Below are 45089 nucleotides of genomic sequence, written 5' to 3'. Positions count from 1 at the left end.
GACCGTGCCCACGCAGGGATCAAGCCTGACCGCCCGGAGTGGGCACGGTCGGCCGCAGCCCCAGACCGCAACCAGTCACAACCCACCGCACCCCCAAACCAGAAACTCAGGAAAATGACCCCGAGCACGATCCTCACCATCGCCGGCTCGGACTCCGGTGGCGGTGCCGGCATCCAGGCCGACCTGAAGGTCTTCGCCGCGCTGGGCGCGTACGGCACCAGCGTCCTCACGGCGGTCACCGCCCAGAACACCCGGGGTGTCGACGCGGTACTGCCGCTGCCCCCGCGCACTGTCACCGAACAGTTGGACAGCGTCCTCACCGATTTCACGGTCGCCGCGGTGAAGACGGGGATGCTCGGCACCCCGGCGATCGCCGACGTGGTGGCCGAGGCGGCCCGGGACGGCCGGTTGCCGCAACTCGTCGTCGATCCGGTGCTGGTGGCCACGAGTGGCCACCGGCTCGGCGTGGTGGGCGCGGTGGAGCGGCTGTTGCCGTACGCCACTGTGGCGACCCCGAACTGCGCGGAGGCGGCGGCGATCACCGGACGCCCGGTGGACGACGTGGCCGCGATGGTCGTGGCCGCCGAGGCCCTGGCGGCCGGCGGCCCGGAGTACGTGGTGGTCACGGGCGGTGACCTCGACGGGGGCGAGGCGGTCGACGTGCTGCACGGCGCGGGGGTCACCACTGTGTTGCGCGGACCCCGGGTGAACACCCGGCACACCCACGGCACGGGGTGTTCGTTCTCCGCGGCCATCGCGGTGCGGCTCGGTCGGGGCGACGCGGTGCCGGTCGCCGTGGGGGCCGCCAAGGAGTACGTGCTCCGTGCGCTGACCGGCGCGCGGGGCTGGGAGCTGGGCGCGGGGCGCGGGCCGCTGAACCACTTCGGCTGGTCCGCCTGATCACCAGGAGGCTGTCATGCACGCACGAGGCAAGGTGTACGTCGAGGGTTCGCGGCCGGATGTCCGGGTGCCGTTCGCGGAGGTGGGGTTGACCGGTGATCTGCCACCGGTGCGGCTCTACGACACGTCGGGTCCTGGTTCGGACCCGGAGGTGGGGCTGCCGCCGTTGCGGGGGCCGTGGATCGCCGAGCGGGGTGATGTGGCGCCGGTGCGAGGTCCGGGCACACCACTGGCCGGTGTGGACGGTCGCCGGCCGACGCAGCTCGCGTACGCGCGGGCCGGTGTGGTGACGCCGGAGATGGAGTTCGTGGCGATCCGGGAGAACGTCGACCCGGAACTCGTTCGGTCCGAGATCGCCGCCGGCCGGGCGGTGCTCCCGCTCAACGTCAACCACCCGGAGTGCGAGCCGGCGATCATCGGAAAGGCGTTCCTGGTCAAGGTGAACGCCAACATCGGCACCTCGGCGGTCAGCTCGTCGGTCGCCGAGGAGGTGGAGAAGCTGACCTGGGCCACCCGCTGGGGCGCGGACACCGTGATGGACCTGTCCACCGGTAAGCGCATCCACGAGACCCGGGAGGCGATCGTGCGGAACTCCCCGGTGCCGATCGGAACCGTGCCGATCTACCAGGCGTTGGAGAAGGTCGGCGGCGACCCGGTGAAGTTGAACTGGGAGGTGTTCCGGGAGACCGTGATCGAGCAGGCCGAGCAGGGCGTGGACTACATGACCGTGCACGCCGGTGTGCTCCTGCCGTACGTGCCGCTGGCCGTGAACCGGGTGACCGGGATCGTTTCCCGTGGCGGTTCGATCATGGCGGCGTGGTGCCTGGCGCATCACGAGGAGAACTTCCTCTACACCTACTTCGAGGAGTTGTGCGCGCTGCTCGCGAAGTACGACGTGACGTTCTCCCTCGGCGACGGGTTGCGCCCCGGCTCCATCGCCGACGCCAACGACGAGGCGCAGTTCGCCGAGCTGCGTACCCTCGGCGAGCTGACGAAGATCGCCTGGGAGCACGACGTCCAGGTGATGATCGAGGGCCCCGGTCACGTACCCATGCACAAGATCAAGGAGAACGTGGACCTTCAGCAGGAGTGGTGCCACGAGGCGCCCTTCTACACGCTCGGTCCGTTGACCACCGACATCGCGCCGGCGTACGACCACATCACCTCGGCGATCGGCGCCGCGATGATCGGCATGTTCGGCACCGCGATGCTGTGCTACGTCACGCCGAAGGAGCACCTCGGCCTGCCGGACCGGGACGACGTGAAGGCGGGCGTGATCGCGTACAAGATCGCGGCCCACGCGGCGGACCTGGCCAAGGGGCATCCCGGCGCGCAGGCCTGGGACGACGCCCTGTCGAAGGCGCGGTTCGAGTTTCGCTGGGAGGACCAGTTCAACCTCTCGCTGGACCCGGAGACGGCCCGCTCGTACCACGACGCGACCCTGCCCGCCGAGCCGGCGAAGACTGCGCACTTCTGCTCCATGTGTGGCCCGAAGTTCTGCTCCATGAAGATCACCCAAGAGCTCAAGGAGTACGCGGCGCGCGGCATGAAGGACAAGTCGGACGAGTTCATCTCCGGCGGTAGTCGGGTCTACCTCCCGCTCGCCTGACCTGGCCGGGCCGTCAGTGCTCCGGCCCGCGGGGTGCCGTGGGTTGATCGACTCGGGTTCATGAATGTCGGGCTGTCCGGGCGACTGTGTCAGCCCGGAATCAATGAACCCGAGTCGATCAGTCAGTCGCGGTGGTGTCGGCCGCTGGAGCGCAACGACCGGCGGCCGTTCTCCTGCTCGGGCTCGTTGTCCGACACCGGCTTGCTCAGCCCGGCGACCCAGTCGACGAATTCCTCGTCCTGGGTGGCCAGCGGCTCGGCCGCGTCCGACGTCTTCGGGCCCTCCTCGTCGGCACGCGACCGGTTGCGGCGGAACAGCCCACCGAGTCGTCCCCGTCGGGAGGGTTGCTCCGCCACCTGGGTTGGCGTCGGGGCTGCCGACGTGGCGTCGGCACCCGCCGGATCGCCGGTGCCGCTGTCGGTGGCACCGGTGGGCGACTCCGTCGACTTCGGGTGGTCGGTCGTGACTGCCGGCTCGCTGGTTCCGGTCGGGGTTGTCCGCGTTGACGAGCTGTCCTGCGGTCCCGTCGACCTGGCGCGCCGGGAGGTGTCGAACGCGTTCCAGGTGCCGGCCCGGCTCAGATCCGGCAACGGTGCCCGATGCCGGGGCCTGGGCGTCGGCTCGGTCGGCTCGTCGGACCCCCTGGACCCGTCCGACGCCGTCGTCGCGGGCTCGGCGGCCTGCGGTGGCACCGTCCACGTCGAGGTGACCGGCCAGGCCGACGGCGCGGGCGTCCAGCGGTCCGCGTCCGGGTCATCGGCGGCGGTGGCCCCGAACAACCCGGCAGCGGGAACCTCGGCGGCGGTCCCGGCGCTGTCGGTGCCCCCGGCGATCACCGAGTCGCTGGTCGGGTCGGCCGGTGCTGTCGAGCTGCCCGTGCCGGTCGTCGGAACGCGTGGGGCGGCGGTGGCCTCCGCGGCAGAGTCGCCGGTCGCTGTCGGTGCCGCCGGTGCTCGCCTCGCATCAGCTGTGGTCGGTGTGTGCGTGGCCCCGGCGGTGGTGGCCGGTGCCTGTGACGCCCCGGCGGTGGTGGCCGGTGCCTCGTCGGTTGCCGTGGCCGGTGACTCGGGGTCGGCCGGGACCGGCGTCGTGTCAGCTCCGGCGGTCGTCGAGGTGGCCGGCGTTCGCTTCGAGCCGGTGGCCGGTGCTCGCTGCCCGCCGGTAGCGGTGCTGCGGGCTGCTGCCGTGCCGGTGTCAGCAGCCGACGTGGGCTCGGACGTCGCGCCCGACCGCTCACCCGGGCTCCCCAGGCCGGGCACCGCAGCGGCGGTGGCCGCGTCGGAGCCAACGCTGTCGGCGGACCTGTCCGGCCCGGTCCCCCTCGTGGCGCGGCCGGTGGCCGTCCCGCCGGTGCTCGTCTCGGGGTTGGCCGTCTCGGGGGCGGCCGTCGTGCCGGTAGGGGACGTGCCGTCAGCCACGGCGTCCGGGTCGGTCTTCGGCTTGCGGGTTCGTCGCGGCTTGATCGTCTGCGGCGGCTCGGGCGTGCCGTGGTCGCTCGTGTCCGTGCCGGTCGTTTCCGTGCCGGATGCGCCCGTGCCGGTCGTGCCCGTGCCGGCGGTGTCCGTGCCAGTCGTTTCCGTGGCGGTCGTGCCCGTTCCGGTCGTGTGCGTTCCGGTCGTGTGCGTTCCGGTCGTGTGCGTGCCAGGTGCGTCGGTGCTGGTCGGGGCGGCGGCCTTGCGGGTGGCGCGCCCACCGGTCAGCTTGCGGCTCGTGCCCGTCGCCGCGCTGCCGGTCGGCCCGTCGGCCGCTCGGCCGTCTGCCGGGTTGGTGGCGTCGGCGCGTCCGGCGGCGCTGCTGGTCGCGGTGGCGGCACTGGCGTCGGCGCTGGCTGAGGGCCCGGTCGTGGCCGGGACGTCATCGTGGCGCGCCGAGGGCGTCTGGGCTGCGGCGGCGAGCTCACCGGTCGGCGCGGTCAGCCAGGCAGCGGGCTGACTCGGACCGGCGGGGGACAGCGGACCAGCGGGCGACAGCGGATCAGCGGGGGACAACGGGCCGGCGGAAGACAGCGGATCAGCGGGGGACAGCGGGCCAGCGGGGGACAGCGGATCCGCCGGAGACGGCGGAGTGGAGGCGGACGGAGCAGCGGCGGGAGTCGGGCCGTGCTGGCCGCTCGCTGTGGTCCCCGGCCAGTCCCAGTGGGCCGGGACGGTGCGTACGCCCTCGGGGTCGCCCGTCGGCCACGGGCCGGCGACGACGCCCGGCTGCGCGCGGGTGGACAGCTCGGCGTTGGCCGACTCCGGGTCGGTGCGCTCGGCGGTGTCCCGATCGTTCGCCGACGCGGCGTCGGGTAGCGCCGGGCCGGCGGGCAGTGGGCGCAGGATGGCGGTGGGCTTGATCGCCTGCGGATCGGCGGTACGGGTGCCCGTCGGCCAGCGCAGCAGCGCGGCGGCGGCCGCGCCGAGTGCTCCGGCGAGGATCGCGATCAATGAGCCGTAGTAGGGGGTGGCCTGGTAGCGGTCCACCGCGTCACCCGGACCGGCGGTCAGGTAGGCGAACGCCACCAGCACCGGACCGGCCACTCCGGTGGCCCCGCTGACCAGTGGGGCCTGGCCGCGCCAGCGAGCCAGCCCGGCGGTCGCCGCGCCGGCCAACAGCGCCACGGTGGGCAGCAGGAGCAGCGCCAGTCGCTGGGCGGCGGCGTCGCCGAGCCAGCTCGGCTCCAGCACGCCGAGCCGGACGGTCGGCAGCGGGCCGACAGCGCCGAGCGACGGTAGGACGGAGATGAGCGCCAGCAGCCAGACCGCGCCGGCCACAGCTGTCATGTTCCAGCCCAGCTCGGGCCGGAACAGGACGGCGATCGCCGCGCCCGCCCCGATCACCGCACCGACCATGGCGCAGATGCCCACCGCCCAGACCGGGTCGACGGAGATCAGCTCCGCGGCGCGGGCGGGCTGCATGCAGAGCGGGGCGATGACTGTGGCGCCGAGCGCCGCCGCGCCACCGACCGCCAACTGCCGGCCGGTGCTGGCGGCCGGCACGTCGCGGCGGGCGAGGCGTCCGGTCAGGACGGCACCGGCCACGGCGGCGTTCGCGGCGAACCAGCCCACCCAGACGAGCTGGGCCGGCCACTGGTTGACTGTCGTACCGGTGAATGCGCCGGTCAGGCGGACGATGCCGAAACCGTACGCGACGCCGAGCTGGCCGGCTCCGGCCAGCACGCTCACCCCGAGCGCCGTGAGCAGCAGTTTGCCCCAGGTCCGAAAGGCCATGTCCGGCACGTTACGCACCTGGTACACCCGATAGCCAACGGCGCGCCGCGCGGCACGCCGGTGGCCATCGGCGGGTCTACTTGAGTTCGACCAGCCGGGCCAGGTAAGTCGTATCCCCGACATTGGTCAGCATGTGCACCGCGCCCGGGTCCCGGTAGACCACCCCGCCGGTGGGCTCGTCGGCGTCGATCCGGGTGCCGTCGACGGTCTGTACGACGTTCTTGGCACCCTCGATCGCCACCACCAGGTAGGGGTGGTCGTGCCGGTGCAGCGGTTGCCGCCCGCCCGGTTCGAGGCGGATGTGCCAGACCCGGACCCGGTCGTTCTCGTACACGATCTCCTGACCCACCGGTCCGAGTTCGGTTCCGTCGATCACGTCGGTCATCGTGCTCCGTCCAGTTGGGGCAGCACCTCGGCGGCGATCAGCTCAAGGTGGTCGAGATCATCGAAGTCGATCAGGCGCAGGTGGACCCGCGTGGTGCCGATGGCGGCGAACTCGTTGATCCGTTGCGCGAGTTGCGCGGGGGAGCCGACCACCGGGTCCTCCGGAGGCAGCGCGCTCTTCTCGTGCAGGGGCGCGGCCCGACGCTGGGCCTCCGCGTCGGTGCGGCCGATGGCGACGACGATGCCGGCGGAGAGCACCAACGGGTCGCGCCCGGACTCCGCCCGTCCGGTGCGCTCACACGCCTCGCGCACCCGGTCGTACGCCTCGGCGGTGACGGCCACGGACTTGAACGGCATGTTGAACTCGTCGGCGTACCGGGCGGCCAGTTCGGGTGTGCGCTTGGGGCCGCGCCCGCCCACGATGATCGGCGGGCCGGGCACCTGCACCGGCTTGGGCAGCGCGGGAGCGTCCACCAGCCGGTAGTGGTCGCCGGTGAAGGTGTACGTCTGGCCGGGCGGGGTGGCCCACAACCCGGTGATCACCTCCAGCTGCTCGGCGAGCCGGTCGAAGCGCTCGCCGACCGCCGGGAACGGGATGCCGTACGAGGTGTGCTCGCGCTCGTACCAGCCGGCGCCGATGCCCAGGTCGACCCGGCCACCGCTCATCTGGTCGACCTGCGCGACCATCACCGCGAGCGGGCCGGGCAGGCGGAACGTGGCCGACGTCACCAGGGTGCCGAGCCGGATCCGTTCGGTTTCCCGGGCCAGGGCGGCGAGGGTCAGCCAGGCGTCGGTCGGCCCGGGCAGGCCCGGGTCCGCGCCCATCGACTGGTAGTGATCGGCGCGGAGGAAGCCCTCGTAGCCGCAGGCCTCAACCAGCCGGGCGAACCGGAGCTGGGTGTCGTAGCTGGCGCCACGGTTCGGCTCGGTGAAGACCGACACCCGCATGGTCAGTGTCCTTCCACGCCGACGGAGGCCGGCTGCTCGCGTTCCATCAGCAGTTCGTGCAGGTCGGCGCTGACCTGGGCGACGTCGGCCAGGTGGGCGTTGCGGCCCAGGGTGCGGGGCCGGGGGATGGCCACCTCGACGACCTTGCGGATCCGGCCGGGACGAGGGCTCAGCACGACCACCCGGTCGGCGAGCAGCACCGCCTCGTCGATCGAGTGGGTGACGAAGACGATCGTCGGCTTGTTCTCCATGTGCACCCGCTGGAGTTCGCCGGAGAGTTCCTCGCGGGTGAGCGCGTCCAGCGCGGAGAACGGCTCGTCCATCAGCATCACCCGGGGCTCGCCGATCAGCGACCGGCACAGTGACACCCGCTGCTGCATACCGCCGGAGAGTTCGTGCGGCAGCCGCTTCTCGAAGCCGGCCAACCCGGCCACGTCGAGCAGTTGCCGGGCCCGTTCCCGGTGCTTGGCGCGGCTCCAGCCGAAGATCTCCACGGGCAGCAGGACGTTGTCCAGCACGGTGCGCCAGGGCAGTAGCGCCGGCTTCTGGAACAGCATGGCGATGTCCTGGCGCGGGCGGGTGATCGGCGTACCGGCGACGGTGATCTCACCGGCGCTCAGCGGGAGCAGGCCGGCGATCAGCCGCAGCAGAGTGGACTTGCCGCAGCCGGAGCGGCCGAGCACGGCGACGAACTCGCCCTCGGCGACGTCGAGGTCGATGCCGCGCAGCGCCTCCACCCGGCCGGACCGGCCCTCGAAGGTGCGGGACACCCCGGACAGTCGGATCATCTCCGGCGTACCTCCGCTGAGTCGAGGGTCAGGAATCCGACAAAGGCTAACCGCCGTGTCGAGGTATGGCACCGGCTGGGGTGGTCGTCATGTTGTTTCCGTTCCGCAACCCGATACGCCTGGCGTCACAACTGTGGGTTTCTCGTACGCTGTGCCCGCGAAGAGTCCCCTCACGACGGCGGAGCCCGGCTTCCACCCCTCTCGCCGGCCCGTCATAACAACCCCCTCCGGTGGCCTGCCGGCCCCGGTCGGAAAGGACATGGTGCACTGATGAGAAGGCTGACCCGTACGGTCGCTACGGCCGCGCTGGCCACCGCCCTCGCCCTTGTCTCCGCCTGCAGCAGCGGGTCGGATTCGGCCGACGACGCCAAGGGCGGCGACGGCAAGGCGCTGGAGAAGGTGACCTACCTCACCTCGTTCGGCAACTTCGGCCGTGACTCCTACGCCTGGGTGGCGAAGGACAAGGGCTTCTTCAAGGAAGCCGGCTTCGACGTCGAGATCAAGGCCGGCCAGGGCACCGGCGGCGTGATCCAGACCGTCGTCGGCGGCCAGGCCGACTTCGGCCCGATCGACCTCACCGGCGGTCTGCTCCAGCTCGGCAACGGCCAGGCGAAGGACTTCACCGCGGTGGCCGCGATCCAGCAGCGCACCATGGCGGGCATCGCCACCGTCGAGGGCAAGAACATCAGCTCCCCGAAGGACCTGGAGGGCAAGAAGCTCGCCGACACCCCCGGGTCCGTGGTCCGCAACCTCTTCCCGACGTACGCCCGGCTCGCCGGTGTGGACGCGACCAAGGTGACCTGGGTCAACGGTGAGGCGCAGAACCTGATCGGCACGCTGGCCTCCGGCTCGGTGGACGGCATCGGTCAGTTCGTCGTCGGTCAGCCGACCATCGAGGCGGCGGCCCAGAAGAAGGCCGTCATGCTGCCGTACAGCAACGTGATGCAGGACCTCTACGGCAACGTGCTGATCACCTCCTCGAAGATCGCCAAGGAGAAGCCCGAGATGGTGAAGCGGTTCACCGCGGCGCTGCTCAAGGGCCTCGAGTACAGCCTGGCGAACTCCAAGGAGGCCGCCGACATCCTGAAGAAGAACGTCGACGCCACCAACCCGGTCTCCGCCGCCGCCGAGCTGGACCTGATGGCCGCGTACGTCCGCTCCGGCAACACCGGCACCGCGATCGGCACCCTGGACAGCGGCCGGGTCGCCAAGAGCATCGCCATCCTGCAGGGCGCCGGCGCGCTGAAGCAGAACATCACCCCCGAGCAGATCATCGACTTCAGCCTCGCGCCGAAGGCCTGATCGTCCGTCGTCATCAGGGGGTACGTTCCGCCGATCCCGGTGGGCGTACCCCCGACGCTCGTCGGCCCCCGGCGGGCCGTGGGACTTCGAGGAGGACAGAGATGACCGACGTCCGGTCAGCGGACCCGGCGGTGGCGGAAACCCCGCCTCCCAACGCCGGCCCCGAGGCGGGGCGCGCGGGTCGAGGCGCCGGCCTGCGCGCCGGTGCCGATGCGGTGCTGCCCGCGGTCGGCATCCTGACCGCGCTGGCGGCGTGGTGGCTGGTCGCCCGGCTGGAACTGGTTCACCCGGTCGCCCTGCCGCCGCCCGGTGACGTGCTCAACGCGTTCGTCGAGAAGCCCGTCCAGTTGTTGGAGCACACCTGGGACACCACGCTGGAGATCCTGACCGGCTTCGCCCTCTCGGTGGCCGCCGGTGTGCTGATCGGGCTCGCCCTGGCCAGCTCCCGCACTGTGGAGCGGATGTTCACCCCGCTGCTGGTCGCGGTGAACGCGGTGCCCAAGATCACGTTGGGTCCGCTGCTGGTGGTGGCGCTGGGCTGGGGTCAGAAACCGATCCTGACCATGGTGTTCCTGCTCTGCTTCTTCCCGATCGTGCTCTCCACCGCGACCGGCCTGACCACCACGCCGGCCGACCTGGCCGAACTGGTGCGCTCCTGGAACGCGTCCCGCTGGCAGGCGTTCCGCAAGGTGCGCTTCCCGGCCGCGCTGCCGCAGATCTTCGTCGGGCTCAAGGTGGGCATGCCGCTGGCCGCTATCGGCGCGGTGATCGGTGAGTTCCAGGCCGGTGAGAGTGGTCTGGGCTACGTCATCACGCAGTACGCGGGCATCGGCGACGCCGCCACCGCCTGGGCGGCGATCATGCTGGTGGCGCTGGTGAGCATCCTGCTCTACTCGGCGCTCCTGCTGATCGAGCGAATCGCCCTGCCCTGGGTCCGAGAAACCACCAGCAGCCGCTGAGAGCAGACCAACAACAGAAGAGATCAATCCCAGCAAACGCGAACGGGCCGGCCCCCATCGAGGAGGCCGGCCCGTTCCGTCGAAGCCGCAGGCGAGCGTGGTGTGGCCGACCGTGCCCGGCGGAGGGATCAAGCCTGACCGCCCGGAGCCGGGCACGGTCGGCCACACCCCCACCCGGCACCCCGACGATCCCGCCGGACCACGCAAGCCACACGAGGCCCGGAAGCGTTTACCCCGCCAACCGCCAGCGACCATTGCGGGCGACAAGCGTGGTGAGCGCCTGCGGCATCAGGCCGCTGTGGTTGTCCGGAGTCATCCGGATCGGGCCGGACAGACCGTCCATCTGGGACGTTTCCAGCACGTCCCGGATGCCGTTGCGGTCGACCTTCCCGATCTCACCGCCGGCGCGCAGTTCGGCGTCGGCGATGAGCTGGACGGCGTCCGCGGCGAACGACGAGGACCCGTTGTAGCCGCCGAAGCGTGCCGTGTAGTCCTGGAACCACTGCCGCCGCGCGGCCTTGGCAGGAGTGGTCGCGATCACGTCGTCGATCACCATCGTCTGCGTGAAGATCAGCGTGGCCTTCTCGGTCGCCTTGGCGGACGCGCCGAGGAAGAGGTCCCCGGCCGCTCCCGCGTCGAAATAGATCGACCCACGGAAGGTGGTCTGCTGGGCGCTGGCGGCGGCCAGGGTCGCCTGCTCCGGCGGGGTCCAGAAGACCATCGCGTCGGGCTTGCCCGAGGCGAGCTGCTGCACCTGTCGGCTGACGTCGGTGTCGGTGGTCTTGATCCGCTGCTGCCGGAGCGAGATGTTCGCCTTGTCCAGCTCGCTCTTGAGGGCGGTCGCGCCCTCCTGGCCGTAGTCGTCGTCGCTGACCAGCATCCCCACCTTGCGGATGTTGTTGCGGCGCAGTTCGGTGGTCAGAGCGGCGGCGCTGTCCGGGGCGTTAGGGCCCAGCTTGAACACGTAACGCCGTTCGGCGACCGGTGCGGCGATCGCGCCGGAAGCCGCCAGCGCAATGGTGGGAATCCGCTTCTCGTTGATGGTGCCGACCGCACCGACTGCACATTCGTTGCAGCCGCCCATGATGATGGCGCTGACCCGCGAATCGTTGCTGAAGTCGACGATGTTGCGAAGTGACTCGGCGGAGTCGGAACGGTTGTCCTTGACCGTCAGCTTGATCTCCCGGCCGTTCAGTGCTCCGGAGGAGTTCAACTGCTCGACCTTGAGTTCGAGGGCTCGCTGGTATGTCCGGCCAACAGTGGCTGCGGCGCCGGACAGTTCGAGATCAGCGGCGATCACGATCGGACTCGTGTCCTGCTCTGCCTCGCCGAACTGGCAGCCGGTGAGCGTGGTGGCCACTACGGCCGATGCGAGCGCCGCGATGGTCGCGGAGCGGATGGGGCTCAACTCAGTCCTCCAGGTGCGGGCGCGGGCGCTGCCCGGTCACCGCCGCTAATCCGTCCTCAGTGGAGGGCGGGATCTTCTCTGCCGTACGGTGTGCGCGAAGCCTGCAAAACCTTGCCAATGGCCGGCGCTGTGGTCAAGCGCGGACCCCGGTGGCATTTTCGGGACGGCCATCCCACATGCTGGGGTAACGCAATGTTTGCAAAAGCTCACTTTGCATACACGCGTGACCACTCTGGAGTTACATGCCCTGTTCAGGGGCTTGCGGAAATGAAGGTATCAGTTGACCGGATCACGGGATGCGCTCCGTCCGACCGTTTCCTACCTCACTGCGGCTTCCCAAACACGATCATCTCTGATGAAATCGCGGCCGTGCCGCGCGTGGTCCCCTCCGCTTACGGCATGGCTCGGCGGCTCAGGCGGGGAAGAAACGACGGAGGCGATGTCGTGAGCACCGGACCGACGACCCTGCCCGCGCTCGGCGACAGCAGCCGGCGTGAACGCCGACGGATGCCGAGACTGCGCGACGCCCGGATCCGGTCCAAGCTGGCGCTGATTCTTGTCGTCCCGGTGGCGGCGGTGATCGCGCTGGCCACGGTCCGTCTGATCTCCGTCGGCGAGGGCGCCTTCGACGCCACCCGGGCCCGGTCACTGACCGCGCTCTCCATCGACGTCAGCGCCCTCACCCAGGATCTCCACGCCGAACGGATGGCCGCAGCCGCCTACCTGGCCACCCCGCAGCAGCCGGCCGATGCGTACAACCTGCGGGTCCGACAGACGCAGCAGAAGGTGGACGAGTACCGCGCCGAGCGAGGCCGGATCGGCGACGTGCCGGCCGCCCTGCGGGACCGGCTGGCCGCCATCGACGACCACCTGGCCACTCTGGACGGCACCCGCCAGGAGGTGCTGGACCGCCGGCAGATGGCGGTCGCCGAGGCGGTGCTGCGCTACGGGGTCATCCTCACCGACCTGGTCTCGTACGGTGACGGCCTGGCCCAGCTGCCCGGCGACGAGAGCCTGGCGGACAGCCGTCGCGCCGTCGCCGCGTTCGCTCGCGCCAAGGCTTCCGTCGCCGAGGAGGAGGCGGTCGCCTTCACCGCGCTGACGGCCGGCCAGCTCGACTCGGAGCAGTTCTCGTCCTTCGTGGCAACGTTGACGGGTCAACAGGAGGCCCTGGTCGCCTTCTCGCTGGCCGCCGACCCGGTGCAGCGCGGCCTGGTCAACAGCACCGTCTCCGGCGACGCGGTCGGTCTGTCCGACCGGGTGGCCACCGACATCACCCGCTCGGTCGGGCAGCGCCCGCTGGTCAGCGCGCAGGACGCCACCGCGGCCATCGGCGCCGTGAACGACCTGATGCGCTGGGCCGAGATCCAACTGCAGGACCGACTGCTCCAGCAGGCCGACCAGGCGCGCTCGGACGTCATCCGGCAGGCAGTGGTCGAGTCGGTCCTGGTGCTGCTGACCCTGATCATCGCCGTGTCGCTGGCCGTGGTGCTGGCCCGCTCGCTCAACCACTCGCTGCGCCGACTGCGTGAGGGCGCCCTCTCGGTGGCCAACCACGACCTGCCCGACGCCGTGCAGCGGCTGCAGAACATGGGCAGCGTGGGCGACGGCGGGGTGGACGAGATCGTCCGGCAGGTCCGCGACCCCATCCAGCTCAACAGTCGCGACGAGGTCGGTCAGGTGGCGCTGGCCTTCAACGTCGTACACCGGGAGGCGGTGCGGGTCGCCGCCGAGCAGGCGGCACTGCGGACCAGCGTCTCGGCGATGTTCCTCAACCTGGCCCGCCGCAGTCAGACCCTGGTCGACCGGATGATCGGCGAGCTGGACGCGATCGAGCGCGGCGAGGAGGACCCGAAGCGGCTCGCGCAGCTCTTCGAACTGGACCACCTGGCCACTCGAATGCGCCGCAACGACGAGAACCTGCTGGTCCTGGCCGGCGCCGACTCCGCCGTACCGCGTCGTGACGACGCGTTGGTGGTGGACGTGCTGCGCGCCGCCCAGTCCGAGGTGGAGCTGTACAACCGCATCGAGTTCGGGACCGTGGACACCGACATCTCGGTGGCCGCGCACGCGGTCAACGACGTGGTGCGTCTCGTCGCCGAACTCCTCGACAACGCCACCCGGTTCTCACCGCCGAACACCACTGTGGTCGCCGACGGTCGCCGGATCCGCGACTACGTCCTGATCCAGATCGAGGACCGTGGGCTCGGCCTCACCGACGAGCAGCTCGACTCGCTCAACCGGCGGCTGGCCGCCCCGCCGAGCGTCGACGTCGCCGCGTTCCGGCTGATGGGTCTGGCCGTGGTGAGTCGGCTCGCCTCCCGCTACGGCATCCGGGTGGAGCTGCGTCGCAACGTCGAGGGCGGCACCGTCGCCCAGGTGACGCTGCCCGCCACCACAGTGGTGCTGCCCAGCAACCGAGGCCGTGAGCAGGTGCTCACCCGGCCGCGTCAGCCGATGGCAGTGGAGCAGACGCCGCTCACCCCGGTCGGTCACGCCGAGCAGTTCGCCGGTGCCGCCACGTCGGCGGCGCCGCTGCCCGACCAGTGGCGGACCAGCACGCCGGCACCCGCCCAGTGGCAGTCACCGCTCGACTCGCGGGACACCACCCCGGCCGTGCAGGCGGGTGGCTACACCGGCCCGCGCTCGACCATGCCACCGGCACCCGCCGACCCGGCACCAGCCGCTCCGGCACCCGCCGCCCCGCTCCCGCCGGCCCGTCCGGCGTACAGCAACGGCGCGGGCGCGTCGATGGGCAGCCCGACGGTGGCCTACCCGACGGTCGACCCGCTGCCCCGTCGGGGTGCCGCCGCGGACGGCGCGGACGGGCGCGGCGGCCATGGCCTCCCGGTCGGGCCGGTCGCCGGGCCGGGCGCGGTGGCACCGCCGGTGCCCGCCGCACCACCGGTGCCTGCCGTGCCGTCGGTGCCCGCCGCACCGGTCAGCACCCGGCCCGACTTCCCCGCCGAAGCGCCGATCTTCCGGGAGATGGAAGCGGTCTGGTTCCGGTCGCACGGCGACGACGCCACCGCGATCTTCACCCGGCCCAACTTCGACGAGCCGCCCGCACCCGCCGCCGACTCCGGCCTGCGCAGCGGCAACAGCGCGGCGTCCGTGCCGGCCGCGCCGCCGGCCCGGCCGAAGCTGCCGACCCGCACCCCGGGCAGCTCCGACGGCACGACCACGCCGGGCACCGGGGGCAACGGCGGCGCGACGATGGACGGGTTCGCCGCCCGGTCGTCGGCGCCACCGTCGTACACCCCGAGCCCGGCACCGAGCCCGGCACCGGCTGGCCGGACGGCTCCGGCCGCGCCCGCTCCCGACCCGGAGGCCTGGCGTACGGCGGCCGACGAGGGCTGGTCGCGGGCCAGCCGGGCTGCCGAGCCGGCCCCCGCCGGGACCACCCGTTCCGGGTTGCCCAAGCGGGTGCCGCAGGCACAGCTCGTGCCGGGTGGCATCGAACCCAAGAGCGGCCGGGACCGCAGCCGGCGGACCCCGGATGAAGTACGTGGTCTGCTGTCGGCCTACCACCGCGGTGTGCAGCGCGGTCGCACGGCCGGAACGGACCTGAACAGCACCTCGACCAAGGAGAGCCGATGAACAGGCCAGCTGCCATGCAGGACATGGGTTGGCTGCTCACCAACTTCGCCGACAGCGTGGCGGGTATCGCCCACGTGGTGGCGGTGTCCGCAGACGGGCTGTTGCTCGCGTCCTCCCGGGACCTGCCGGCGGACCGGGCGGACCAGCTCGCTGCGATCACCTCCGGCGTGGTGAGCCTGACCGAGGGCGCGGCCCGGATGTTCAGCGCGGGCGGGGTGTTGCAGACAGTCATCGAGATGGACAGCGGGTACCTCTTCCTGATGTCGATCAGCGACGGTTCGTCGATGGCCGTACTGGCCGCGCGCAGCTGCGACGTGGGTCAGGTGGGCTACGAGATGGCGTTGCTGGTCGAACGGGTGGGCGCCGCGCTGGTGCCGCTGCCGCGCGACGCGGTGCGCTCTTAACACCGGAGGACGGCGCTCACTCCGAGCGCCGGACCAGGGACGAGAGGCGGCGCAGGCCGGCTCCGCGGAGGACGAGGAGGTGACCGGGAATGGACCAACGACGCGCTGACCCGCGCGGCGCGCTGGTGCGTCCGTACGCGGTCACCCGTGGTCGTACCGAGCCCCGGCAGGACATCGCCCTTGAGGCCGTCCTCACCGCCTCGCCCACCCAGGTCGCGGAATCCCGCTTCGCCGGGCACGACAAGCACCGCATCGCCACGGTCTGTGAGGGCCGGGCACAGTCGCTGGCGGAGATCGCCGCGTACACCCGGATGCCGCTGGGCGTCGCCCGGGTGTTGGTCGCCGACATGGTGGCCGAGAGCCTGCTGACGTTACACACTGCTGCTCCCGCCGAGGGGTTCGAGGAGCGGATGGAACTGCTTGGAAGGGTGCTAAGTGGACTTCGCAGGCTATGACCCCGCAGGGGGGCGGCCGGGCCGGGGAATCGTATCCGCGAAGATCGTCGTCGCGGGCGGCTTCGGCGTCGGTAAGACGACACTGGTCGGGGCGATCTCCGAGATCACACCGCTGACCACCGAGGCGTTGATGACCGCGGCGGGTGTCGGCATCGACGACCCGTCCAAGGTGCCGGGCAAGGAGACCACCACGGTCGCCATGGACTTCGGCCGGATCACCATGGCCCAGGACCTGATCCTGTACCTCTTCGGTACACCGGGTCAGACGCGGTTCTGGTTCATGTGGGACGAGATCATCCGTGGGGCGGTGGGTGCCGCCGTGCTGGTGGACACCCGCCGGATCACCGATGCCTTCGCCCCGCTGGACTACTTCGAGAACCGCAACCTGCCGTACGTGGTGGCGCTGAACAAGTTCGACGGCGCTCCGCAGTACGAGGCGGAGGAGGTCCGCGAGGCGCTGGCCATCTCGCCGCAGGTGCCGCTGGTGATGACCGACGCCCGGCAGCGGGACTCGGTCAAGCAGGTGCTGGTGACGGTGGTCGAGCACGCCATGCTCCGGCTCCAGTCGGAGCACGGGCGGGGCTTTCCGACGCCGGTCGGCTGAACCATCGCGTCACGGCCGGCGCGCGACGGCCGGCCGTGACGCGTTCAGTCCACCCGCAGCCGGTAGCCGCGCTTGACCACGGTCTGCACCACGCGGGGCGCGTGCAGGCCGGCCCGCAGGCGGGCGACGGCCATCTCCACGGCGTGCTCGTCAGCGCCCCGGGGCAGGGTCCGCAGCAACGCCGTGCGGGACAGCACCCGCCCCGGTGACTGGGCCAGTGCCCGCAACACCGCCATCGGCGCGGGCGCGAGTGGCCGCAGCTCGCCGTCGATCACCGCGGCGTGCCCGCGCAACGTGAGCAGGTGCCCGGCGGCCTTGAATGTCACGGTCCGGCGGGGCAGCTCGTCGACGATGGTCCGCACCAGCGCACCCAACCGGGCCCGACCCGGCGCGCTCACCGGCACCCCGCGTCGCAGCAGCGGCTCGGCGGTCACCGCGCCGACGCAACTGGCCAGCACATCACTGCGCAACGCGGACAGCACCGCGTCGGTGCGGTCCCCGGCGGCCCGCAGCAACGCCTCGGCCGCCGGCGCCGACGTGAACGTCACCGCGTCCACCAGCCGGCCGGCGATCAGGTCGATCAACCGGTGCAGCGGCGCCGGGTCGGTCGGCGGTGCCCAGCGGTAGACCGGCACCTCGATGACGGTGGCACCCGCCGCCTCCAGCGCGAGCGTGCACTCGGGTTGCCGCTCGCCGTGCAGCTGCATGGCGATCACCTGCCCGGCGACGCCGCGCCGACGCAGGTGGTCGACCACCTCGTCGCAGCTCTCCGAGGCCGGCGACCACTGGTCGTGCAGGCCGGCCGCCCGGATCGCGCCGCGTGCCTTCGGGCCGCGCGCCACCACGTACGAGCTGGCCAGCACGGAACGCAGCGGCTCGGCCAGCCCCCAACCCTCGGCCGCCTCCAGCCAACCGCGCATACCGATGCCGGTGTTGGCCATCAGGATGTCCGGCGGCTGGTCGAGGCAGGCGCGGGTCGCCTCGCGCAGCTCGGTGTCGTCGGAGAGCGGCACGATCCGCAACGCCGGGGCGAGCACCACCCGGGCGCCCCGTCGTTCGAGCAGCGCGGCCAGCTCGTCGCGCCGCCGGTCGGCGGTCACCCCGATGGTGAAGCCCGCCAGTTCTTCCCGCATCAAGCCTCCTGTCGCAGCCGCACCTCGACCAGCCCGTCTCGGCAGCGCGCGTCGTGTCGGGCCACCGCCACCCCGGGCAGGTCGAGGCAGTGCCCGCTGCGCAGGTCGTACACCTGCTTGTGCAGCGGTGAGGCGACGGTCGGCATCCCGCCGCGGCTGCCCACGATGCCCCGGGACAGCACGTACGCCCCGGAGACCGGATCGCGGTTGTCGATCGCGAACAGCCCGTCGGCGGTCCGGAAGAGGGCGATCTGCACCCCGTCGACCAGGGCGGCGACACCCCGGTCCGGTTCCAACCGGTCGAGGAGGCAGACGGTGGTCCAGGTGAGCGCGAGGGTCTGGGTCATCGCCGTACCTCCGGTAGGCCAAGGGTGACGGGTTGCGGACGGTGACCGCCGGGCGGACCGTCAGCGCGTACGGGAACCGGCTGGCCGCGTTCCCGGGTGAAGGTGATCGACGGGTCCGGCACGTCGGGGGCGTTGACGAAGGACGTGTAGCGGCGCAGCCGGTCCGGGTCGTCCAGGACGTCACGCCACTCGTCGGAGTACGACGACACGTGCCGGGCCATCGCCGCGTCCAGGTCGGCGCAGAGCCCGAGCGAGTCGTCCACGATCACCGCGCGCAGGTGGTCGAGGCCGCCGTCCATCGCCTCGATCCAGCCGGCGGTGCGTTGCAGCCGGTCGGCGGTGCGGATGTAGTAGATCAGGAATCTGTCGATCAGCGTGATCAGCTCGTCAGTGGACAGGTCGGTGGCGAACAGGTCGGCGTGCCGGGGGCGGAAACCGCCGTTGCCGCCCACGTAGAGATTCCAGCCGGTCTCGGTGGCGATGATGCCGAAGTCCTTGCTGCGCGCCTCGGCGCACTCCCGGGCGCAACCGGAGACCGCCGACTTGAGCTTGTGCGGGGCGCGTAGCCCGCGGTAGCGCAGCTCCAGCGCGACGGCCAACCCCACCGAGTCCTGCACCCCGTATCGGCACCACGTCTCACCCACGCACGACTTCACAGTGCGCAGCGCCTTGCCGTACGCGTGACCGGACTCGAAGCCGGCGTCCACCAGCCGCCGCCAGATCTGCGGCAACTGCTCCACCCGCGCCCCGAACAGGTCGATCCGCTGCCCACCGGTGATCTTCGTGTAGAGCTGGAAGTCCCGGGCGACCTCGCCGATCACGATCAGCTTCTCCGGGGTGATCTCGCCGCCCGGTATCCGGGGCACCACCGAGTAGCTGCCGTCGCGTTGCAGGTTGGCCAGGAAGTGGTCGTTGGTGTCCTGCAACGACGCCTGCTCGCCGTCGAGCACGTGCCCGTTGCCCAGCGAGGCGAGGATCGAGGCCACCACCGGCTTGCAGATGTCGCAGCCACGGCCCCGACCGTGCTCGGCGACCAGCCGGGAGAAGGTGCGGATGCCGCGCACCCGGACGATCTCGAACAGCTCCCGCCGGCTGACGTCGAAGTGCTCGCAGAGCGCGCTGGACTGCGCCACCCCCGCCGCGTCCAGGAGTTGCTTCAGCATCGGCACGCAGGAACCGCAGCTGGTGCCAGCCCGGGTGCAGGCCTTCAGCGCCGCCACGTCCGCGCAACCGCCGGCGATGGCGGCGTCCACGTCGCCCCGGGTCACCGCGTTGCAGGAGCAGACCTGCGCGGTGGCCGGCAGCGCCCCGGCGTCCGCGCCGCCGCCGTCGGGGGCGAGCAGCGCCAGCGGCGCGGCCGGCAGCGGGCCGCCCACACTCGCGCGCAGCGTCGGGTACGCGCTGGCGTCGCCGACCAGCACCCCGCCGAGCAGGGTGTGCGCGTCGTCGGAGAGGACCAGCTTCGCGTACACCCGGGTGGCCGGGTCGGTGAACGTGACGTCCAGGCAGCCCTCGGTGGCACCGTGGGCGTCACCGAACGAGGCCACGTCCACGCCGAGCAGCTTGAGTTTGGTGGCGGTGTCCGCGCCCGGGAAGGTCGCCGCGCCGCCGACCAGCCGGTCGGCCACCACCTCGGCCGTCGCGTAGCCCGGCGCGACCAGACCGTGGCAGGTGCCGTCGACCGCCGCGCACTCGCCGACCGCCCAGATCCGTTCGTCGACGGTGCGGCAGGTCGCGTCGACGAGCACCCCGCCGCGCGGGCCCAGCGGCAGACCGGCGTCGCGGGCCAACTGGTCCCGGGGCCGGATGCCGGCGGCCACCACCACCAGGTCGGCGTCGATGGTGCTGCCGTCGGAGAGTTCCAGGGCCGCGACACCGCCGTCCGGGCCGGGACGGATCGCCGTGGTCGCCACCCCGAGATGGGTCCGTACGCCCAGGTCGTCGACGTAGCGCCGCAGCATCGCGCCGCCGGCCTGGTCCACCTGCACCGGCATCAACCGGGGAGCGAACTCGACCACGTCGGTGCTCAGGCCGAGCAGTCGCAGGGCGTTAGCGGCCTCCAGACCGAGCAGGCCGCCCCCGATCACCGCGCCGACCCGCCGGCCCCGCGCGTACGCCCGGATCGCCGCCAGGTCGTCCAGGGTCCGGTAGACGAAGACCCCGGGCAGTTCGGTGCCGGCCACCGGCGGCACGAACGGGTACGACCCGGTGGCCAGCACCAGCGCGTCGTAGCGGTACTCGCCGACGGCGGTGGTCACCACCTGTCGGTCCCGGTCGACGGCGGTGGCCGGTTCGCCGAGGCGCAGCCGCACCCCGTCGTCGGGTGTGTGCAGGTTGAGTTCGCTCTCGGTCACCCCGTCGAAGTACGCCGAGAGCCGCACCCGGTCGTACGCCGGGCGCCCCTCCTCGGCCAGCACCGTCACCCGCCAGTTGCCCTGGGGGTCGCGGGCGCGCAGCGCGTCCACGAACCGCTGCCCGACCATTCCGTTGCCGATGACGATCAGATCGCCGCCGCTCATCGCGTCACCTCCACCGATTCCGACTGGCTCAGCCAGTCGACGATGCCGCTCACCGCGTCCCGGCATCCGCCGCATCCGGTGCCGGCCCGGGTCGCGGCCACCACCGCATCGACAGTCCGGGCGCCGGAGCGCCAGCTTCTGACCAGTGCGCCCTTGCTCACCGTGTTGCACTGGCACACTGTGGCCGCGTCCGGCATCAGCGCCGGTGAGGCGGCCGGGGTCGCGCCGACCGCACCGAGTGCCCGGCCCAGCAGCAGCGCCCGCCGGTCGGTCGGCACCGGGTGGCCACGGTCGAACAGTTGGATCACCGTGCCGACCGCCGGGTTGTCGCCGAGCAGGATCGCGCCGATCAACCGCTCGTCCCGGATCCGCAACCGGGCGTACGTGCCCCGGGCCGGGTCGGCGAAGGTCAGCTCCTCGCCCGGCTCGCCGCCGGCCGCGTCACCCATCGAGGCCAGGTCGATCCCGGCGGCCTTCAGCCGGGTCACCACCGGCCGGGGCCGGTAGCGGGCCAGTGGGTCGGTGCCGGTCAGCACGTCCGCGAGCACCTGGGCCTGGGCCCAGGCGGGCGCCACCAGCCCGGTGAGTACGCCGTCGTGCTCGGCGCAGTCGCCGATCGCGGAGATGGACCGGTCGCTGGTGCGGAGCCGGTCGTCCACCACCACGCCGCGCCGCACGCTCAGGCCGGCGGCCTGCGCGAGGGCGGTGTCCGGTCGTACGCCGCAGGAGAGCACCAGCAGGTCGGCGCGGAGCGACCGGCCGTCGGCCAGGTCGAGGCGGACACCGTTGGCGTCCGTTTCCACGCCGGTGGCCGACACTCCCAGTTGGACGGTGACGCCGAAACCGGCGAGTGTGCCGGCGAGCACCGCACCGGCCGCCGGGTCCAGTTGCCGTTCCATCAGGTGTTCTCTCGGGTGCACCACGGTGGTGGCCAGGCCCCGGATGGCCAGCCCCCGGGCGGCCTCCAGGCCGAGGAGCCCGCCGCCGAGCACCAGCGCGCTGCGGGCGCCGTCCGCCGCGGCGAGAATCCGCCGGCAGTCGTCAAGGGTCCGGAAGGGGACCACCCGCTCCGGCAGGTTCGCCGGGTCGAGGCCGGGCAGCGACGGCACCACCGCGCGGGCACCGGTGGCCAGCACCAGATGGTCGTACCCGATTCGTTCGCCGTCGTCGGTGCGGACCTGCCGGGCGGACCGGTCGATGGCGGTCACCGGTACGCCGCTGCGCAGGTCGACGCCGTGCCCGGCGGCTTCGGTGAGCTCCACGTCCGGCTCGCCGATCCGGCCGGCCAGCAGGGTGGAGAGCAGGATCCGGTTGTACGCGCGGTGCGGCTCGGCCCCGAGGACCGTGACCTTCCGGTCTCCCTCCCGGGCGTGCAGCTCACCGGCGAGGCGCGCGCCCGCCATGCCGTTGCCGACGATGACCACCCGGGCGGTCATGCCTTCTCCACCCGGACGGCGCAGATCTTGAACTCGGGCATCCCGGAGATCGGGTCGACCGCGTCGTTGGTCACCGAGTTGGCGCGTTCCGCCCCCGCGTAGTGGAACGGGGCGAACACGGTGTCGGGTCGGATCCCGGCGCTGAGACGGGCCGGGGCGCGGAACTCACCTCGGCGCGAGGTGACCCGCACCGGGTCGCCGTCGTCGATGCCCAACCGGGCGGCCAGGTCGGGGTGCAGTTCGACGAACGCCTCCGGGGCGGCGCGGCGCAGCGCGGCCACCCGTCGGGTCTGGGTTCCCGACTGGTACTGCGCGAGCACCCGACCGGTGGTGAAGTGCAGCGGATACGTGGCGCAGACCTGTTCGGCGGCCGGCCGATGGTCGACGGCGTGGAATCGGGCCCGGCCGTCCGGGGTGGCGAACCGGTCGGCGAAGAGTCGTGGCGTGTCCGGCCCGTCCTCGGTCGGGCAGGGCCAGTAGACGCCGTCGTCGGCGTCGATCCGGTCCCAGCTGATGCCGGCGTAGTCGGCGGCCCCACCGGCGGAGGCGCGGCGCAGCTCGGCGAAGACGGCAGCCGGGTCGGTGGGAAAACGCCCCGCCGAGACGGCGGCTTCCGGTTGCCCGGCCGTCTCGGCGGGTGCCGGTGCCGTGCCGGCCGGTGCGGTGCCGGGCGTCCTGGTGGTTGTCGGTGCCGTGCCGGCCGGTTCGGTGACTGTCGCTTCGGCGGCTGCCAGTCGCGCCGCCAGGTCGGCGATGATGGCCAGGTCGGTCCGGACGTCCGGCGGGGGTGGCCGTAGTGCGCGGCGACGCAGCACCCGACCCTCCAGGTTGGTCATGGTGCCGTCCTCCTCGGCCCACTGCGCGGTGGGCAGCACCACGTCCGCCAACGCGGCCGTCTCGGAGAGCAGCAGGTCGGCGACGACCAGCAGGTCCAGGTCGCGCAGCCGGCCCTCGATCCGGGCCGCCCGGGGTGCCGAGACCACCGGGTTGGACCCGAACACCAGCAACGCGCGCGGCCCGCCCGGGGTGCCCAGCGCGTCGAGCAGTTGGTAGGCCGGCACCCCCGGGCCGGGCAGCTCGTCGGCCGGCACGCCCCAGACCCGGGCCACGTGTTCCCGGGCCGCCGGGTCGTCGATCTTGCGGTAGCCGGGGAGCTGGTCGGCCTTCTGCCCGTGCTCCCGGCCGCCCTGGCCGTTGCCCTGGCCGGTGAGGCAGCCGTACCCCGAACCGTCGCGGCCGGGCAGACCGAGGGCGAGGGCGAGATTGACGTACGCGGTGACGGTGTCCACCCCCTTGGCGTGCTGCTCGGCGCCGCGCGCGGTCAGGATGATCACCCGACCGCCGGTGCCCAGCGCGCGGGCGGTCGCCTCCAGGTCGGCCACCGGCACCCCGGACAGCTGTTCCGCGCGGGCCGGCCACCAGGCGGCGACGCCGCGGCGGACCGCGTCGAATCCGGTGGTGCGCTCGGCCACGTATGCCCGGTCGACCCACCCCTCGGTGAGCGCGATGTGCAGCAGCGCGTTGGCCACCGCGAGGTCGGTGCCGGGCAGTGGTTGCAGGTGCAGGTCGGCCTGGCGGGCGGTGGCGGTGACCCGGGGGTCGACGACGATCAGTTTCCCGCCGTTGCCGCGCTGCTCGGTGAGCCACCGCACCAGCGGCGGCATGGTCTCCGCCGGGTTCGCCCCGACCAGCAGCAGCGTGTCGGCCCGGCCCAGGTCCGCGAGCGGGAACGGCAGCCCGCGGTCGATGCCGAAGGCGCGCATCCCGGCGGCTGCCGCCGAGGACATGCAGAACCGTCCGTTGTAGTCGATGTGCCGGGTACGCAGCCCGATCCGGGCGAACTTCCCCAACGCGTACGCCTTCTCGTTGGTCAGGCCGCCACCGCCGAAGACGGCGACCGCGTCCCGGCCGGCGTCGGCCTGGACGGCGCGGATGCCGGCGACCACCCGGTCGAGCGCGGTGTCCCAGCTTGCCGGTTGCAGTGTGTCGGTGGCCGGGTCGCGCACCAGCGGGGTGGTCAGTCGGTCCGGGTGGTCGAGCAGTTCGGCGGCTGTCCAACCCTTCTGGCAGAGCCCGCCCCGATTGGTGGGGAACTGGCGCGGGTGGACCGTCACCCCGGTGTCGCCCGCGCGCAGCGTCATTCCGCACTGCAGTGCGCAGTACGGGCAGTGCGTCGCCACTTCCCGGGGCGTCAGCCCCGGTGGAGTTGCCGACCGTGCACCGTCTGTCATGTCGGGAAAGCGTGCCGTCGGGCGGTTTCCGGTCCGGGTCCCTTCTGTTTCGGTCCTGTCAAGTGGGGCTCACACCGCACACGGGCAGCGGGCGCGTTGGCGGGTGTGAGTCGGAGTCGGTGGAGCTGAACCGCTGACGGCAGCGGCGGCTGACTCGTTTGCGACATCAGCTCCAAAGCGGCAGCGCACCCCATCTCGCGGGGACCGTTCGCGCAAGTGGGCCTCGGTTCGGCTCTTGGTTCGGGCGTCGGTTCGGTTTTCGGCGTGGGCTTCGGCGTGGGCTTCCGATCGGGCGGCTTGTCCGGCACGGGCTCACCCGGGTCGTCCTGAAAAGCGGCCGATCTCGGCGGGCGTGGGCAATGGCTGCGCGAGTGGGTCGACTGGGAACGCGAGGCTCTCGCGATTCGCTGGTTCCAGCACGCCTGAGTGCCCGGTCTCTTGGAGACCGAGGCGTGTGCCCTCGGTCTCCTGGAGATCGCCAGGACGCCGAGGGCTATCGAGGTCCTGATCAGCGTCGTGCATCGCGCTCCGCTTATAATATGGGAAATCTGTCTCAAAACATGGGAGTTGCGATGAGCGTGACGGACGTCTTCGACGCGGTGGCCGGCACCTACGACGAGGCGCGCAGGCGGCTGGTGCCCTGCTTCGACGCCTTCTACGGCACCGCCGTCCAGGTGGCCGCGCCGCCGCTGCGCGCCGCGCTCGCCGCCGGGCGTACCCCGGAGGTGTTGGATCTGGGCGCGGGCACCGGCCTGCTCTCGCTGCTGCTGGCCACGGCGGTGCCCGGAGTCCGGCTGACGGTGGTGGACGGAGCCCCGGCGATGCTCGCCCGCGCCACCGACCAGTTGGCCGCGCGGTCCGTGCCGCACCGCGCGGTCCAGGCGGACCTGGCCGACGAGCTGCCGCCCGGCCGGTACGACGCGGTGGTCAGCGCCCTGGCGATCCATCACCTGGACGACGGCGGCAAGCGCGCGCTCTACCGGCGGGCCGCCGCCGCGCTGGCACCGGGCGGGGTGTTCGTCAACGCCGAGCAGGTCGCCGGCCCGACCGCGGAGCTGGACCGGCGCTACGACGAGGTGTGGCTGGAGCGGATCACCGAGCTGGGTGCGTCCCCCGAGGAGATCGCGGGGTCCCGGGAGCGGATGCGCCACGACCGTCCGGCGAGCGTGGCCGACCAGTGCCGGTGGCTCGCCGAGGCGGGCCTGGTCGACGTCGACTGCTACTTCAAGGAGTGGCGCTTCGCGGTGTTCGGCGGCCGGGCCGGGTGAGCCTCGGCGGAATGTGCCTTTCGTCGCCCGGGGGCGAGCCGGCGAGCGCCGGGATGACTGTCGGTCACACCGCTGGGTAATCTGCTCGGCATGACTGCCAAGGTGACTCTCTCGTTCACGGACGAGACGATCGAGGAGGCGCGGCGGTTCGCCAAGCGCGAAGGGCTGTCGCTCTCCGCGTGGATGGACCAGGCCGCCCGGGAGAAGGCGTTGCGCGAGGTCTTCACCGCGCACGCCGCCGCCGTGGGCCGCGCCAGCCTGGATCTGGAGTCCGCCGCCCTCGCCGACGCCCGCGAGGTGGGCATGGTCAACGACCTGTTCTCCGACGGACGGCCGCGTGCTGCGTAGGGGTGAGATCTGGCGCATCGAGGGCGCCCGGGAACGCCTCGGCCTGGTGATCAGCTCGGACGTCTACAACTCCACAGACGTACCCATCGTGATCGTCGTCGAGGTGGTCGAGGAGTCGCTGCTGCGGGACTCGCCGCTCGCCGTGCCGATGGGCCGGTACGTCGTGATGCCCGACCGGATCTCCTCACCCATGAAGAAGTGGTTCACCGGGTGCGTGGACGTCGCCGACGCCGACACCATGCTCCGGGTCGGCCGCGCGCTGCGCATTCTCCAACAGCTCTGAGCACGCGGCCCGGATGGCGTGCTCACCACCGCCGCCGGCCCGTGGTGCGATCCCCGTTTCCGGCCCGACCCGCGACGGGCACTGCCAGGTAACCCGGTGTTCCTAGCGTTTCCCCTCGTCACATCGACGAGGAGGAGCCGCCGTGAGCACGCTCACCAGCACCGCAGTCACCACCGAGCCGCCTGCCGTCACCGGTCGCCGGCAACCGCTGCACGACTGGCGCCCCGAGGACCCCGACTTCTGGCAGGCCACCGGCGCGCCGATCGCCCGACGCAACCTCTGGGTCTCGATCTTCGCGGAGCACGTCGGTTTCTCGGTGTGGAGCCTCTGGTCGGTCACCGTGCTCTTCCTCGGCCCCGCGTACGGCATCGATCCGGCCGGGAAGTTCCTGCTCACCGCCGTGCCGGCCGCACTGGGCGCGGTGCTGCGGCTGCCGTACACGCTGGCGGTGGCCCGCTTCGGCGGACGACGCTGGACGATCATCAGCGCACTGCTGTTGCTGGTGCCCGCGGTGCCGATGACGGTGCTGCTGGAACCCGGGGTGTCCTACTCCACGCTGATGGTGCTCGCCTGCCTCACCGGGGTCGGTGGCGGCAACTTCGCCTCCTCGATGGCGAACATCAACCTGTTCTACCCGCAGCGACTCAAGGGGCGGGCGCTCGGGCTCAACGCCGGCGGGGGCAACCTGGGCGTACCCGCCGTGCAACTGGTCGGCCTGGCGGTCCTCGCCACCGCGGGCGCCGCGTACCCCCGGTTGGTGCCGGCGGTCTACCTGCCGCTGATCGTGCTGGCCGCGCTGGCGGCGGCCCGCTGGTTGGACACCGTGCCCGGAGCGCGCAACGAGCCGGGGGCGTTGCGCGAGGCGGCCCGCGACCCGCACACCTGGGTGATGTCGCTGCTCTACATCGGCACCTTCGGCTCGTTCATCGGCTTCGGTTTCGCCTTCGGTCAGGTGCTCCAGCTCCAGTTCGCCGAGCGGTTCCCCACCCCCGTCGACGCCGCGTGGCTGACCTTCCTGGGCCCGCTGATCGGATCGCTGATCCGGCCGCTGGGCGGGCACCTCGCCGACCGGTTGGGCGGTGCCCGGGTGACTTTCTGGAACTTCGTGGCGATGGCGGTCGGCGCGAGCACCGTGCTGTACGCCGCCCGGGAGCGCTCGTTCGGGCTCTACCTGGCGGGCTTCCTCGCCCTCTTCGTCTTCTCCGGCATCGGCAACGGCTCCACCTACAAGATGATCCCGGCGATCTTCCGGGCCCGGGCGGCGGACGCGGTGGCCAGCGGTCAGCGTGATCCGGAGGCGGCCGCGCGGTGGGCCCGAAGGATGACCGGCGCGTTGATCGGCATCGCGGGCGCGATCGGGGCCTCCGGTGGCGTGCTGGTCAACATCGCGTTTCGTCAGTCGTTCCTCAGCTCGGGCAACGCCGACGCCGCCTACCTGGCCTTCATCGGCTGGTACGCGCTGTGCTTCGCGGCCACCTGGGTCGTCTACCGTCGGCCGAGGGCCGGCCGTCTCGCCAACGTGTGAGCTGAGCCACCCTCGGCGCGTCACCGTGCGGGACCGTACCCCCGTTTTGACCTGCGGACGGGGCGCCGGGTATCGTTGCCTGCTGTTGTACGACATCCAGAGGCGTGCCCCATCAGGTACGCTTGGTCGTTCGTGCGCGCTGGTCCGGCCTGCTAACTCTGGTCACCTCGGCGCGCGACCCCAGACCGACGACGAGACAAGGTAGACCTGTGCGTACGTACAGCCCGAAGCCGGGTGAGATCGAGCGTCAGTGGCACGTCATCGACGCCTCTGATGTCGTGCTGGGCCGCCTGGCCACCCACGCCGCCACGTTGCTGCGTGGTAAGCACAAGCCGACTTTCGCGCCGCACGTCGACACGGGCGACTTTGTCGTCATCGTGAACGCGGGCAAGGTTGCGTTGACCGGCAACAAGCGCCAGACCAAGGTCGCTTACCGCCACTCCGGTTACCCGGGTGGTCTGAAGCAGGTCGGCTACGACGAGCTGCTGACCAAGCGTCCCGAGCGGGCCATCGAGCTGGCTGTGAAGGGGATGCTCCCGCACAACAAGCTCGGCCGTCAGCTGATCAAGAAGCTGAAGGTCTACGCCGGTGCCGAGCACCCGCACCTCGCGCAGCAGCCGGTGCCGTTCGAGATCAAGCAGATCGCGCAGTGAGCGCGGGCGAAGGAAGCAGCATGACCGACATCATCGAGACCGAGGTCGCCCCGGAAGCCCCCGAGGCCACCGAGGCGCCGGCGCCCGTCGCCCGCGCGCCTCGTGGTGACCGGCCGATCCAGACCGTGGGCCGCCGCAAGGAGGCCATCGTCCGGGTCCGCATCGTCCCGGGCACCGGCAAGATCACCTGCAACGGTCGCGACCTTGAGGCGTACTTCCCGAGCAAGGTGCACCAGCAGCTCATCAAGGACCCGCTGGTCACCGCCGAGAAGCCCGAGCAGTTCGACGTCATCGCCAACCTGCGTGGCGGTGGCACCACCGGCCAGGCCGGTGCGCTGCGGCTGGCCATCGCCCGCGCGCTGATCGTCAACGAGCCGGACGACCGCCCGGCCCTGAAGAAGGCCGGCTTCCTCACCCGTGACGCCCGGGTCAAGGAGAGCAAGAAGTACGGCCTCAAGAAGGCCCGTAAGGCTCCCCAGTACTCGAAGCGCTGATCTTTCCCAGCGCGTTGTACTTCTGACGGACGGCCGGTCCGCCTCCCCCTCGTCGAGGGAGGCGGGTCGGCCGTTCCGCTTTCTCCTCACAGGCAGTGCTCATTCGGAGGTTGGCGGGTATGGGTCGGTTGTTCGGCACGGACGGCGTACGCGGGCGGGCGAACGCGGATCTCACCCCGGAGTTGGCGTTGGCGGTGGCGGTGGCCGCCGCGCACACACTCGCCGAGACGGACCGCAGCCACCCGCCGCTCGCCGTCGTCGGCCGGGACACCCGCGCCAGCGGCGAGATGCTGGAGGCCGCCGTGGTGGCCGGGCTGACCAGCGCCGGTGCCAACGTCGTCCGGGTCGGTGTGCTGCCCACCCCCGCGGTGGCGTTCCTCACCGCCGAGGCCAAGGCCGACCTGGGTGTGATGCTCTCCGCGTCACACAACCCGATGCCGGACAACGGCATCAAGCTCTTCGCCGCCGGCGGGCACAAGTTGCCCGACGAGATCGAGATGCGGATCGAGGCGGCCGTCGAGACGAACGCCACCACCGCCTGGGACCGGCCGATCGGCGCCGGCGTCGGCCGCGTGCACGACCTGCTCGACGGTGCCGACCACTACGTCCAGCACCTGGTGGGCACCGTTGGGCACCGGCTCGACGGGATCAAGGTCGTGGTCGACTGCGCCAACGGCGCCGCCGCCGAGGTCGCCCCGGTCGCCTACCGGGAGGCCGGCGCGGAGGTCATCGCCATCTACGCGGAGCCCGACGGCCTGAACATCAACGACGACTGTGGCTCCAACCACATCGACGCGCTGCGCGCCGCAGTGGTCGAGCACGGCGCCCACCTGGGCATCGCTCACGACGGCGACGCCGATCGCTGCCTGGCGGTCACCGCCGACGGTGACGAGGTGGACGGCGACCAGGTCATGGCGATCCTCGCGCTGGCCATGCGGGACGCCGGCACGCTCACCCAGGACACCCTGGTGGCCACCGTGATGAGCAACCTCGGGCTGCGCCTGGCGATGTCCGCGCAGGGCATCCGCCTGATCGAGACCAAGGTCGGCGACCGGTACGTGCTGGAGGAGCTGCGCGCCTCCGGGCTGGCGCTCGGCGGTGAGCAGAGCGGCCACATCGTCATGCCCGCGCATGCCACCACCGGCGACGGGGTGCTCACCGGCCTGCACCTGATGGCCCGGATGGCGGCCACCGGCCAGTCCCTCGCCGAGCTGGCCTCGGTGGTCACCAAGCTGCCCCAGGTGCTGATCAACGTCCCGGTCGGCGACCGGACCATCGGCGCGGCCGCGCCAGCCGTCCGCGCCGAGGTCGAGCGGGCCGAGGCCGAGCTGGGGGAGACCGGTCGGGTGCTGCTGCGCCCGTCGGGCACCGAGCCACTGGTCCGGGTGATGGTCGAGGCGGCCACCGAGGCGACCGCCCGGTCGGTCGCCGAGCGGATCGCCGAACTGGTCCGCACCGCCAGCCCTGCCACGTAGTAGGCCGGTTGGACGCTGTGGAGCTGAATCGTTGACGACATCAGCTCCACAGCCCCTCGGCCGGGCCGCAGCCTCCCCGGCCGCCGGATCACCGCCGCAGCGCGTGCAATCGGGTGACCGCGTCGGCCAGCACTTCGAGGCGCTTGCAGAAGGCGAACCGGACCAGCCGCCGGCCCGCGTCGATGTCGTCGTAGAAGACCTGGGTGGGCACCGCCACCACACCGCAGCGCTCCGGCAACGAACGGCAGAACTCCATGCCGTCCCGGCCGCCGAGGGCGGTGATGTCGGCGGTGACGAAATACGTCCCCTCCGAGTCGAGCACCTCGAACCCGGCGTCGGTGAGACCGCCGACGAGCTGGTCACGCCGTTGCTGGAGGCTGTCCCGGAAGCCGGTGTAGTAGTCGTCCGGCAGGGCCAACGCCACGGCCACCGCCGGTTGCAGCGGTGCGGCGTTGACGTAGGTGAGGAACTGCTTCACCCGCAGCACCGCCGAGACCAGCGCCGCCGGGCCGCTCGCCCAGCCGATCTTCCACCCGGTGCAGGAGAACGTCTTGCCGGCCGACGAGATGCGCAGCGTCCGCTCCCGCATTCCGGGGAGGCTGGCCAGCGGCACGTGCGCGCTCACCGCGTCGGTGAAGACCAGGTGCTCGTACACCTCGTCGGTGACCGCGTACGCGTCGAACTCCTGGCACAACTCGGCGACCTGCGCCAACTCGGCCGGGGTGAAGACCTTGCCGGTCGGGTTGTGCGGTGAGTTCAGCAGCACCAGTCGGGTGCGCGGGCCGAACGCCGCGCGCAGCGCCGCCGGGTCGAAGGCGTACCGGCCGTCTGCCGCGGGACGCAGCGTCACCGGCCGGCGGACCGCGCCGGCAAGCGCGATCGAGGCGGCGTACGAGTCGTAGTACGGCTCGAAGCACACCACTTCGTCGCCCGGCTCGCAGAGGGCGAGGATGCTCGCCGCGACCGCCTCGGTAGCGCCCGCCGTGATCACGATCTCGCCGTCCGGGTCGTACGCCAGGTCGTAGAACCGCCGCTGGTGGGCCGCGACGGCCGCGCGCAGGGCGGGGATCCCCGGGCCGGGCGGGTACTGGTTCTGCCCGCCGCGCAGCGCCTCGGCGGCGGCGGCCAGCATCTCCGGCGGGCCGTCGGTGTCCGGAAACCCCTGCCCGAGGTTGACCGCGCCGGTGCGTACGGCGAGGGCGGACATCTCGGCGAAGATCGTCGTGCCGAACGGCCGCATCCGGGCCACCAGCGGGTCGACATCGGTGCTCGTCGTCACGCCGCCAGCCTACGGGCCTGCCCGGTCAACTCGACCTCCGAGATTCGGCCGAAGCAGGTTCCCGGCTCGCTGCTTGCGGCCTCGCTGTGCGGGTAGATGAGGGCGGCGGGCGCATCGCGGCACCTCAGGCCCGGTTTCCGCGTCGGTCGTCGTTGCCGTCTCGGCGGTTTGCTCAAACTTGATGTTCGTTTACCCGACTTTCGAGCACCCATCATGAGTGAAACTGGGTTAGGCTGCGGGCCATGTGTGGAATCGTGGGATACGCGGGCGCGCGCCCCGCACTCGGCATCGTCCTCGACGGGCTGCGGCGACTCGAATACCGCGGCTACGACTCGGCGGGCGTCGCGATCGTCTGCGACGACCAGCTGCTGACCGAGAAGAAGGCCGGCAAGCTGGCCAACCTGGAGAAGGTGCTCTCCGAGCGGGCCGCCGACGACCCGACCTCCTGCGCGGCCAGCCCGATCGGCATCGGTGACGGCACCACCGGTATCGGGCACACCCGGTGGGCCACCCACGGCGGCCCGACCGACCGCAACGCCCACCCACACGTCGCCCCCGACGGGCGGGTCGCGGTGATCCACAACGGCATCATCGAGAACTTCGCCAAGCTCCGCGCCGAGCTGGAGGCCGACGGCGTCCAGTTCACCAGTGACACCGACACCGAGTGCGCAGCGCACCTGCTCGCCGCCGCGCTGGCCGACCTGCGCGCCGCTGGCCAGCCGGACAGCCCGCAGCTGCTCGCCGCCGGCATGCGCGTGGTCTGCCAGCGACTGGAGGGCGCGTTCACCCTGCTCGCCGTCGACGCCGCCGTGCCCGGTGCGGTGGTCGGCGCGCGGCGCAACTCGCCGCTGGTGGTCGGTCGCGGCGACGGGGAGAACTACCTGGCCAGCGACGTGGCCGCGTTCATCGAGCACACCCGGGAAGCGGTCGAGCTGGGCCAGGACCAGATCGTGCTGATCACCGGTGACAGCATCGAGATCACCGACTTCGAGGGCCAGCCCGCCGCCGGCAAGGACTTCCACATCGACTGGGACTCCTCGGCCGCGGAGAAGGGCGGCTACGACTGGTTCATGCTCAAGGAGATCGAGGAGCAGCCGCAGGCCATCGCCGACACGCTGCTGGGCCGGCTCACCGAGACCGGTGAGATCGGCCTCGACGAGGTCCGCCTCAGCGACCAGGATCTGCGCGACGTCGACAAGATCTTCATCGTGGCCTGCGGCACGGCGTACCACGCCGGCATGGTCGCCAAGTACGCCATCGAGCACTGGACCCGGATCCCCTGCGAGGTGGAGCTGGCCAGCGAGTTCCGCTACCGCGACCCGGTCCTCGACCGGTCCACGCTGATCGTGGTGATCTCGCAGTCCGGCGAGACGATGGACACCCTGATGGCGCTGCGCCACGCCAAGGAGCAGAAGGCCCGGGTGCTGGCGATCTGCAACACCAACGGCTCGACCATCCCCCGCGAGTCCGACGCCGTGCTCTACACCCACGGTGGGCCGGAGATCGCCGTCGCCTCCACCAAGGCGTTCCTCACCCAGGTCGTCGCCTGCTACCTGATCGGGCTGCACCTGGCCCAGGTGCGCGGGATCAAGTTCGCCGACGAGGTGGGCGCGGTGGTCGCGCAGCTGCAGGAGATTCCCGGCAAGCTGCGGGAGCTGCTCGGCCGGATCGAACCCGTCCGCGAGCTGGCCCGGGACCTGAAGTCCGAGCCGACAGTGCTGTTCATCGGCCGGCACGTCGGCTACCCGGTGGCCCTGGAGGGGGCGCTGAAGCTCAAGGAGCTGGCGTACATGCACGCCGAGGGCTTCGCCGCCGGTGAGCTGAAGCACGGCCCGATCGCCCTGATCGACAAGGGTACCCCGGTGATCTGCGTGGTGCCCTCGCCGGTCGGCCGGGGCATGCTGCACGACAAGGTCGTCTCCAACATCCAGGAGGTCCGGGCTCGTGGCGCACGGACCATCGTCATCGCGGAGGAGGGTGACGAGGCCGTCGTCCGGTACGCCGACCACCTGATCTACGTGCCGCGTACGCCCACCCTGCTGGCCCCGCTCGTCACCACCGTGCCGTTGCAGGTGCTCGCCGCCGAGATCGCCGCCGCCCGGGGGCACGACGTGGACCAGCCCCGCAACCTGGCCAAGTCGGTCACCGTCGAGTAAGCCTCAGCGGCCCAGCACGACCCGGGCCATCCCGTCCAGTGCGGGATTGCCCGGGTCCCAGTAACCGGTGTGACCGCCTCGCCCACTGCCGAACACCCGGCCGCCAAACCCGGGATCCGACGGGTCGTGCCCGAACCACAGCTCGTGCCCGCTCTGCCCCGGCCAGCCCACCACGGCGGCCAGCGGCACCGTACGCAGCAGGGCCCGGCGGCCCAGCTCCTCCGGTGGTCGGGCCGCCCGGATCACGTCGTCGGGGGCGGTGCTCGCCCAGACCTCCCCCGGTGGCACGCCCAACTCGCCGGCGTGCGACGCGCCGACACCGGGCGAGCCGACGAAGACCAGCGCGTCGGCGTCGAGCCCGTGCTCCCGGGCGGCCACACCCACCACCACCGACCCGTAGCTGTGCCCGAGCACCGTCTGCCGGGCCGGTGGCCCGTCGTGGCTGGCGCGCAGCCCCTCCTGGAAACGGTGCAACGCCCCGCCGGCGTCGCGGGCCTGACCCGTCGAGGCGGCCTCGGTCAGCAGGTCCGGGGCGTCGTAGTCCAACCAGAGCACCGCCGCGCTGCGCTCACCCGGGGCGAGCGCGGCGCACCGCTCCAGCACCCGGGCCACTCGGCCCAGCTCGCCGGGAGCGTCGTCCAGCCCGGCGGTCATCCCCGGCACATGGGTCAACACCCGGTCGGCGTGGTCCGGGTCGCCGAGCGCCACCACCACCCGGCCCTCACCGGCCGGATCCAACCCGAGCAGGTACGCCCGTGGTGCCCCGCCGGAGGTCAACCGGTCGACCAGCGCGTCCAGGCCGGCCAGCCGCCCCGCCACCGCGTGCAGCCGCAACGGCGCGAGCGGTCCCGGCGGCACCCGGGACAGCAGCCGTCGACGCTCGGCCAGCAACTCCGCTCGCCACCCGTCGAGCTGCAACCGGTTGGCCTGGTCGCGGGCGGCCACCGGCACCCCGTCCAACCGGCCGACCAGCGCCGGTTCGCGCCCGATCAGCCACCGTCGCTGGGCCGGGGTCAACCCGGACCACCAGGCGCTGACCAGCGCGGGCGCGGCACCGGGTGCCGGCCGGCCGGGAGGTGGCGGGGACGCCCAGCCGGTGCCGGCGGCCCGGGCCAGCTCGGCCAACCGGTCGGCGGCGACCCGGTCGGCAGTGGCTGCCCCGTCGAGCGCGCGGCGCAGGGCCGCGGCGACTCCGGCCGCTGCCACCCCGGCCCGCTCGGTGGGCTGGGCGCGGGTCGGATCGACCCGTACCCCACCCGAGCGGTCCACCAGCAGGCCGGCCGCGTCGGCCCGGGCGACCGCCTCGGTGAGCCGTGCCTTCGCCGCCGTCAGCCGACCGGCCAGCTCGGCCAGCACCTGGTCGACCTCGATCAGCGCGGGTGCGATCGAGGCCAGCTCGGCACCCAGCACGGTGAGCCGATGGTCCGCCGCCGTGGCCGCCGCACCCGACCAACCGTCCCGCAACCGCCCGCCGGACGCGCGCAGCCCACCGACGCGCCGATCGAGCGGCCCGGTCAACCCCGCCCACGCTGCCCCGGCGGCCCGCCACTCCCGCGGGTTGACAGCCCACAGCTGCCGGTAGCCGACGCCGCTCACCTTGGCACCGCGGCGAAGCGGTCGGCGGCCCGCTCGTCCACCGACTCGTACGCCTCGGCCGCCGCGCGGACCCCGCCCGAGGCCGCCGCGACCTGTGCGCCCAGTCGGCCGAACCAGGCGTGCCCGGCCGCCTCCAACCCGGCCAGCGCCGCGCCAGCTCGCCATTCGGGGGCCGCCACCACCAGCCCGGGCAGCCCGGCGAGGCCCAACGTCAACCGGTGCGCCTCGTCGTCGAGCAGGACGGCGACCGCCCGCAACTCCTCCGGCCGGACCGTGAACGGCTCGTCGGTCATGAGCACACCCCCGTGGACGATCGGCATCGACGCGCTGACGTTAGGCGCGCACCACAGGTCGAGCGGTGCCCTGTGGACAGCCGGCGTCGAGGCGTACCCCGGGGTGTCCACAGGCGTTGCCCAGCGCGAGCCCGACGGCTAATCTGCGGCCTCGACCGCCGGTAGGGTGGTGTGGTGATCGTCGCTGTCGGCATCGATGTCGTGCTGGTCGAGCGGTTCGCCCGAGCCCTGGCCCGGACGCCGCAGCTGGCCGACCGGCTCTTCACCGAGGCCGAGCGGCACACCCGCTCCGGCAGCCCGCGCTCGCCCGAGTCGCTCGCCGCCCGGTTCGCCGCCAAGGAGGCCGTGGCCAAGGCGCTCGGTGCTCCGGCCGGGCTGAGCTGGCACGACTGCGAAGTCGTTGCCGACCCGGACGGCCGCCCCTGGTTGGCCGTCTCCGGCACGGTCGCCGCGGCGGCCGAGGCGCGGGGGATCAACCACTGGCATCTCTCGTTGTCGCACGACGGCGGGATCGCGTCGGCGATGGTGGTCGCGGAACGATGACGTCGGCCGGGAGGGCCGACCGGGCCCGCCCGCGAACGGAATGGGACACGGTGGCATGAGAGCGGTATGGCGGGTCGCCGACGTACGGGCGGCCGAGGCGGGGCTGATGGGCACCCTGCCGGAGGGGACGCTGATGCAGCGGGCCGCCGCCGGCCTGGCCCGCCGGGCGGCGCTCGTGCTCGCCGAGCGGGGCGGGGTCTACGGCGGCCGGGTGCTGCTGCTGGTCGGCTCCGGTGACAACGGCGGCGACGCGCTGTACGCGGGGGAGCGGTTGGCCCGCCGGGGTGTGCAGGTGTCCGCGATGCTGGTCACCCCCGGGCGGGCGCACGCCGCCGGCCTGGCCGCGCTGCGCGCCGCCGGCGGACGGGTGGTGCCGGGTCCGGCCGGCCCGGTCGACCTGGTCCTCGACGGCATCGTCGGCATCGGTGGCACCGGTGGGCTGCGGGCGAACGCGGACGAGATCGTCCAGCGCCTCGACGAACTGCGCGGACGCGACGGGGAACGGTCCACGGTGCTCGCGGTCGACGTGCCCAGCGGCGTCGCTGTCGACACCGGCCACGTACCGCTGTCCGCGTCCGGCCGGCCCACAGCGGTGCGCGCCGACGTGACGGTGGCCTTCGGCGCGCTGAAACCCGCCCTGGTGGTCGGGCCGGCCGCCGCCCTGGCCGGGCAGGTCGAGCTGGTCGACATCGGGCTGCGGCCGTGGCTGCGCGGCACCCCGGCGCTGCGGGTCACCGAGTGGTCCGACCTGGTCGACTGGTGGCCCGAGCTGGGCCCCGCGTCGGAGAAGTACACCCGGGGCGTGGTGGGCGTCGCGACCGGCTCGGCGACCTACCCCGGCGCGGCGGTGCTCTCCGTGGGCGGCGCGCTGGCCGGGCCGACCGGGCTGGTCCGCTACGCCGGCAGCGCCCGCGCCGAGGTGCTGCACCAGCACCCCTCGGTGATCGCCAGTGAGCGGGTCGCCGACGCGGGCCGGGTGCAGGCCTGGGTGTGCGGCTCCGGGCTGGGCACCGGTGCCGACGCGGCGGCCGAGCTGCGTGCCGTGCTGGCCGCCCCGGTGCCGGTGGTGCTCGACGCCGACGCGCTGACCCTGCTGGTGGACGGCTCACTCGCCGACCGGCTGCGGGGTCGGGACGCACCCATCGTGGTCACCCCGCACGATCGGGAGTTCACGCGTCTCTGCGGTGAGGAACCCGGTGCCGACCGGGTCGGCGCGGCGCTGCGGCTGGCCGCCTGGATGAACGCGGTGGTGCTGCTCAAGGGTGACCGCACGGTGATCGGCACGCCGGACGGCCGGGCGTACGTCAACCCGACCGGCACTTCGGCGTTGGCCACCGGCGGCACCGGCGACGTGTTGGCCGGGTTGCTCGGCTCGCTGCTGGCGGCCGGGGTGCCCGCCGATCGGGCTGCGGCGGCGGCCGCGTACCTGCACGGGCTCGCCGGGCGGGAGGCGGCCCGGGGTGGGCCGGTGACCGCGCCCGACGTGGCCAGCGCGTTGCGTCCGGTGCTGGCCCGGCTGGGCTGAACGGACCGTTCCAGCCGCGCTGGGCGGATCGCCGCGCCGGGACGTGCGTCGCCGCCCGCCGTGATCACGGCGGAAAGTAGGCTGGGCACATGTGGCAGGCCGAGGTACGCGTCGATCTTGACGCCATCCGCGAGAACGTGGGCAGGCTCCGCGCCGGCACCACCGCCGAGCTGATGGCGGTGGTGAAGGCCGACGGGTACGGCCACGGCATGCTTCCGGCCGCCCGCGCGGCGCTCGACGGCGGCGCCGACTGGCTCGGCGTCTGCACCCTCGACGAGGCGCTCACCCTGCGCCGGGCCGGGGTGACAGTGCCGGTGCTGGCCTGGCTGCTCGCGCCCGGGTTGCCGCTGCACGAGGGGGTCAGCGCCGGGGTGGACCTCGGCGCGGCCAGCCTGGGGCAACTGGACGAGATGATCGAGGCGAGTCGCCTCGCCGGGCGTCCCGCCCGCCTCCACCTCAAGATCGACACGGGGTTGTCCCGGGGCGGCGCGACAGTCGCCGACTGGCCCGCGCTGCTGGACGCCGCCGCGAAGGCGCAGGCCGACGGCCTGGTCGAGGTGGTCGGCGTGTGGAGCCACTTCGTGTACGCGGACTCGCCCGGCCACCCCACCACCGACCGCCAACTGGCCGTCTTCCACGAGGGGCTGGCCATGGTCGAGCGGGCCGGGCTGCGACCGCGCTGGCGGCACCTCGCCAACTCGGCCGCCACCCTCACCCGCCCGGACACCCACTTCGACCTGGTCCGTCCGGGCCTGGCCATCTACGGGCTCTCCCCGGTGGCCGGCGAGACGTACGGGTTGCGGCCGGCGATGAGCGCCCGCGCCCGGGTGATGCTCACCAAGCGGGTGCCCGCCGGCACCGGCATCTCCTACGGGCACGCCTACACGACGCAAGCCGACGCGAACCTGGCCGTGGTGCCGCTCGGGTACGCCGACGGGGTCCCCCGGCACGCGTCCAACACCGGCCCGGTGCAGCTCGGCGGCGTACGCCGGACGATCTCGGGTCGGGTCTGCATGGACCAGTTCGTGCTCGACTGCGGCGACGACCCGGTGGCCGACGGCGACGTGGCGACGCTGTTCGGCAGCGGTGCCGACGGAGAGCCGACCGCTGACGACTGGGCCGAGGCGGTCGGCACGATCAACTACGAGATCGTCACCCGGTTCGGCGGCACGCGGGTGCCCCGCGTCTACGACGGCGAAAGAGCATGAGTTATCGCATTCCGCGTCCGCGGACGGCCGCTGGTCGGGTCGCGGGGATCGTCGGCGCGGCGGTGGGGGTGGCCGCGGCGGGGCTGGCGGCCGGGGTGGCGACCGAGCGGACCCTGGTCCGCCGGCTCAAGGCCGACCCGGCCGACCGCTACGCGCACGAGACGTTCGACGAGCAGCGGTACGACGAGGCGTTCCGGCTGGAGTTGCCGGACGGCACCGACATCCACGTCGAGGTGGTCGAGCCGACCCGGCCGGTGCCGGGGCGCCCGACGGTGGTGCTGGTGCACGGCTTCTGCCTGGACATGGGCACGTTCCACTTCCAGCGTCAGATGCTCGCCGCCCGCGGTGACTACCGGATCGTGGCGTACGACCAGCCCGGTCACGGCCGGTCCGGCCGGTTGGAGACCGGGGAGTACGACCTCACGGTGCTCGGCCGGACGCTGCGCCAGGTGATCGACCGGACCGCCCCGGACGGGCCGCTGGTGCTGGTCGGTCACTCGATGGGCGGCATGACCATCATGGCGTTCGCCGAGTTGTTCCCGGAGCTGTTCGGCGACCGGGTGGTGGGCACCGTTCTGATGGCCACGTCGGGCGGGCTCATCGCGGAGACCAAGCTGGTAGCTCCCGCGCTGCTCGGCCGGGTCGGTGGCCCGGTGCTCTACATGGTCAGCAACGCCACCCGCTACGGCGGGCCGGTGATCGACAAGGCCCGCAAGTCCACCTCGAACGTGGCCTGGCTGTTGACCCGCAAGTACGGCTTCGGCACCCGCAAACCCAGCCCGTCGCTGGTGTCCTACGTGGAGGCGATGAACTCCCGGACGTCGGCCGACACGGTGACCCGCTACCTGCGGACCCTGGCGACCCACTCGCGCTTCCCGGCGCTGGCGGCGCTGGCGGCGACTCCGGTGCTGGTGGTGGTCGGCGACAAGGACATGATCACTCCGGTGACACACTCCGAGGAGATCGTCCGCCGGTTGCCGCACGCCGAGTTCGTGAAGATCAAGGACAGCGGTCACGTGGTGATGTTGGAGCACGCGGACGAGGTCAACGCCGCCCTGGCGCGGTTTTTGGAGTCATTGCAGAGCGGGGAGGAACGGTGAGTCACGTCGTCAAGCTGCCGGCTGTCGAGGACACCCGGGATTTCGGCCGACGGCTGGCCGGGCTGCTGCGCGCCGGAGACCTGGTGTTGCTGACCGGCCCGTTGGGTGCCGGCAAGACCGCGCTCACCCAGGGCATCGGCGCCGGGCTCGGTGTCCTCGGGGACATCACGTCGCCGACCTTCGTGATCGCCCGGGTGCACCGACCCGATCCGGCCCGGGGCGGTCGGGTGGCGCTGGTGCACGCCGACGCGTACCGGTTGGGCGACGCCACCGATCCGCGCGCCGAGATCGACGACCTGGACCTCGACGCGTCGGTGGACGACTCGGTGACCGTGGTGGAGTGGGGCGAGGGCCTGGTGGAGCAGCTGGTGGACGCGCATCTACGGGTCCGCATCGACCGCCGCGACGACGACACCCGCATCGTGGAGCTGGACCCGGTCGGCGGCGACTGGGCCCGGCGGCTCGCCGATCTGGGCTAGCTCGGCGGCTGTCGTACCCGATGCCTAGAGTGCGGGGGTCCGACCCGCGCTGTGAGAGGTTCCTGAATGCCCGACGACGCTCCCGCCCTGGATCTGCTGGCCCTGCTGCCGGAGCAGTGGCGTGCCGTGCTCACCCCGCACCTCGACCCGGCGCGCACCGCCGCGCTGGGCGAGTTCGTCGCCCGGGAGTACGCGACGCAGACCGTCTTCCCGCCGCTGGAGGACCTGTTCTCGGCCTACCGGCTCTGCCCGCCGCAGGGCACCCGGGTGCTGATCCTGGGGCAGGATCCCTACCACCGGGCCGGGCAGGCACACGGGTTGAGCTTCAGCGTCCGCGACGGGGTGACGGTTCCGCCGTCGTTGCGCAACGTCTTCAAGGAGTTGGGTGAGGACGTGGGTGTTCCCAAGCCGCGTGGCGGCAACCTCAACGGTTGGGCCGCCCAGGGTGTGCTGCTGCTCAACGCGGTGCTGACCGTCCGGCAGGCCACCCCTGGCTCGCACGCCAACGCCGGGTGGGAAGAGTTCACCGACGCGACGATCCGCGCGCTGGACGCGGCACCGGAGCGGGTGGTCTTCCTGCTCTGGGGTGGCTACGCCCGTAAGAAGGCCGCGCTGGTCACCAATCCGCAGCACGTGGTGCTGGAGGCGGGCCACCCCAGCCCGATGAACCCGCGTGGCTTCCTGGGCAGCCGTCCGTTCAGCGCCGCCAACAAGGCGCTGGCCGACGCCGGCCTACCCACCATCGACTGGGAGCGCACCGCCGGCTGAGCTGACACTCTGCGCGCGGGACCGGCAGTTGGCTCAGCTGTCGTTGGCCAACCGCCGGTCCCGGTAGCGGCGTAACAACTCGGCGGCGCGTGGCTCGCTGAGCGCCAGCTCGACAAGTGGCACCACCTGGTAGCTCCGCCCGCCGTGGCGCACCTCGATGGTCTCGGGCAGTTCGTCGCACATCGTGGCCCTGATCTCCCCGTAGCGGGTCGACCACAGGTGTTCGCCCGGCTCCTCGGGCTCCAACCACACTCCGCCGAACTCACCCCAGCGGGCGTTCCACCGCTGGCCGTAGTTCGCCTCCAGCCAGCGGGTGAACGGTTTGGCGTCCTGCCAGCGCAGGGCGATCTCCAGCGCGTCGACCGGCACCGGCGCGCCCTGTAGCAACGCCGCGGTGCAACCGGTGATCACCTGCGGGAAGTCGGTGAGTCGATCCAGTAGCCGATCCAGCCCCAACCCGTCGATCCGCTCGGCGATCGGCCGCGTGGCCAGGTCGTCGATCCGGGCGTCGAGGTGCGCGTCCAACGGCTCGACCCCGACCACCAACTGCACGTCCATCGCGGCAAGCAACCGCTCCAATACGGCGATGCTGGGCGCTCGATTGCCGCCTTCGATGCGGGCGACCGTGGCCTGGCTGACTCCGGCCACATCGGCCAGCTCGGCCTGGCTCAGCTCGCGCGAGTGGCGTTGCGCACGGATGACGGTGCCGAGCAGGCCGGCGAGACGCGTGGATGGCATCCCGGGATGGTGGATCACGCCGAGCCCGGACCGAAACCGCTGAGGCGGATTGACGACTGGACGGCCTCTGCCGCGTTTCAGCGGCCAAGGCGACCTGCCCTGCCCCCGGCGACCGGGCCCTTTCCCTGACGAGCGGTATACCTGTGAGTCATAAAGATGACCCGTAGGTATACCGCTTACTCCGGAATGTCACCCGTCGCCCTCGCCGAGCGGACCGATCAAGCAGGTCGGGCCGGGCGGCAGGTCAGGCGGCTCGGGCCGGGCGGCAAGTCAGGCGGCGCGAGCGGGCCGAGCTGTGCGCTGCGGGCAGGTCGGGCTGGGCGGCTCGGGCGGATGGGCGTGACAGTGGGTGGTGGCGGGGGCGGGGCGGGGCGTGACCGGGGCGCGGGGCGGGGCGGCTAGGCTGGCTTACCGTGCTCGTACTCGTGGTGGACAGCTCGACGCCCGCGGTCACCGCGGCGCTGGTGGAGGTCTCGGCAGACGGCGTGGCGTCGCGGGCGCAGCGGTGCACCGTCGATGCCCGCGCGCACGGTGAGCTGCTCGCGCCCCAGGTGGACGCGGTCCTCGCCGACGCCGACGCGCGTCCGCGTGACCTGACCGCCATCGTCGCCGGGCTCGGCCCGGGACCGTTCACCGGGCTGCGGGTCGGGCTGGTCACCGCCGCGACCATGGGTCAGGTGCTCGGCATCCCCACGTACGGTGTCTGTTCGTTGGACGCCATCGGCTACCCGGCGGCGTCCGGCGCGCCCGTCCTGGCGGGCAGCGATGCCCGGCGCAAGGAGCTCTACTGGGCCGTCTACGACGGCGCCGGTCAGCGGATCGTCGGGCCTGAGGTGTCCGCACCGGCGGTCGCCGCCGCGCGCGCCCGCGAATTGGGCGCGACGGTCGCTGTCGGTGACGGGGCGCACCGGTACGCCGAGGTCCTGGACCTGCCCGTCCGGGTCGAGCCGCGCTACCCGGATGCGACGGTGCTGGCGCTGCTCGCCGCCGAGCGGATCCGGGCGGGCGCGCCCAGCGAACGGCTCACCCCGCTCTACCTGCGCCGCCCCGACGCGGTGGCGGCGACCGGCCGCAAACCGGTCCTGCCATGACGGCGGTACGGCTCGAACCGTTCCGTTGGTGGCACATCGACGACGTGCTGCCGATCGAGGCGGACCTCTTCGGCGCCGAGCAGTGGTCGCCCGCCATGTTCTGGAGCGAACTCGCCAACGGCCACCACTACCGGGTCGCCGTCGACCAGGACGGTTCGGTGCTCGGGTACGCCGGGCTCGCCGGTGTACCCCCGGACGAGGTCTGGGTGCAGAACATCGCCGTCCGCCGGGACGCCCAGCGGCGCGGTGTGGGCCGCGCCCTGCTGGAGGAGTTGCTCGCCGAGGCGGCCCGGCGCGACGCCCGCAGCGCCCTGTTGGAGGTCGCCGTGGACAACGCCGCGGCACAGCGGCTCTACGCGACGTACGGGTTCGAGCCGGTCGGGGTGCGCCGCGGCTACTACCAACCAAGCAACACCGACGCGCTGGTCATGCGGCGCGACGCCGAGCTGACCGGGGACGGACCACGCGACCATGGCTGACGAACCACTGATCCTGGGTATCGAGACCTCCTGCGACGAGACCGGCGTCGGCATCGTGCGGGGACACACCCTGCTGGCCGACGCGCTCGCCTCCAGCGTCGAGGAACACGCCCGGTTCGGGGGTGTGGTGCCGGAGGTGGCCAGCCGGGCACACCTGGAGGCCATCGTGCCGACCATGGACCGGGCGCTGACCGAGGCCGGCGTGACGCTTGCCGACATCGACGCGATCGCCGTCACCTCCGGGCCGGGACTGGCCGGCGCGCTGCTGGTCGGTGTCGCCGCCGCCAAGGGGTACGCGCTCGCCGCCGAGAAGCCCGTCTACGGCGTCAACCACCTCGCCGCCCACGTCGCGGTGGACACCCTTGAGCACGGCCCGCTGCCCGAGCCCGCCATCGCGCTGCTGGTGTCCGGCGGCCACTCGTCCCTCCTGCTCGTCGACGACCTGGCCCGGGGCGTCACTCCACTGGGCGCCACCATCGACGACGCGGCCGGCGAGGCGTTCGACAAGGTCGCCCGGCTGCTCGGGTTGCCGTTCCCGGGCGGTCCGCCCATCGATCGGGAGGCCCGGGCCGGCGACGCCGCCTCGATCGCCTTCCCTCGGGGCCTGACCGCCGCCAAGGACCTCGCCGCCCACCGGTACGACTTCTCGTTCTCCGGTCTGAAGACGGCGGTGGCCCGGTGGGTCGAGGCCCGTCAGCGCGCCGGCGAGCCGGTGCCGGTGGCCGACGTGGCCGCGTCCTTCCAGGAGGCGGTCTGCGACGTCCTCACCAGCAAGGCGCTCGCCGCCTGCCGCGCCCAGGGCATCGAGACCCTGGTCATCGGCGGGGGAGTGGCGGCGAACTCCCGCCTGCGGGCGATGGCCGAGCAGCGGGCCGAGAAGTACGGCATCCAGGTCCGGGTGCCCCGGCCGAAGCTGTGCACCGACAACGGTGCGATGGTGGCCGCGCTCGGTTCGCACCTGGTCGCCGCCGGGGTCGCGCCGAGCCGACTGGACCTGCCGGCCGATTCGGCGCTGCCGCTGACCACAGTCAGCGTGTGACGGGAGCGGCGGACATGATCGTGCGGATGTGGGAGGCGCGCGCCGAGGCGTACGGCGTCGCCGACCTGATCACCTGGGTGTGCGACACCGCCCTGCCCGACGTGGAGCACGACCCGCTCCACGTCTCCAGCGAGGTTTTCTCCTCCACCGACCACCGCGTGGTGGTCATCTCCAAGTGGCGCAGCAACCCGCGCCCGCTGCCGGACCCGCCCGCACTGTTGGTGGCCCGCGCCCCGCACTCCTGGGACTTCACCCAGGTAGACCGCTGACGCGAGCCACCAACAGCTGCCACCGCTGACCGTCAGTTGCGGCGCAACATCCGGTACGTGGCGATTCCGCCAGTGCCCAGCGCGGCGAGGAAGACCAACCAGACGACGGTGCTGCTGACCCCGACCTGCGGGCCGGTGTTTGCGGAGGCGGCGGCCAGCAGCCCGTCCTCACCCGGGGCGGGCAGCGCGGCCGGCGGCAGCTCCGGCCAGCGGACCAGGCCGGTGCTCTCCAGCATCTGCATGT

41 protein-coding genes (1 of these 41 only partly in view) are annotated in these 45089 nt (G+C 72.5%); 26 read left to right on the top strand and 15 right to left on the bottom strand.

The window, feature by feature from the left end; genetic code table 11:
- The first annotated feature begins 114 nt into the window (after positions 1-114).
- Positions 115-900 carry a bifunctional hydroxymethylpyrimidine kinase/phosphomethylpyrimidine kinase gene (gene thiD, locus QCZ28_RS25475; protein WP_279519010.1) on the top strand — a complete coding sequence of 262 codons (786 nt, stop codon included), beginning with the start codon at positions 115-117 and terminating at the stop codon, positions 898-900.
- Between the two features lie 16 nt (positions 901-916).
- A complete protein-coding gene (thiC, locus tag QCZ28_RS25470) occupies positions 917-2509 on the top strand; it encodes a phosphomethylpyrimidine synthase ThiC (RefSeq protein ID WP_279519009.1) in 1593 nt (530 codons plus the stop codon).
- Between the two features lie 122 nt (positions 2510-2631).
- Here thiC and QCZ28_RS25465 read toward each other — a convergent pair whose 3' ends face one another.
- From QCZ28_RS25465 to QCZ28_RS25450, 4 genes are all read right to left on the bottom strand, one after another.
- Positions 2632-5718: a hypothetical protein gene (locus QCZ28_RS25465; RefSeq protein WP_279519008.1), complete on the bottom strand. Its 3087-nt coding sequence runs from the start codon at positions 5716-5718 to the stop codon at positions 2632-2634.
- A gap of 76 nt (positions 5719-5794) precedes the next feature.
- Positions 5795-6103 carry a cupin gene (locus tag QCZ28_RS25460; RefSeq protein WP_279519007.1) on the bottom strand — a complete coding sequence of 103 codons (309 nt, stop codon included), beginning with the start codon at positions 6101-6103 and terminating at the stop codon, positions 5795-5797.
- Positions 6100-7050, bottom strand: coding sequence for an LLM class F420-dependent oxidoreductase (locus QCZ28_RS25455; protein WP_279519006.1), 951 nt, complete (start codon positions 7048-7050; stop codon positions 6100-6102). The genes QCZ28_RS25460 and QCZ28_RS25455 overlap by 4 nt, the downstream gene beginning before the upstream one ends.
- Before the next feature lie 2 nt (positions 7051-7052).
- Complete coding sequence (locus tag QCZ28_RS25450) at positions 7053-7838, bottom strand: ABC transporter ATP-binding protein (RefSeq protein ID WP_279519005.1); 786 nt, start codon at positions 7836-7838, stop codon at positions 7053-7055.
- 270 nt (positions 7839-8108) lie between these two features.
- On the opposite strand from QCZ28_RS25450, the gene QCZ28_RS25445 reads away from it, so the two are divergent.
- Both QCZ28_RS25445 and QCZ28_RS25440 read left to right on the top strand, forming a co-directional pair.
- The gene (locus tag QCZ28_RS25445; RefSeq protein ID WP_279519004.1) at positions 8109-9140 is read left to right on the top strand and encodes an ABC transporter substrate-binding protein; all 1032 of its coding nucleotides are present in this window, start codon (positions 8109-8111) and stop codon (positions 9138-9140) included.
- Positions 9141-9241: 101 nt separating this feature from the next.
- Positions 9242-10099 (top strand): ABC transporter permease, encoded by an 858-nt coding sequence (locus QCZ28_RS25440; RefSeq protein WP_279519003.1) that lies wholly within the window; start codon positions 9242-9244, stop codon positions 10097-10099.
- A gap of 229 nt (positions 10100-10328) precedes the next feature.
- On the opposite strand, the gene QCZ28_RS25435 is transcribed toward QCZ28_RS25440, so the two are convergent.
- Complete coding sequence (locus QCZ28_RS25435; protein WP_279519002.1) at positions 10329-11507, bottom strand: ABC transporter substrate-binding protein; 1179 nt, start codon at positions 11505-11507, stop codon at positions 10329-10331.
- A gap of 444 nt (positions 11508-11951) precedes the next feature.
- On the opposite strand from QCZ28_RS25435, the gene QCZ28_RS25430 reads away from it, so the two are divergent.
- The 4 genes from QCZ28_RS25430 (at position 11952) to QCZ28_RS25415 (ending at position 16570) form a co-directional block, all read left to right on the top strand.
- Complete coding sequence (locus QCZ28_RS25430) at positions 11952-15107, top strand: sensor histidine kinase (protein ID WP_279519001.1); 3156 nt, start codon at positions 11952-11954, stop codon at positions 15105-15107.
- Complete coding sequence (locus QCZ28_RS25425; RefSeq protein WP_030329975.1) at positions 15104-15511, top strand: roadblock/LC7 domain-containing protein; 408 nt, start codon at positions 15104-15106, stop codon at positions 15509-15511. Before QCZ28_RS25430 ends, QCZ28_RS25425 begins: the two co-directional genes overlap by 4 nt.
- 89 nt (positions 15512-15600) lie before the next feature.
- The gene (locus QCZ28_RS25420) at positions 15601-15966 is read left to right on the top strand and encodes a DUF742 domain-containing protein (protein ID WP_007465174.1); all 366 of its coding nucleotides are present in this window, start codon (positions 15601-15603) and stop codon (positions 15964-15966) included.
- Entirely contained in the window at positions 15947-16570 is a 624-nt protein-coding gene (locus QCZ28_RS25415; RefSeq protein ID WP_030329978.1) for an ATP/GTP-binding protein, read from the top strand. The genes QCZ28_RS25420 and QCZ28_RS25415 overlap by 20 nt, the downstream gene beginning before the upstream one ends.
- A gap of 44 nt (positions 16571-16614) precedes the next feature.
- Here the strand turns inward: QCZ28_RS25415 and QCZ28_RS25410 are convergent, their stop codons facing one another.
- The 5 genes from QCZ28_RS25410 to QCZ28_RS25390 are packed head-to-tail and all read right to left on the bottom strand — an operon-like array spanning position 16615 to position 24236.
- The gene (locus QCZ28_RS25410; RefSeq protein ID WP_279519000.1) at positions 16615-17703 is read right to left on the bottom strand and encodes a uroporphyrinogen-III synthase; all 1089 of its coding nucleotides are present in this window, start codon (positions 17701-17703) and stop codon (positions 16615-16617) included.
- Entirely contained in the window at positions 17703-18050 is a 348-nt protein-coding gene (gene nirD, locus QCZ28_RS25405) for a nitrite reductase small subunit NirD (RefSeq protein WP_279518999.1), read from the bottom strand. Before nirD ends, QCZ28_RS25410 begins: the two co-directional genes overlap by 1 nt.
- Positions 18047-20569 (bottom strand): nitrite reductase large subunit NirB, encoded by a 2523-nt coding sequence (gene nirB, locus QCZ28_RS25400; RefSeq protein WP_279518998.1) that lies wholly within the window; start codon positions 20567-20569, stop codon positions 18047-18049. Before nirB ends, nirD begins: the two co-directional genes overlap by 4 nt.
- Complete coding sequence (locus tag QCZ28_RS25395; protein ID WP_279518997.1) at positions 20566-22005, bottom strand: FAD-dependent oxidoreductase; 1440 nt, start codon at positions 22003-22005, stop codon at positions 20566-20568. Before QCZ28_RS25395 ends, nirB begins: the two co-directional genes overlap by 4 nt.
- Positions 22002-24236 carry a molybdopterin oxidoreductase family protein gene (locus QCZ28_RS25390; RefSeq protein WP_279518996.1) on the bottom strand — a complete coding sequence of 745 codons (2235 nt, stop codon included), beginning with the start codon at positions 24234-24236 and terminating at the stop codon, positions 22002-22004. The genes QCZ28_RS25395 and QCZ28_RS25390 overlap by 4 nt, the downstream gene beginning before the upstream one ends.
- Before the next feature lie 572 nt (positions 24237-24808).
- Here QCZ28_RS25390 and QCZ28_RS25385 point away from each other — a divergent pair.
- The 7 genes from QCZ28_RS25385 (at position 24809) to glmM (ending at position 30282) form a co-directional block, all read left to right on the top strand.
- A complete protein-coding gene (locus tag QCZ28_RS25385; RefSeq protein ID WP_279518995.1) occupies positions 24809-25504 on the top strand; it encodes a class I SAM-dependent methyltransferase in 696 nt (231 codons plus the stop codon).
- 90 nt (positions 25505-25594) lie between these two features.
- Positions 25595-25852, top strand: a complete 258-nt coding sequence (locus QCZ28_RS25380; protein ID WP_030329990.1) for a DUF6364 family protein — start codon at positions 25595-25597, stop codon at positions 25850-25852.
- The gene (locus QCZ28_RS25375) at positions 25842-26135 is read left to right on the top strand and encodes a hypothetical protein (RefSeq protein WP_030329992.1); all 294 of its coding nucleotides are present in this window, start codon (positions 25842-25844) and stop codon (positions 26133-26135) included. Before QCZ28_RS25380 ends, QCZ28_RS25375 begins: the two co-directional genes overlap by 11 nt.
- A 142-nt stretch (positions 26136-26277) precedes the next feature.
- On the top strand, positions 26278-27660 hold the full coding sequence (locus tag QCZ28_RS25370) for a NarK/NasA family nitrate transporter (RefSeq protein ID WP_279518994.1): 1383 nt from the start codon (positions 26278-26280) through the stop codon (positions 27658-27660).
- 209 nt (positions 27661-27869) lie between these two features.
- Positions 27870-28313 carry a 50S ribosomal protein L13 gene (gene rplM, locus QCZ28_RS25365; RefSeq protein WP_007465158.1) on the top strand — a complete coding sequence of 148 codons (444 nt, stop codon included), beginning with the start codon at positions 27870-27872 and terminating at the stop codon, positions 28311-28313.
- Between the two features lie 20 nt (positions 28314-28333).
- Positions 28334-28807 carry a 30S ribosomal protein S9 gene (gene rpsI / locus QCZ28_RS25360; RefSeq protein ID WP_030329997.1) on the top strand — a complete coding sequence of 158 codons (474 nt, stop codon included), beginning with the start codon at positions 28334-28336 and terminating at the stop codon, positions 28805-28807.
- Between the two features lie 119 nt (positions 28808-28926).
- Positions 28927-30282: a phosphoglucosamine mutase gene (gene glmM, locus QCZ28_RS25355; RefSeq protein ID WP_279518993.1), complete on the top strand. Its 1356-nt coding sequence runs from the start codon at positions 28927-28929 to the stop codon at positions 30280-30282.
- 88 nt (positions 30283-30370) lie between these two features.
- On the opposite strand, the gene QCZ28_RS25350 is transcribed toward glmM, so the two are convergent.
- Positions 30371-31561, bottom strand: a complete 1191-nt coding sequence (locus QCZ28_RS25350) for a pyridoxal phosphate-dependent aminotransferase (protein WP_279518992.1) — start codon at positions 31559-31561, stop codon at positions 30371-30373.
- 242 nt (positions 31562-31803) lie between these two features.
- On the opposite strand from QCZ28_RS25350, the gene glmS reads away from it, so the two are divergent.
- Positions 31804-33717 (top strand): glutamine--fructose-6-phosphate transaminase (isomerizing), encoded by a 1914-nt coding sequence (gene glmS, locus QCZ28_RS25345; RefSeq protein ID WP_279518991.1) that lies wholly within the window; start codon positions 31804-31806, stop codon positions 33715-33717.
- Between the two features lie 3 nt (positions 33718-33720).
- On the opposite strand, the gene QCZ28_RS25340 is transcribed toward glmS, so the two are convergent.
- Both QCZ28_RS25340 and QCZ28_RS25335 read right to left on the bottom strand, forming a co-directional pair.
- On the bottom strand, positions 33721-35313 hold the full coding sequence (locus QCZ28_RS25340) for an alpha/beta hydrolase (RefSeq protein ID WP_279518990.1): 1593 nt from the start codon (positions 35311-35313) through the stop codon (positions 33721-33723).
- On the bottom strand, positions 35310-35606 hold the full coding sequence (locus QCZ28_RS25335) for a hypothetical protein (protein WP_279518989.1): 297 nt from the start codon (positions 35604-35606) through the stop codon (positions 35310-35312). The genes QCZ28_RS25340 and QCZ28_RS25335 overlap by 4 nt, the downstream gene beginning before the upstream one ends.
- Positions 35607-35780: 174 nt before the next feature.
- Here QCZ28_RS25335 and QCZ28_RS25330 point away from each other — a divergent pair, with 174 nt between their 5' ends.
- From QCZ28_RS25330 to ung, 6 genes are all read left to right on the top strand, one after another.
- Positions 35781-36149 (top strand): holo-ACP synthase, encoded by a 369-nt coding sequence (locus QCZ28_RS25330; RefSeq protein ID WP_279518988.1) that lies wholly within the window; start codon positions 35781-35783, stop codon positions 36147-36149.
- A gap of 55 nt (positions 36150-36204) precedes the next feature.
- Positions 36205-37674 (top strand): NAD(P)H-hydrate dehydratase, encoded by a 1470-nt coding sequence (locus QCZ28_RS25325; protein WP_279518987.1) that lies wholly within the window; start codon positions 36205-36207, stop codon positions 37672-37674.
- Between the two features lie 89 nt (positions 37675-37763).
- A complete protein-coding gene (alr, locus tag QCZ28_RS25320; protein WP_279518986.1) occupies positions 37764-38882 on the top strand; it encodes an alanine racemase in 1119 nt (372 codons plus the stop codon).
- Positions 38879-39982: an alpha/beta hydrolase gene (locus QCZ28_RS25315; protein ID WP_030330019.1), complete on the top strand. Its 1104-nt coding sequence runs from the start codon at positions 38879-38881 to the stop codon at positions 39980-39982. Before alr ends, QCZ28_RS25315 begins: the two co-directional genes overlap by 4 nt.
- Positions 39979-40461 (top strand): tRNA (adenosine(37)-N6)-threonylcarbamoyltransferase complex ATPase subunit type 1 TsaE, encoded by a 483-nt coding sequence (tsaE, locus tag QCZ28_RS25310; RefSeq protein WP_030330020.1) that lies wholly within the window; start codon positions 39979-39981, stop codon positions 40459-40461. The genes QCZ28_RS25315 and tsaE overlap by 4 nt, the downstream gene beginning before the upstream one ends.
- Before the next feature lie 66 nt (positions 40462-40527).
- Positions 40528-41229, top strand: a complete 702-nt coding sequence (ung, locus tag QCZ28_RS25305; protein WP_030330021.1) for a uracil-DNA glycosylase — start codon at positions 40528-40530, stop codon at positions 41227-41229.
- A gap of 33 nt (positions 41230-41262) precedes the next feature.
- Here ung and QCZ28_RS25300 read toward each other — a convergent pair whose 3' ends face one another.
- Positions 41263-41967: a helix-turn-helix transcriptional regulator gene (locus tag QCZ28_RS25300; protein WP_279518985.1), complete on the bottom strand. Its 705-nt coding sequence runs from the start codon at positions 41965-41967 to the stop codon at positions 41263-41265.
- A 413-nt stretch (positions 41968-42380) separates the two neighbouring features.
- Between QCZ28_RS25300 and tsaB the strand changes: the two genes are divergently transcribed.
- The 4 genes from tsaB to QCZ28_RS25280 are packed head-to-tail and all read left to right on the top strand — an operon-like array spanning position 42381 to position 44845.
- Positions 42381-43058 (top strand): tRNA (adenosine(37)-N6)-threonylcarbamoyltransferase complex dimerization subunit type 1 TsaB, encoded by a 678-nt coding sequence (tsaB, locus tag QCZ28_RS25295; protein ID WP_279518984.1) that lies wholly within the window; start codon positions 42381-42383, stop codon positions 43056-43058.
- Positions 43055-43537 (top strand): ribosomal protein S18-alanine N-acetyltransferase, encoded by a 483-nt coding sequence (gene rimI, locus QCZ28_RS25290; RefSeq protein WP_279518983.1) that lies wholly within the window; start codon positions 43055-43057, stop codon positions 43535-43537. Before tsaB ends, rimI begins: the two co-directional genes overlap by 4 nt.
- Positions 43530-44576 carry a tRNA (adenosine(37)-N6)-threonylcarbamoyltransferase complex transferase subunit TsaD gene (gene tsaD, locus QCZ28_RS25285; protein WP_030330026.1) on the top strand — a complete coding sequence of 349 codons (1047 nt, stop codon included), beginning with the start codon at positions 43530-43532 and terminating at the stop codon, positions 44574-44576. Before rimI ends, tsaD begins: the two co-directional genes overlap by 8 nt.
- Before the next feature lie 14 nt (positions 44577-44590).
- The gene (locus QCZ28_RS25280) at positions 44591-44845 is read left to right on the top strand and encodes a hypothetical protein (protein ID WP_279519014.1); all 255 of its coding nucleotides are present in this window, start codon (positions 44591-44593) and stop codon (positions 44843-44845) included.
- Between the two features lie 32 nt (positions 44846-44877).
- Here QCZ28_RS25280 and QCZ28_RS25275 read toward each other — a convergent pair whose 3' ends face one another.
- Positions 44878-45089, bottom strand: the 3' end of a protein-coding gene (locus tag QCZ28_RS25275) for a DUF4142 domain-containing protein (RefSeq protein WP_279518982.1). 529 nt of this gene lie beyond the right edge of the window; 212 of the gene's 741 nt are visible here — the last part of the coding sequence; the start codon falls outside the window, past its right edge — the gene reads right to left on this strand; the stop codon is at positions 44878-44880.

Origin of the sequence: Micromonospora sp. DH14 (assembly GCF_029809455.1) — a bacterium.
GTDB lineage: Bacteria > Actinomycetota > Actinomycetes > Mycobacteriales > Micromonosporaceae > Micromonospora > Micromonospora parva.
Note: the sequence above shows the minus strand (reverse complement) of the source record. Positions and strands in the feature narration are given on the sequence as shown.

Bases quoted from the DNA above. Each gene is read 5' to 3' on its own strand.
- thiD (WP_279519010.1), top strand. From the start codon at position 115: ATGACCCCGAGCACGATCCTCACCATCGCCGGCTCGGACTCCGGTGGC.
- thiC (WP_279519009.1), top strand. From the start codon at position 917: ATGCACGCACGAGGCAAGGTGTACGTCGAGGGTTCGCGGCCGGATGTC.
- QCZ28_RS25465 (WP_279519008.1), bottom strand. From the start codon at position 5,718: ATGGCCTTTCGGACCTGGGGCAAACTGCTGCTCACGGCGCTCGGGGTG.
- QCZ28_RS25460 (WP_279519007.1), bottom strand. From the start codon at position 6,103: ATGACCGACGTGATCGACGGAACCGAACTCGGACCGGTGGGTCAGGAG.
- QCZ28_RS25455 (WP_279519006.1), bottom strand. From the start codon at position 7,050: ATGCGGGTGTCGGTCTTCACCGAGCCGAACCGTGGCGCCAGCTACGAC.
- QCZ28_RS25450 (WP_279519005.1), bottom strand. From the start codon at position 7,838: ATGATCCGACTGTCCGGGGTGTCCCGCACCTTCGAGGGCCGGTCCGGC.
- QCZ28_RS25445 (WP_279519004.1), top strand. From the start codon at position 8,109: ATGAGAAGGCTGACCCGTACGGTCGCTACGGCCGCGCTGGCCACCGCC.
- QCZ28_RS25440 (WP_279519003.1), top strand. From the start codon at position 9,242: ATGACCGACGTCCGGTCAGCGGACCCGGCGGTGGCGGAAACCCCGCCT.
- QCZ28_RS25425 (WP_030329975.1), top strand. From the start codon at position 15,104: ATGAACAGGCCAGCTGCCATGCAGGACATGGGTTGGCTGCTCACCAAC.
- QCZ28_RS25420 (WP_007465174.1), top strand. From the start codon at position 15,601: ATGGACCAACGACGCGCTGACCCGCGCGGCGCGCTGGTGCGTCCGTAC.
- QCZ28_RS25410 (WP_279519000.1), bottom strand. From the start codon at position 17,703: ATGCGGGAAGAACTGGCGGGCTTCACCATCGGGGTGACCGCCGACCGG.
- nirD (WP_279518999.1), bottom strand. From the start codon at position 18,050: ATGACCCAGACCCTCGCGCTCACCTGGACCACCGTCTGCCTCCTCGAC.
- nirB (WP_279518998.1), bottom strand. From the start codon at position 20,569: ATGAGCGGCGGCGATCTGATCGTCATCGGCAACGGAATGGTCGGGCAG.
- QCZ28_RS25395 (WP_279518997.1), bottom strand. From the start codon at position 22,005: ATGACCGCCCGGGTGGTCATCGTCGGCAACGGCATGGCGGGCGCGCGC.
- QCZ28_RS25390 (WP_279518996.1), bottom strand. From the start codon at position 24,236: ATGACAGACGGTGCACGGTCGGCAACTCCACCGGGGCTGACGCCCCGG.
- QCZ28_RS25385 (WP_279518995.1), top strand. From the start codon at position 24,809: ATGAGCGTGACGGACGTCTTCGACGCGGTGGCCGGCACCTACGACGAG.
- QCZ28_RS25380 (WP_030329990.1), top strand. From the start codon at position 25,595: ATGACTGCCAAGGTGACTCTCTCGTTCACGGACGAGACGATCGAGGAG.
- rpsI (WP_030329997.1), top strand. From the start codon at position 28,334: ATGACCGACATCATCGAGACCGAGGTCGCCCCGGAAGCCCCCGAGGCC.
- glmM (WP_279518993.1), top strand. From the start codon at position 28,927: ATGGGTCGGTTGTTCGGCACGGACGGCGTACGCGGGCGGGCGAACGCG.
- glmS (WP_279518991.1), top strand. From the start codon at position 31,804: ATGTGTGGAATCGTGGGATACGCGGGCGCGCGCCCCGCACTCGGCATC.
- QCZ28_RS25335 (WP_279518989.1), bottom strand. From the start codon at position 35,606: ATGACCGACGAGCCGTTCACGGTCCGGCCGGAGGAGTTGCGGGCGGTC.
- QCZ28_RS25325 (WP_279518987.1), top strand. From the start codon at position 36,205: ATGAGAGCGGTATGGCGGGTCGCCGACGTACGGGCGGCCGAGGCGGGG.
- alr (WP_279518986.1), top strand. From the start codon at position 37,764: ATGTGGCAGGCCGAGGTACGCGTCGATCTTGACGCCATCCGCGAGAAC.
- QCZ28_RS25315 (WP_030330019.1), top strand. From the start codon at position 38,879: ATGAGTTATCGCATTCCGCGTCCGCGGACGGCCGCTGGTCGGGTCGCG.
- ung (WP_030330021.1), top strand. From the start codon at position 40,528: ATGCCCGACGACGCTCCCGCCCTGGATCTGCTGGCCCTGCTGCCGGAG.
- QCZ28_RS25300 (WP_279518985.1), bottom strand. From the start codon at position 41,967: ATGCCATCCACGCGTCTCGCCGGCCTGCTCGGCACCGTCATCCGTGCG.
- rimI (WP_279518983.1), top strand. From the start codon at position 43,055: ATGACGGCGGTACGGCTCGAACCGTTCCGTTGGTGGCACATCGACGAC.
- tsaD (WP_030330026.1), top strand. From the start codon at position 43,530: ATGGCTGACGAACCACTGATCCTGGGTATCGAGACCTCCTGCGACGAG.
- QCZ28_RS25280 (WP_279519014.1), top strand. From the start codon at position 44,591: ATGATCGTGCGGATGTGGGAGGCGCGCGCCGAGGCGTACGGCGTCGCC.